Annotated in this window: 49 protein-coding genes (2 of these 49 cut by a window edge); 24 read left to right on the top strand and 25 right to left on the bottom strand. The window is 69.2% G+C overall.

The window, feature by feature from the left end:
* The 3 genes in view from QT382_RS13815 to QT382_RS13805 are tightly spaced (each overlapping or abutting the next) and all read left to right on the top strand, a layout consistent with a single transcriptional unit that may run on beyond the window.
* Positions 1-54, top strand: partial view of a diguanylate cyclase domain-containing protein gene (locus QT382_RS13815; RefSeq protein ID WP_289254609.1) — the 3' portion only. Its footprint begins 2,049 nt before the window's first position; the window shows 54 of its 2,103 coding nt (coding positions 2,050-2,103); the start codon falls outside the window, past its left edge; its stop codon occupies positions 52-54.
* Positions 51-2,063: a GGDEF domain-containing protein gene (locus tag QT382_RS13810; RefSeq protein WP_289254608.1), complete on the top strand. Its 2,013-nt coding sequence runs from the start codon at positions 51-53 to the stop codon at positions 2,061-2,063. Before QT382_RS13815 ends, QT382_RS13810 begins: the two co-directional genes overlap by 4 nt.
* Positions 2,063-3,658, top strand: coding sequence for a SulP family inorganic anion transporter (locus tag QT382_RS13805; protein WP_289254607.1), 1,596 nt, complete (start codon positions 2,063-2,065; stop codon positions 3,656-3,658). The genes QT382_RS13810 and QT382_RS13805 overlap by 1 nt, the downstream gene beginning before the upstream one ends.
* A gap of 87 nt (positions 3,659-3,745) precedes the next feature.
* Here QT382_RS13805 and QT382_RS13800 read toward each other — a convergent pair whose 3' ends face one another.
* Together QT382_RS13800 and QT382_RS13795 are read right to left on the bottom strand one after the other, a co-directional pair.
* Positions 3,746-6,727, bottom strand: coding sequence for a TonB-dependent receptor (locus tag QT382_RS13800; RefSeq protein WP_289254606.1), 2,982 nt, complete (start codon positions 6,725-6,727; stop codon positions 3,746-3,748).
* Between the two features lie 212 nt (positions 6,728-6,939).
* Positions 6,940-8,193 (bottom strand): YfiM family lipoprotein, encoded by a 1,254-nt coding sequence (locus QT382_RS13795; protein ID WP_289254605.1) that lies wholly within the window; start codon positions 8,191-8,193, stop codon positions 6,940-6,942.
* 62 nt (positions 8,194-8,255) lie between these two features.
* Here QT382_RS13795 and QT382_RS13790 point away from each other — a divergent pair, with 62 nt between their 5' ends.
* Positions 8,256-10,775: a DEAD/DEAH box helicase gene (locus QT382_RS13790; protein ID WP_289254604.1), complete on the top strand. Its 2,520-nt coding sequence runs from the start codon at positions 8,256-8,258 to the stop codon at positions 10,773-10,775.
* Between the two features lie 62 nt (positions 10,776-10,837).
* Here QT382_RS13790 and QT382_RS13785 read toward each other — a convergent pair whose 3' ends face one another.
* Entirely contained in the window at positions 10,838-10,999 is a 162-nt protein-coding gene (locus tag QT382_RS13785; RefSeq protein WP_289254603.1) for a hypothetical protein, read from the bottom strand.
* 75 nt (positions 11,000-11,074) lie between these two features.
* Here QT382_RS13785 and QT382_RS13780 point away from each other — a divergent pair, with 75 nt between their 5' ends.
* Entirely contained in the window at positions 11,075-11,509 is a 435-nt protein-coding gene (locus tag QT382_RS13780) for a thioredoxin family protein (RefSeq protein WP_289254602.1), read from the top strand.
* A gap of 81 nt (positions 11,510-11,590) precedes the next feature.
* The gene (locus QT382_RS13775; protein WP_289254601.1) at positions 11,591-12,976 is read left to right on the top strand and encodes a leucyl aminopeptidase family protein; all 1,386 of its coding nucleotides are present in this window, start codon (positions 11,591-11,593) and stop codon (positions 12,974-12,976) included.
* Here QT382_RS13775 and QT382_RS13770 read toward each other — a convergent pair.
* From QT382_RS13770 to QT382_RS13745, 6 genes are all read right to left on the bottom strand, one after another.
* A complete protein-coding gene (locus tag QT382_RS13770; protein ID WP_289254600.1) occupies positions 12,973-14,628 on the bottom strand; it encodes a GMC family oxidoreductase in 1,656 nt (551 codons plus the stop codon). The two genes, QT382_RS13775 and QT382_RS13770, sit on opposite strands and share 4 nt — an antisense overlap.
* 47 nt (positions 14,629-14,675) lie before the next feature.
* The gene (gene creD / locus QT382_RS13765; protein WP_289254599.1) at positions 14,676-16,058 is read right to left on the bottom strand and encodes a cell envelope integrity protein CreD; all 1,383 of its coding nucleotides are present in this window, start codon (positions 16,056-16,058) and stop codon (positions 14,676-14,678) included.
* A gap of 84 nt (positions 16,059-16,142) precedes the next feature.
* Positions 16,143-17,579: a two-component system sensor histidine kinase CreC gene (gene creC / locus QT382_RS13760; protein WP_289254598.1), complete on the bottom strand. Its 1,437-nt coding sequence runs from the start codon at positions 17,577-17,579 to the stop codon at positions 16,143-16,145.
* Positions 17,580-17,582: 3 nt separating this feature from the next.
* Positions 17,583-18,266, bottom strand: a complete 684-nt coding sequence (gene creB, locus QT382_RS13755) for a two-component system response regulator CreB (protein WP_289254732.1) — start codon at positions 18,264-18,266, stop codon at positions 17,583-17,585.
* Positions 18,263-18,901, bottom strand: coding sequence for a MarC family protein (locus QT382_RS13750; RefSeq protein ID WP_289254597.1), 639 nt, complete (start codon positions 18,899-18,901; stop codon positions 18,263-18,265). Before QT382_RS13750 ends, creB begins: the two co-directional genes overlap by 4 nt.
* A 10-nt stretch (positions 18,902-18,911) precedes the next feature.
* Positions 18,912-19,694, bottom strand: coding sequence for a helical backbone metal receptor (locus tag QT382_RS13745; RefSeq protein WP_289254596.1), 783 nt, complete (start codon positions 19,692-19,694; stop codon positions 18,912-18,914).
* A 228-nt stretch (positions 19,695-19,922) separates the two neighbouring features.
* Here QT382_RS13745 and rbp point away from each other — a divergent pair, with 228 nt between their 5' ends.
* Positions 19,923-20,399: an RNA-binding regulator gene (rbp, locus tag QT382_RS13740; protein WP_289254595.1), complete on the top strand. Its 477-nt coding sequence runs from the start codon at positions 19,923-19,925 to the stop codon at positions 20,397-20,399.
* An 80-nt stretch (positions 20,400-20,479) separates the two neighbouring features.
* Here rbp and QT382_RS13735 read toward each other — a convergent pair whose 3' ends face one another.
* The 5 genes from QT382_RS13735 to QT382_RS13715 form a co-directional block, all read right to left on the bottom strand.
* Positions 20,480-22,747 carry a carbohydrate binding family 9 domain-containing protein gene (locus tag QT382_RS13735; protein ID WP_289254594.1) on the bottom strand — a complete coding sequence of 756 codons (2,268 nt, stop codon included), beginning with the start codon at positions 22,745-22,747 and terminating at the stop codon, positions 20,480-20,482.
* A gap of 275 nt (positions 22,748-23,022) precedes the next feature.
* Entirely contained in the window at positions 23,023-23,805 is a 783-nt protein-coding gene (locus QT382_RS13730) for an SDR family oxidoreductase (RefSeq protein ID WP_289254593.1), read from the bottom strand.
* Positions 23,802-24,503 (bottom strand): LPS export ABC transporter periplasmic protein LptC, encoded by a 702-nt coding sequence (gene lptC, locus QT382_RS13725; protein WP_289254592.1) that lies wholly within the window; start codon positions 24,501-24,503, stop codon positions 23,802-23,804. The genes QT382_RS13730 and lptC overlap by 4 nt, the downstream gene beginning before the upstream one ends.
* On the bottom strand, positions 24,503-25,087 hold the full coding sequence (locus QT382_RS13720; RefSeq protein ID WP_289254591.1) for a KdsC family phosphatase: 585 nt from the start codon (positions 25,085-25,087) through the stop codon (positions 24,503-24,505). The genes lptC and QT382_RS13720 overlap by 1 nt, the downstream gene beginning before the upstream one ends.
* Positions 25,087-26,079, bottom strand: coding sequence for a KpsF/GutQ family sugar-phosphate isomerase (locus tag QT382_RS13715; protein ID WP_289254590.1), 993 nt, complete (start codon positions 26,077-26,079; stop codon positions 25,087-25,089). The genes QT382_RS13720 and QT382_RS13715 overlap by 1 nt, the downstream gene beginning before the upstream one ends.
* A gap of 81 nt (positions 26,080-26,160) precedes the next feature.
* Here QT382_RS13715 and QT382_RS13710 point away from each other — a divergent pair, with 81 nt between their 5' ends.
* Positions 26,161-26,838, top strand: a complete 678-nt coding sequence (locus QT382_RS13710) for a phosphatase PAP2 family protein (protein ID WP_289254589.1) — start codon at positions 26,161-26,163, stop codon at positions 26,836-26,838.
* 196 nt (positions 26,839-27,034) lie between these two features.
* On the opposite strand, the gene QT382_RS13705 is transcribed toward QT382_RS13710, so the two are convergent.
* The 7 genes from QT382_RS13705 to QT382_RS13675 all read right to left on the bottom strand — a co-directional run bounded on the left by QT382_RS13705 (position 27,035) and on the right by QT382_RS13675 (position 34,686).
* Positions 27,035-28,024 carry a hypothetical protein gene (locus QT382_RS13705; protein ID WP_289254588.1) on the bottom strand — a complete coding sequence of 330 codons (990 nt, stop codon included), beginning with the start codon at positions 28,022-28,024 and terminating at the stop codon, positions 27,035-27,037.
* A gap of 179 nt (positions 28,025-28,203) precedes the next feature.
* Positions 28,204-28,962 carry a hypothetical protein gene (locus QT382_RS13700; RefSeq protein WP_289254587.1) on the bottom strand — a complete coding sequence of 253 codons (759 nt, stop codon included), beginning with the start codon at positions 28,960-28,962 and terminating at the stop codon, positions 28,204-28,206.
* A 158-nt stretch (positions 28,963-29,120) separates the two neighbouring features.
* A complete protein-coding gene (locus QT382_RS13695; protein ID WP_289254586.1) occupies positions 29,121-29,747 on the bottom strand; it encodes a hypothetical protein in 627 nt (208 codons plus the stop codon).
* A 223-nt stretch (positions 29,748-29,970) separates the two neighbouring features.
* Positions 29,971-31,242 carry a Glu/Leu/Phe/Val family dehydrogenase gene (locus QT382_RS13690; protein ID WP_289254585.1) on the bottom strand — a complete coding sequence of 424 codons (1,272 nt, stop codon included), beginning with the start codon at positions 31,240-31,242 and terminating at the stop codon, positions 29,971-29,973.
* A gap of 309 nt (positions 31,243-31,551) precedes the next feature.
* The gene (locus tag QT382_RS13685) at positions 31,552-32,766 is read right to left on the bottom strand and encodes an ABC transporter permease (RefSeq protein WP_289254584.1); all 1,215 of its coding nucleotides are present in this window, start codon (positions 32,764-32,766) and stop codon (positions 31,552-31,554) included.
* Position 32,767: 1 nt separating this feature from the next.
* Positions 32,768-33,475 (bottom strand): ABC transporter ATP-binding protein, encoded by a 708-nt coding sequence (locus QT382_RS13680; RefSeq protein WP_289254583.1) that lies wholly within the window; start codon positions 33,473-33,475, stop codon positions 32,768-32,770.
* Positions 33,472-34,686, bottom strand: a complete 1,215-nt coding sequence (locus tag QT382_RS13675) for an efflux RND transporter periplasmic adaptor subunit (RefSeq protein WP_289254582.1) — start codon at positions 34,684-34,686, stop codon at positions 33,472-33,474. The genes QT382_RS13680 and QT382_RS13675 overlap by 4 nt, the downstream gene beginning before the upstream one ends.
* A 95-nt stretch (positions 34,687-34,781) precedes the next feature.
* Here QT382_RS13675 and QT382_RS13670 point away from each other — a divergent pair, with 95 nt between their 5' ends.
* Both QT382_RS13670 and QT382_RS13665 read left to right on the top strand, forming a co-directional pair.
* A complete protein-coding gene (locus QT382_RS13670; protein WP_289254581.1) occupies positions 34,782-36,776 on the top strand; it encodes a monovalent cation:proton antiporter family protein in 1,995 nt (664 codons plus the stop codon).
* A gap of 88 nt (positions 36,777-36,864) precedes the next feature.
* The gene (locus QT382_RS13665) at positions 36,865-38,127 is read left to right on the top strand and encodes an acyl-CoA dehydrogenase family protein (RefSeq protein ID WP_289254731.1); all 1,263 of its coding nucleotides are present in this window, start codon (positions 36,865-36,867) and stop codon (positions 38,125-38,127) included.
* 21 nt (positions 38,128-38,148) lie between these two features.
* Here QT382_RS13665 and QT382_RS13660 read toward each other — a convergent pair whose 3' ends face one another.
* Positions 38,149-38,712, bottom strand: coding sequence for a hypothetical protein (locus QT382_RS13660; protein ID WP_289254580.1), 564 nt, complete (start codon positions 38,710-38,712; stop codon positions 38,149-38,151).
* 80 nt (positions 38,713-38,792) lie between these two features.
* The gene (locus QT382_RS13655) at positions 38,793-39,176 is read right to left on the bottom strand and encodes a hypothetical protein (RefSeq protein ID WP_289254579.1); all 384 of its coding nucleotides are present in this window, start codon (positions 39,174-39,176) and stop codon (positions 38,793-38,795) included.
* Positions 39,177-39,361: 185 nt separating this feature from the next.
* On the opposite strand from QT382_RS13655, the gene QT382_RS13650 reads away from it, so the two are divergent.
* The 4 genes from QT382_RS13650 to QT382_RS13635 all read left to right on the top strand — a co-directional run bounded on the left by QT382_RS13650 (position 39,362) and on the right by QT382_RS13635 (position 42,859).
* A complete protein-coding gene (locus QT382_RS13650) occupies positions 39,362-39,994 on the top strand; it encodes a PA4824 family protein (protein ID WP_289254578.1) in 633 nt (210 codons plus the stop codon).
* A gap of 77 nt (positions 39,995-40,071) precedes the next feature.
* Positions 40,072-40,467 carry a GntR family transcriptional regulator gene (locus QT382_RS13645; protein ID WP_289254577.1) on the top strand — a complete coding sequence of 132 codons (396 nt, stop codon included), beginning with the start codon at positions 40,072-40,074 and terminating at the stop codon, positions 40,465-40,467.
* Between the two features lie 26 nt (positions 40,468-40,493).
* A complete protein-coding gene (locus QT382_RS13640) occupies positions 40,494-41,423 on the top strand; it encodes an ABC transporter ATP-binding protein (RefSeq protein WP_289254576.1) in 930 nt (309 codons plus the stop codon).
* Entirely contained in the window at positions 41,420-42,859 is a 1,440-nt protein-coding gene (locus QT382_RS13635) for a hypothetical protein (RefSeq protein WP_289254575.1), read from the top strand. Before QT382_RS13640 ends, QT382_RS13635 begins: the two co-directional genes overlap by 4 nt.
* Before the next feature lie 8 nt (positions 42,860-42,867).
* Here the strand turns inward: QT382_RS13635 and trxC are convergent, their stop codons facing one another.
* Positions 42,868-43,296 (bottom strand): thioredoxin TrxC, encoded by a 429-nt coding sequence (gene trxC / locus QT382_RS13630; protein WP_289254574.1) that lies wholly within the window; start codon positions 43,294-43,296, stop codon positions 42,868-42,870.
* A 70-nt stretch (positions 43,297-43,366) separates the two neighbouring features.
* Here trxC and QT382_RS13625 point away from each other — a divergent pair, with 70 nt between their 5' ends.
* The 10 genes from QT382_RS13625 to QT382_RS13580 all read left to right on the top strand — a co-directional run bounded on the left by QT382_RS13625 (position 43,367) and on the right by QT382_RS13580 (position 56,107).
* Entirely contained in the window at positions 43,367-44,983 is a 1,617-nt protein-coding gene (locus QT382_RS13625; protein WP_289254573.1) for a sensor histidine kinase, read from the top strand.
* Positions 44,980-45,672 (top strand): response regulator, encoded by a 693-nt coding sequence (locus tag QT382_RS13620; RefSeq protein ID WP_289254572.1) that lies wholly within the window; start codon positions 44,980-44,982, stop codon positions 45,670-45,672. Before QT382_RS13625 ends, QT382_RS13620 begins: the two co-directional genes overlap by 4 nt.
* Positions 45,673-45,730: 58 nt before the next feature.
* Positions 45,731-46,252 carry an RNA polymerase sigma factor gene (locus QT382_RS13615; protein WP_289254571.1) on the top strand — a complete coding sequence of 174 codons (522 nt, stop codon included), beginning with the start codon at positions 45,731-45,733 and terminating at the stop codon, positions 46,250-46,252.
* On the top strand, positions 46,249-46,836 hold the full coding sequence (locus QT382_RS13610) for a hypothetical protein (protein WP_289254570.1): 588 nt from the start codon (positions 46,249-46,251) through the stop codon (positions 46,834-46,836). The genes QT382_RS13615 and QT382_RS13610 overlap by 4 nt, the downstream gene beginning before the upstream one ends.
* Complete coding sequence (locus QT382_RS13605; protein ID WP_289254569.1) at positions 46,833-48,473, top strand: serine hydrolase domain-containing protein; 1,641 nt, start codon at positions 46,833-46,835, stop codon at positions 48,471-48,473. The genes QT382_RS13610 and QT382_RS13605 overlap by 4 nt, the downstream gene beginning before the upstream one ends.
* Before the next feature lie 51 nt (positions 48,474-48,524).
* Positions 48,525-50,423, top strand: a complete 1,899-nt coding sequence (locus QT382_RS13600) for a potassium transporter Kup (protein ID WP_289254568.1) — start codon at positions 48,525-48,527, stop codon at positions 50,421-50,423.
* Between the two features lie 38 nt (positions 50,424-50,461).
* Positions 50,462-51,280, top strand: coding sequence for a plasmid replication/partition related protein (locus QT382_RS13595; protein WP_289254567.1), 819 nt, complete (start codon positions 50,462-50,464; stop codon positions 51,278-51,280).
* A 76-nt stretch (positions 51,281-51,356) separates the two neighbouring features.
* Positions 51,357-52,325: a type 1 periplasmic-binding domain-containing protein gene (locus QT382_RS13590; protein WP_289254566.1), complete on the top strand. Its 969-nt coding sequence runs from the start codon at positions 51,357-51,359 to the stop codon at positions 52,323-52,325.
* Between the two features lie 5 nt (positions 52,326-52,330).
* Complete coding sequence (locus tag QT382_RS13585; RefSeq protein ID WP_289254565.1) at positions 52,331-54,010, top strand: sensor histidine kinase; 1,680 nt, start codon at positions 52,331-52,333, stop codon at positions 54,008-54,010.
* Positions 54,011-54,022: 12 nt separating this feature from the next.
* The gene (locus QT382_RS13580) at positions 54,023-56,107 is read left to right on the top strand and encodes a TonB-dependent receptor plug domain-containing protein (protein ID WP_289254564.1); all 2,085 of its coding nucleotides are present in this window, start codon (positions 54,023-54,025) and stop codon (positions 56,105-56,107) included.
* A 12-nt stretch (positions 56,108-56,119) separates the two neighbouring features.
* Here the strand turns inward: QT382_RS13580 and QT382_RS13575 are convergent, their stop codons facing one another.
* On the bottom strand, positions 56,120-56,182 hold the 3' end of the coding sequence (locus QT382_RS13575) for a flavin reductase family protein (protein WP_289254563.1). It continues 429 nt past the right edge of the window; 63 of the gene's 492 nt are visible here — the last part of the coding sequence; its start codon lies off the right edge, out of view; the stop codon is at positions 56,120-56,122.

Below are 56,182 nucleotides of genomic sequence, written 5' to 3'. Positions count from 1 at the left end.
GGCCAGGTCGGCCTGTCCGGCTTGCAAGGCCCGGCAGCGGAGAGCCGCCAATGAAGCGCAGTCATCTGCTCCTGCCCCTGCTGCTGGCGTTGGGCTCGGCCTGGGCCCAGGTGCCGGCGGGTTCGCCCAAGCTGGAACTCGAGACCCAGCTGGCGCAGCTGGAAGCCGAAGGGAGCCAGGACCCGGACGCGGCGCTGGCCAAGCTGGGTGAGCTGCATGTGGCAGCCGGCCTGCAGTCCGCCGTTGACTTCTCGCGCGCCAGGATCCTGATCGACGTGGGCCGGCTTGAAGCGGCCGAGGCCCTGATCAAGCAGCTGGCCGGCCGGGCCGGGCAGGAAGGCCGGCTGCAGCTGCTGCGCTCGCTGCTGGCCGAGCGCCGCGGCGACGACGCGGCGGCGCTGGCCAATGCCGGCAAGGCCGTGACCCTGCTGGACAAGACCTGCCCCCGCGGCGGCGAGCGCGCGGCCATCGAGAGCGGCCACTGCGACGCGCGGGCCCTCTGGCTGGCCATGCGCAGCCTGCAGCATGCTCAGCGGGACGATGGAGCCTACCCGGCCGCCCTGGCCCTGGCCCAGCGCGGACTGCTGCTGGCCCAGGCGGCGCGTGACAACCTGCTGGTCGTGAATTCGGCCTCCGACCTCGCCCTGCTGGCCCAGGTGGCCGAGCAGCCCGACGAGGTCCAGCGCTGGCTGGAGCAGATGATGGCGGCGGCCGAGGGTGATTCGGCGCGTATGTACACGGCCATGACCACGCAGGCCGTGGTCGCCGGCCGCGGCGGCAACAAGCAGGCCCAGCTGCAGTTCCAGCTGCGCGGCCTGGAGATTGCCCAGCAGTCGGGCGCGGTCCGCGCCGTGGCGCGGGCCCAATCCAATCTGGCCGACTACTACATGCATCGCGGCGAGCCGGCGCGGGCGCTGGAGCTGGCCCGCAAGGCCCTGCCGGTGATGCAGCGTTTCAAGGACCGCGACCGCGAGAGCGTGCTGCACCACAACATGGCCATCGCCCTGCTGAGGCTGCGCCAGTTCGACGCCGCAAGGCGCGAGATCGCCGTGGCCGACCAGCTCCGCCAGGGCGGCCAGCGGCCGGTGGTGCGGGTGCGCCAGCTGCGTGAGCTTGGCGAGGCGCTGGCCGAGGCCGGCCTGGCGCGGGAGTCGATTGCGATGTACCACGAGGAGCGCGCGCTGACCGTCAAGGTCAATGAGCGTTCCCAGGATGCGGCGCTGGAGGCGCTGCGCATCAAGTACGACAGCGCGCGTGGCCAGCGCGACCTCCAGCTGGCACAGCGTGATCGCAGCATCAAGGACCAGGAGCTGGCCAACAGCCGCCTGGCCCAGCAGGTCGGCATCGCCGTCGGTGTGCTGCTGGGTCTGCTGGTGGTGCTGGGCGGCGTGATGGTGCGCCGCGTTCAACTGGCCAACAAGAAGCTCAAGGCCAACGAGGTGCTGCTGCGCGCCCAGAGCGAGCGCGACCCGCTCACCGAGCTGGCCAACCGCCGCCATTTCCTGGCCGTGATGGAGCAGCGGGCCGCCGATCAGTTCGACGGCGCGTTGCTGATGATCGACATCGACCACTTCAAGCATGTCAACGACCGCCACGGCCATGCGGCCGGCGACATCGTGATCTGCGAGGTGGCCCGCCGCATCTCCCACGCGGTGCGCCAGCAGGACCTGGTGGTGCGCTGGGGCGGTGAGGAATTCCTGGTGTTCGCGCCGGGCGTGGCCCAGTCGCAGTTGCATGGCCTGGCCGAGCGCATCCTGTTCAGCGTCGGCAATGCGCCGGTGCAGACCGAGGACGGGCCGCTGAGCATCACCGTCTCCATTGGCTTCGCCCATTTCCCGCTGCCACCGATGCGCCTGGCCCTGCACTGGGAACAGGCGGTCAACTGGGCCGACATGGCGCTGTACACCGCCAAGTCCCAGGGCCGCAACCGCGCCATGGGCATTGCCACCGTCGATGCCAAGGACACCGACGCCCTGCTGCAGATCGAGGCCGACTTCGACGCGGCCTGCTCCTCGCAGCGGGTCAGCCTGCAGCAGATCCTCGGCCCGCAGCGCGAGGCCTGATGGCGGCAGCGCTCGAATCCTGGCGCGACTATCCGCGCCGGCTGTTGCGCGAGGACTTCAGCGCCGCCCTGGTCGTCAGCGTGCTGCTGATTCCGCAAAGCCTGGCCTATGCCTTGCTGGCCGGACTGCCGGCCCAGGTCGGGCTCTATGCGAGCCTGCTGCCGCTGCTGGCCTATGCCCTGCTCGGCTCCAGCCCGGTGCTGGGGATTGGTCCGGTCGCCGTGCTGGCCCTGATGATTTCGCAGGCGCTGGCGGCGCTGCCGGCCGGCGTGTCGCCGGCCGAGGGCGCCTTGGTGCTGGCCGTCGAAGTCGGCCTGGTCATGCTGCTCGCGGCGCTGCTGCGCCTGGACGCCCTGGCCTCGCTGCTCAGCGTGCCGGTGCTGCAGGGCTTCGAGGCTGGCGCCACGCTGTCGATCGCGCTGTCTCAGCTGCCGCCGTTGCTGGGTCCGTCAGGTCGTTGGGAGATCCAGCCGGCCACCGCGGCCTTCGGCCTGGGTGCCGTGAGCTTGCTGTTCCTGGCCCGACGTTTTCTCAAGGGACAGCCGGGCCGCTTCGCGCCACTGGCGGTGCTGCTGCTGTCGCTCGCACTTGCCTGGGGCTTGCAGGCCCAGGGTCACGGCGTGAGCCTCGTCGGCGCGCTGCCGCCCTTGTCGCTGCAGTTCTCCCTGCCGCGGCTGGAGGCCGAGATCTGGCGCGCCCTGCTGCCGCATGCGCTGCTGCTGGGCCTGATGGCCTATGTGTCCAGCCTGGTCGTGGCCGAGTCGCTGGCGCGCCGGCGCGGCGAGCGGGTCGATGCCCGGCGCGAGCTGCTGGGCCTGGGGGCGGCCAATGTGGTGGCCGGTTGCTGCGGCGCCATGCCGGTCGCCAGCAGCTTCTCGCGCAGCGTCCTGATGCATGACGCTGGCAGCCGCAGCCGCATGACGGGCGTCTTCGTCGCCCTGTTGATGGGCCTGGCGGCCTGGTTGCTGGCCGAGCCGCTGGCCTGGCTGCCCAAGGCGGTGCTGGCCGCCACCATCCTGGTGGCCGTGCTGTCAGGCCTGCGCCTGCAGCCCTATCTGGAGGCCTGGCGCTTTTCGCGGCCCGAGGCCTTGCTGATGGGCCTGGTCACGATCGCCGTGCTGGCCCTTGGCCTGTCGGCCGCGTTGGCCCTGGGCGTTGCCGGCTCCATCGCCCTGCTGCTGCAGCGCACGGCGCGGCCTCATGTGGCCCTGATAGGCCGGGTGCCGGGCACCGAGCACTACCGCAACGTGGACCGCCATCAGGTGGAATGCCGGGCCGATGTGCTGGGCCTGCGCATCGACGAGAGCCTGGTCTTCACCAACGCCCGCAGCCTGGCCGACGTGGTGCAGGTCCACCTGGACCACCATCCCGGCACGCGCCGCATCGTGCTGCTGATGTCGCCGGTCAATGCCATCGACTTCTCGGGCCTCGAGGCCTTGCGCGAGCTGCAGGGGTCGCTGGAGCGCCAGCAGGTGCGGCTGGATCTTTCCGAGGTCAAGGGCCCGGTGCTGGATCGCTTGCGGGCCGGCGGCTGGGAACAATGGTTCCGCGGCCAGATCTTTCTCAGCCATCACCAGGGCATGAGCGGCGATTGATTGACTCTGAAAGCCCCAATGAAAAAGGCCGCCCCGAGGGGCGGCCTTTGCTTTGACCGAGGCCCGGGGGCCTCGGCGTTCGGCAGATCAGAACTCGTAGCGAGCGGTCAGGCGCACATAACGCGGCGTCTGGAACCGGCTGGGGCTCAGGTAGTTCTGGTTCAGACGGTACGGCGGGGTGATGCCGGTGGCCTGGTCGTAGTCGCGGGTTTCGTTCAGCTCCAGCGGCTTCTGCGAGTTCAGCAGGTTGAACACGTCAGCTTGCAGCGTCAGCTTGTTGGAAGCCCACTTCGGCGTGTAGGCCAGCTGCATGTCCAGCTGGGTGCTCCACGGCGTGCGGCCGGCCGAACCGCGCGGCACCAGCGACACGGTGGTCGTGCTGCTGCGGCAGTAGTACGACGACGGGCTCGACTTCCAGGTCTCGTCGTAGTCCGGCACCGTCTTCGGCACGAAGCCGATGCAGCTGTACGGACGACCCGAGGACATCGTGGCGTTGAAGCCCATGCGGATCTCGTCCGTCACCGCGTAGTTGCCGAAGATCTTCAGCACATGGCGGCGGTCGTTCGGCAGGTAGCCGTAGGCGCCGTCGGTGAACGAGCCGAAGTCGAAGTCCTGGGTCAGGCCGGCGTCTTCCTGGTTCAGGGTCGACTGCACATAGCCTTCAGCCGTGCCCTTGCTCTTCGAGTAGACGTAGGAGGCGTTCATGCCCCACTTGCCGTCGAAGGGCTTTTCCAGGCTCAGTTCCAGGGCGGAGTACTTGCGCTCGTACTTGGCGAGGTTGAAGTACTTGGCCGGGATCGTCACGACGCTGTAAGTGCCGTTGTTCTCCACGTCCATGGCCACGCTGACGTCATTGCCAGGGTTGACCATCAGGCAGGGAGCCAGCGTGTGCGAGTCGAACTTCGTCTTGCCGTTGTCCTTGGCCCAGTTGACCATCGGATAGTGGCCGCAGAAGTCGTCCATGCCGTTCTGGACCACGCGGTACGTGCCCTTGACGCCTGCCGTCCAGCCCTTGGCGATCATCTTCTGGAAGCCCAGGATGAATTCGTCTTGGCTCATCGGGTTCAGGTTGGTCGCGGCGATGGTGCGCGGATCCGGCTGGCGGCCGTCCTGGTTCACCGTCGTCGTGCCGATCTGCGTGATGCCCGTCGGAGCGCCCGTCTTGGCGTCACGCGCGGTATAGCGGTAGAACGCTTCGATGCTGGACTCGGCGCGGGTGGCGCGGATGTTGGTGTTCGACGCCACCGGGATGTAGTAGCGGCCGGCATTGCCGTACAGCTTCATCGACGAGTCGCCGTTCATGTTCCAGGCGAAGCCCAGACGCGGAGCGATCAGGTTGTCAGCCTTGATGAAGCTGACGCCGGCGCTGTTCATGTTGTCGAACGACTCGGCACGCACACCACCGTACAGCAGCAGGTTCTTGGTGGCCTGCCAGCTGTCTTCGGCGTAGATCGTGTTGTTGGTCAGGTCGTAGCTACCGCTGGTCTGGTCCGAGGTACGCAGACGAACGTAGGGCGTGTTGCCCGGCAGCACCACGCCGGCGACCGAACCACCGGCTGCCGGAGTGACGAAGTAGCGCCAGTACTGGCCGCCCGAGTAGGCCGAACCACCGGCTTGCCAGGACGTGAACTTCACGTTGTCCATGCCGGCGCGGATGGTGTGGGTGCCCCAGTTGTACTCGAGGTCCAGACGCGAGTTGACGCGCAGGTCGCGGTCAGGCGGAGCCAGCGGGTCGCGGCCCGGCGTGCCCGGGAAGGGTTCGACCCAGCAGCCCAGGGCTTGCAGGGCACCGACTTCGAAGACGGTCGGGCACTCGGCACCGCCGGTACGGGCACCGGACCAGACCGGCACGTAGTCGTTGACGCGGCCGTACAGGGCCGACACCGTCAGGCTGTCGGTCATGTAGCCGGTGTAGCGCAGGATGCCGACGTCGCCGCCGCCCTTGAGCTTGCTCTTGGCACCGGCGCCGTCGTGCGTCAGGCTGTAGTTCTTGGCGTTCTTGAAGTCGGTGTACTCGACCTCGCCCTTGGTATCGATCGCCGTCAGCTCGAAGCGATGGTCATCGGTCGGCGTGAAGTCGACCTTGATCATGCTGTTCGGGCGGGTGTTCTGGGTGATCGTGCTCTGGGTCGTGCCGTAGGTCTCGGTCTTGGTGTTGCGACCTTCGATCAGGCCGAAGACGAACAGCTTGTCCTTGATGATCGGACCGCCGGCATACAGGTTGTAGTTGGTCGACGAACGGGTGTTGGCCGACTGGAACAGGTAGTAGGCGTTCGGACGATCGGGTTCCTTGTCCAGAACGTCGGTGCCGGACGAGCGCATGGCCGAGGGCTCGAAGTAGACCGAGACGCCCGACTTCCACTCGTTGGTACCGCGCTTGGACACCAGGTTGACCACGCCGCCCAGCGAGCGACCGAACTCGGCGCCGTAGCCGCCCGACTTGATCTGTTGCTGTGCAATCGCGTCGAACGGCAGGCGCGCGTAGGACGTGAAGTTGCGGATGTTGGTGACGTCGAGGCCGTTGATGAAGTAGCCGTTCTCGGCCACCGAAGCGCCGCTGAACGAAGGCAGGGTGCCGTCGCCGATGCCGGCGTCGCCAGCCACCACGCCCGGGGCCAGCAGGGCCACGGCGTTGACGCTGCGGGCCACCGGCAGGGCTTCGATCTGCTTGGCGGTCAGCACGGTGTTGCTTTCGACGCTGGACACGTCGATGGTGGTGCGCAGACGCGAACCGACCACGTCGACGCGCTCCAGCGACTCGGCGCCCAGGCGCACTTCGGTACCGGTACCGACGTTCACCTGGACTTCGCGAGTCTGGCCGTCGCCGGAGATCTGGTAGCGGCCCGGGGGCAGCTTGCCGACGTTGAAGGCGCCGCCGGCATCCACCGTGACTTGGCGCTTCAGGCCGGTTTCAAGGTTGACGATGGTCACCGTCGTGCCTGCATTGGCACGGCCGAAGACCGAGCCTTCAGCACTTTGGGCCATGGCCACGCTGGCCATGCACAGGCTGGCGGCAGCGGCGAGGATCGATTGGCGCATCAGCGCCGACGATCGCTTTGCTGGTTTCATAGAGGATCTCTCCATCAAGAAAAAGGGTGTGCCCCTGTGACTAGGTTCATGTCCTATTAGTCACAGACACGCGAGCGGCCGATTTTTCGCGAAGGCCGCTCCACCCCCCGTCAGGGTGAATCCCAATAACAACGACTGGTAGTTACTTTCGGACAACACCCCCGCGATCCGCGGCTTGACAGCCGGGCGGGGTACTTCGTGTCGCCCAGGTGTCAGCCCGGGGCGCCCAGGGGCAAGGCCTGCAGGCGGTGCTCGATTTCTTCCATCATCTGGCGGTAGGCCGGGGCGCCCGGACCGCCATAGCGCCGGCGGAAGTCCTTTTCGTGCAGGAACTCGGGCAGATCCGCCACTGGGGGGAATAGTTGTGTCTCCACAACGCCGGCCGCCAGCGTCTGCAGGAATTCGCGCGGCCGCTGCCGGGCCCAGCTGCCGAAGCGGCTGCCGGCGCGGTCGGCCGCAATGTCGTTGAAGCTGAAGCCGCTGCCGTCGCGGGCGTCGGCCAGTTCTTTCTGCAGGCCGATCGCGTCGGCCAACGGGCCGCCGGCTTCGCAGGCCAGCGCGGCCGAGATCAGGAAATGCTGGCCGAAATCCTGGCGGCCGACAAAAGCCAGCCAGGTCGGGCTGGCGGAGGCCCAGTCTCCGGTGCCCGGCAGCAGCGTGGACGGGCCGCGGCCGGTGGCGTGCATGGCCAGGGCCATCAGCAGGGCGCGGCTTTCCTGGCTCAGGTCTTCATCGCTGTCGGCCGCGCGTTTCAAGGCTTCGGCCGCCAGCTGGGGCAAAACCTCAACCACGGGCCGGAACTCATAGCCGGGTGGCAACTGCCGCTGGACCAGGTTCCAGTAGACATGGGCGCGCTGCCGCAGCGCTGCTGGGACGAGGCTGGCCAGCGCTCGCTGTGTGCTGTCGGCCTGCCAGACATAGACCAGCAGGGCGCGCTGCGGCTGGAATTCGACCCGCTGGACCAGGTCGCCGGCCAGCTGGAAGCCGGCGACGGCGCTGTAGCGCTCCAGCAACCGGAACGCGACGTAGCGCAGCAGCGGCCGGGGCAAGGGCAAGCGGCCCAGCCGGCCGCCGGCGATGTCTGGCAGGCCGGGGCCCTGGGCCAGGCGCAGTTCCAGGTTCAGCCACAGGCCGACCAGCGGACGGCTGAGGCGGGCGCGCAGCTCACCCTGCTCGATCTTCAGCTCGCTGGCACCCAGGCCACCGTGGCGGACCGCGTAGTTCAGCATCAGGTCCAGCTCGCGCTCGCTGGCCACCAGCACCCGTGAGCGACCCAGCGGCCCCTGACGCGGATCGGCCCGGCGCAGCAGGGCGCGGGCGGCGTCGAGATCGGCGGCCGAGGTCGATGCCCGTACCGGCACGCTGGGTTCGGTCTGCACGGCCAGCAGGGCCAGGATCACGAGGGTCAGCAAGCCCAGGAGCAGCAGGCGCACGCTCCAGCGCGCCAGGAATCGCACAGCAGCCAAGTTCTTCTTCCTCCAGTTCGCCGCCGGATTGTCAGCGAGCTCGCACGGGGACAATGCGCGGCATGTGCCCACCGCGTGACGATGCCGACCTGCCCGACCCGCCCGAGAAAGAGGCCCTGCATCAATGGGCTGGCGCCCTGCGCCGCCAGGTCAGCCGCAGCCAGCTGCGCGAGCTGCCCAAGCTGGACCAGGCCCAGGCCGGCCAGCTGCTGGACCTGCTGCTGCACGAGGATGCGCCCGGTCTGGCGGCGCGCTTCCGGCCGAGGTTGACGCTGCGCACCCTGGGCCGGGGCGATGGCCTGCTGGGACTGTCCCGGCAAGGGGCGATGGGCCCGCGCGGCGCCGACCTGACCCTGGCCTGGGTGGACTGGACCTATGGCGACGATGCCGGCTTTGCCTGGACCACGCCGGCACCGCGCCGCCTTCTGAACAGCCGCCCCGCAGCGCGCCAGCAAGTGGCCGGACTCTGGTTGCATCGCGACCTGGTGGCCGAGGCCCAGGCGCGCGACCAGCTGTGGGAGTCGGGCCTGCTGCCGGTAGCGCCCGAAAGCCTGCAGTGGCGCGACCCGGCGGCGGCCGAAGCCTGTGCGCCGCTGGCCTGGACCCTGGTCCAGGAAGCGCTGTTCGGCGAGTTCTGCGCGACCCGGCTGCCGCGGCTGCAGGAACTGGGATGGGAGCTCGTGCTCCATCCGGGCCTGGCCCATCTGCCGGTGCGGGCCGGCGCCTGCACCGCCCGGGTCGAGAAGATGGGCGGCTCAGGCCGGCGCGGCTCCTGGCTGCTGAGCCTGGGCCTGGACATCGAGGGTGAGATGCTGGACCTGGCGCCGCTGGTGGCCGACCTCTTGCGCCGCGATGCCCGCTGGTTGCGCCCCGAAGCCATCGCCAGCATGCCGGACGAGGCCGAGGTGCTGCTGCATGCGCCCGGTGGCCGTCGCATCATCGCCAAGGCGGCGCCCATCAAGGCCGTGGTGGGCGCCATGGTCGAGCTGCTGATTGATATCCAGGACGCTGGCGGTGTGCCGCTGACCGACTGGGAAGCGAGCCGGCTCGAAGCGCTGGACGGGCGCGCCGGCTGGCAGTTCCAGGGCGATGCCGACCTGCGCGAGCTGGCCGAGCGGCTGCGGGCGGCCGGCTCGCCCGCAGCCATTGCCGCGCCGGCCGGCCTCGGTCTGCAGCTGCGGCCCTATCAGCTCGAGGGCCTGGCCTGGCTGCAGCATCTGCGCGCCCAGGGCCTGGCCGGCATCCTGGCCGACGACATGGGCCTGGGCAAGACCGCCCAGACCCTGGCCCATCTGCTGGTCGAGAAGCAGGCCGGCCGGCTGGATCGCCCGGCCCTGGCCGTGTTGCCGACCTCGCTGCTGTTCAACTGGCGGGCCGAGGCGGCGCGGATCGCGCCGGATCTGCGAGTCGTGACCCTGCACGGGCCGGCTCGCCACGAAGACCACGTCCGCCTGGCCGAGGCCGACCTGGTGCTGACCAGCTATGCCCTGGTCTGGCGCGACATCGAGGTCCTCGCGGCCCGGCCCTGGCACCTGCTGATCCTGGATGAGGCCCAGCAGGTCAAGAACGCCGGCAGCCTGGCGGCCAAGGCGCTGCGCCGGCTCAAGGCGCGCCACCGCCTGTGCCTGACCGGCACGCCCATAGAGAACCATCTGGGCGAACTCTGGGCGCAGTTCGACTTCCTGATGCCCGGCTTCCTGGGCGATGCCCGCAGCTTTGCCAAGCGCTGGCGCAAGCCCATCGAAGAGAACGGCGAAACCCTGCGCGCCCAGCTGCTGCGCCAGCGGCTGCGGCCCTTCATCCTGCGCCGACTCAAGGACCAGGTGGCGACCGAGTTGCCGCCGCTGACCGAAACGGTCGCCCGCGTGGCGTTGGAAGGCACCCAGCGCGAGCTGTACGAAAGCGTGCGGGTGGCGGCCGACAAGCAGGTGCGGCGCGCCCTGGAGCGCCAGGGCTTCGACGGCGCCCGCATCGCCGTGCTGGACGCGCTCCTGAAGCTGCGCCAGGTCTGCTGCGACCCGCGCCTGCTGCCCGGCGGTGCCGGCGGCAACCCGGGCCGGGCCAAGCTGGACTGGCTCGTTGAAACCTTGCCGAGGCTGGTGGAGGAAGGGCGCCGCGTGCTGCTGTTCTCCCAGTTCACCGGCATGCTGGACCTGGTGGCGGCCGAGCTGGATGAGCTGGGTCTGCCCTGGCAGCAGCTGACCGGGGCGACGCCGGCTGGCGAGCGGGGGCGCCTGGTCGAGCGCTTCCAGGCCGGCGAAGTGCCGCTGTTCCTGATCAGCCTCAAGGCCGGCGGCGTGGGCCTGAACCTGACGGCGGCCGACACCGTCGTCCACCTGGACCCCTGGTGGAACCCGGCGGTCGAGGAGCAGGCCTCGGCGCGCGCCCATCGCATAGGCCAGGACCGGCCGGTGTTCGTCTATCGCCTGGTGGTGGAAGGCAGCATCGAGGAGCGGATGCTGGAGCTGCAAGCGCGCAAGAAGGCGCTGGCGGGGGAGGTCCTGGGCAGCGATGAGGCCGGGGCGGCCAAGTTCACGGCCGAGGACCTGGACTTGCTGCTGGCGCCGCTGGCCAGGCTCTAGTCAGTGGGGACTGAAATGAAAACGGCGCACCGGTCTGGTGCGCCGTTCTGGGGCGGGGGAATTCAGCGCTTGCGGTCGTAACGCTGGGCCATGGCCTGGCTACGGCGGTCGCATCCGAAGTGGCCGGACTCGAAGGCCTCGTGCTTGCGGCCCTTGTCGCTCTGCCATTCCGGCATCGGAATGCGGCGCGGTTGCGGTTCGTTGCTACGTTGCTGAGACTTCATGGCATTTGCCCTTTTTCCCCGACCCGTGTCCCTCTTGCGGGGTCCCATGACGGGTCGTTGACGGGCACAACGCCAGTGCCAAAGGCTAGGTTGACAGTCCAGCAACAATTCTTTGGCGGCTCCGCCGAGGCCCGCCGGCCTGGGGCTACATTTGCGCAAACCATGACAGCCACCCCCGCCCCGCTGGTCGCCTGCCTCTGTGCCGCCTGGTGTCGCGTCTGCGACAGCTACCACGAGGTGTTTGCCGAGCTCAGGGCCCGCTACCCGGCGACCCGCTTCGTCTGGGTGGACATCGAGGAGGACGAGGAGCTGATCGGCGACCTGGAAGTCGAAACCTTTCCGACCCTGCTGGTCGGCCTGGGCAGCCGCTTGCAGTTCCTGGGCCCGATCACACCCCAGCTGGCCACGGCCGAACGCCTGCTGACCAGCCTGGCCGAGGCTCCGGCCACCGCCGCGGCGCCGCCCTCCGCCCAGGCCCTGCTGGCCCGGCTTCAGCAAAGCTGCAGTTAAGGCGGCCAAACCTTTGGTGTCGGCCGCCCCCTGGGGCCGGGGCGACAATGCGGGCTTCTAAAAAATACCCGCTCCGCAGCCATGTCGGTCCAACTGAAGAAGTCCCCCCCTGCCGCCGCCATTGCCATCACGGTGGTGGACCGCGCCCTGTTCAAGACGCTGGCCCCTAGCCTGCCTGCCGCCACCCGCAACTGGCTGGCCGCCGTCGGCTTCGAGGGCAAGGCCGACAGCCACGCCCTGGTGCCTGCGGCCGACGGCAAGCTCGGCCAGGTGTTCGCCGGCGTCGAGCATGTGGCCAGCCCCTGGCTGCTTTCCAGCCTGCCCAAGGCCTTGCCTGAAGGCAGCTACCGACTGGCCGACGATGGCCTCTCGTTGCCGGCCGAGCAGGCCGCCCTGTCTTGGGAGCTGGGTGCCTACGACTTCGACCTCTACAAGCCGCGCCGCCGCGCCGCTGCCACCCTGGTGCTGGCCGATTCGCCCGAGGCCCAGCGTGGCCTGGCCCTGGCCACGGCCATCAGCGCCACCCGCGACCTGGTCAACACGCCGGCCGAGCACATGGGCCCGGAAGAGCTGGCCAAGGCGGCCGAGCATGTGGCCAAGCAGCATGGCGCCAAGTTCAGCCAGGTGGTCGGTGACGCGCTCTTGAAGAAGAACTTCCCGGCCATCCATGCGGTCGGCCGCGCCAGCCACCGGGCACCGCGCCTGATTGAGCTGAACTGGGGCAGTGCCAAGCATCCCAAGCTGACCCTGGTCGGCAAGGGCGTCTGCTTCGACACCGGCGGCGTGGACCTGAAGACGCCCGAGGGCATGCGCCAGATGAAGAAGGACATGGGCGGCGCTGCCAATGCTCTGGGCCTGGCCACCCTGATCATGGCGCTGAAGCTGCCGGTGCAGCTGCAGCTGCTGATCCCGGCGGTCGAGAACTCGGTGGCCGGCAATGCCTACCGCCCCGGCGACGTGTTCAAGACCCGCGCCGGCCTGCACATCGAGATCGGCAATACCGATGCCGAGGGCCGCGTGATCCTGTGCGACGCCCTGGCCTATGCGGTGGAGCGCAAGCCCGAGCTGATCATCGACCTGGCCACGCTGACCGGCGCGGCCCGCATCGCCCTGGGCCCGGAACTGCCGGCCCTGTTCTGCCGCGACATGGACCAGGCACGCGACCTCGTGGACCTGGGCCTGAAGCTGGACGACCCGGTCTGGCACCTGCCGCTGTGGGCGCCCTACAAGCCGGGCATCCAGAGCGACATCGCCGACATCGTCAACACCGGCAAGGGCCCCAAGGGCGGTGCAATCAACGCGGCCCTGTTCCTGGAGTACTTCATCCCGGCCGCGCAGGACTGGCTGCACCTGGACATCTACGCCTCCAACGACACGGCCCGCCCGGGCCGTCCGGTCGGCGGCGAGGCCCAGACCATCCGCCTGCTGCTGGCCTACATCGAAGAGCGCTTCGCGGCCGAGGCCTAAACGCGCCGGCGCAGCAGCAGCTGCGCCGCCTTCTCCGCAATCATCAGCGTCGGCGCATTGGTGTTGCCGCTGGTGATGGACGGCATCACGCTGGCGTCGATCACGCGCAGCGCTTCGACGCCCCGCACCCGCAGTTCGGAGTCGACGACGGCCATCGCGTCGTCGGCCCGGCCCATCTTGCAGGTGCCGACCGGATGGAAGATGGTCGTGGCGATGTCGCCGGCCAGCCGGGCCAGTTCCTCGTCCGTCTGGAACTGCGGCCCCGGCTTGTATTCCTCGGGGCTGTAGCGCGCCAGGGCCGGCTGGCCGACGATGCGGCGCGTCAGCCTCAGGCTGTTGGCGGCGATCAGGCGGTCCTCTTCGGTGGACAGATAGTTCGGCGCGATGGCCGGCGCGGCCGAGGCGTCGGCCGAGGTGATGCTGACGCTGCCGCGGCTCGTCGGGTTCAGGTTGCAGACGCTGGCCGTGAAGGCGTTGAACGAATGCAGCGGCTCGCCGAAGGCGTCCAGCGACAAGGGCTGCACGTGGTATTCCAGGTCGGGCCAGGCCTTGTCCGCGCTGCTCCTGGCAAAGGCGCCGAGCTGCGAGGGCGCCATGCTCATGGGCCCGCTGCGGGTCAGCGCGTATTCGAGGCCGATCTTGGCCTTGCCCCACCAGGTCGAGGCCAGGGTGTTCAGGGTCTTGGCGCCCTGGACCTTGAAGACCGCGCGGATCTGCAGGTGGTCTTGCAGGTTGGCGCCAACGCCGGGCAGCTCCTGCTGGATTTCGATGCCATAACGCTGCAAGAGCGCGCCTGGCCCAATGCCTGATAGCTGCAGCAATTGCGGCGAGCCAATGGCGCCGGCTGCCAGCAGCAGCTCCCCTCCTTCGTTCAGCTTCACCGTCTCCACGCCCTGCGGCGTGCGCACCTCGGCGCCGGTGCAACGCAAGCGGCCTTCGGTGCGGTCGAAAAGCAGTCGCTGTACTTGCGCGCCGGTCCACAGCTCGAAGTTGGGCCGGCCGTAGCAGGCCGGGCGCAGAAAGGCCTTGGCCGTGTTCCAGCGCCAGCCGCTGCGCTGGTTGACTTCGAAGTAGCCCACGCCCTCGTTGTTGCCGCCGTTGAAATCCTCGGTGACCGGAATGCCGGCCTCGCTGGCCGCGCGGGCAAAGGCGTCGAGGATGTCCCAGCTCAGGCGCTGGCGTTCGACCCGCCATTCGCCGCCATGGCCGTGCAGGGCCTTGAAGGCATCCGACGCGCCTGGCCCGTCGAGCCGCCAATGGTCCTCATGCTTGCGGAACAGGGGCAGGACCTGGTCCCAGCGCCAGCTGGCGTCGCCGCTGGCCTCGGCCCAGCCGTCGTAGTCGCGGGACTGGCCGCGCATGTAGATCATGCCGTTGATGCTGGAGCAGCCGCCCAGCACCTTGCCGCGCGGATAGCGCAGCGAGCGGCCGTTGAGGCCGGCATCGGGCTCGGTCTTGTAGAGCCAGTCGGTGCGCGGATTGCCTATGCAATACAGGTAGCCGACCGGGATGTGGATCCAGTGGTAGTCGTCGCGGCCGCCAGCTTCCAGCAGCAGCACGCGACGCCTGCCGTCGGCGCTCAGGCGGTTGGCCAGCAGGGCACCGGCCGTGCCGGCGCCGACGATGATGTAGTCGAAGTGGTGGTGGTCCATGCTTGCCGCCATGCTGGCCCAGCGGCCAGCCGGCGGCAACAGGCGCTTTACCGAGTCGGGAGCGTGGGCGTTGTGCCCGCGCCAAGCTTGTACCAGTCCAGCTTGCGCGTCAGCGTCATGACAGCGGCGAGCAGGGCGAACAGCAGCAGCGAGCCGATCACCAGGGCGGCCTGCTCCAGGCGCAGCAGCACGAACAAGGTGCCGTAGAGCACGGCGATCAGCGCACCGAAGCCCAGGCCGCGCTGCCAGCTGCCCAGCATGGCCGCGCCGTAATGGGTCAGCAGGGCCACCGCGGCGCCGGCCGCGGTGCCGTAGGCCAGGCCGAAGCTCAGATGCTCGGACAGGCTCAGCAGCAGCAGGAAGAACAGGCTCAGCGCCAGGCCCACCAGCAGGTATTGCACCGGGTGGACCCGCCGGCCCGACAGCAGCTCGACCAGGCCCACGGTGACGAAGGTCAGCGCGATGAAGAGCACGCCGTACTTGATGGCGCGATCGCTCATCACATAGGGATTCACCGGGTCGATCAGCGACACGTCCAGCGTGTCCACCATGGCCTCCGACTTGTCGGCCTTGTCATTCATGCCCGGCACCGGCCGTTCGCGCAACACGTCGGCCGCGGCCGTGCTCGACAGCTCCGACACCGACCATTGGGCGCTGAAGCCGTCCACGCCTATGTCGCGGGCGCCGGGAAGAAAGCGGCCGCCGAAGCTGGGATGGGGCCAGTCCGAGCGCAGGCTCAGCCGCGTGGTGGCTGCGGCCGGCACCAGGGCGAAGCGCTCAGTGCCGCTCAGGTCCAGCTGCAGGAGCAGCTTCAAGGGCGCGGCATTCGTGACCTGGCGCGCCATCAAGCCCGGCATGTCGGCATGCAGGCCGCGCTCGTACTTGGGATGGTGGGTGCCGGGCTTGACGACGAAGGACTGGCCGTCCAGCTTGAGCTCGGCCGCCCGCAGGCCGCGCGCGTCGCTGCTGGCCAGCATCAGCTCGGGCTCGCTGCAGCTGAGGCGCGAGCCGGCATGCTCGGCACGCGGCTGCAGGCCTTCGAGCGTGTGCCAGTGGGCGTCGAACTGCAGCCGCCCGGCATAGCCGTTGACCTTGAACAGGCCGCGGTAGCGCGCGTCCTGGTTGAGGTTGCCTGCCACTTGCAGCAGGGCCGGCGCGGAGGCCAGGCGGAACTCGCGCTTGTCGGTCGTGACCGTGCGCTGGTTGCCAATGCCGCTGACGGTTTCCCATTCCTCCACGCAGCGCCTGTGCAGCAGCGGGCCCAGCAGGGTCTGCGAGCCGGCCTGGGCCTGCTCGACGTTGAGCACCGCCTCGCGCTGGCGCATCTGGCGCTCGTCGACCAGCCAGCCTATGCGTGCCAGCACCACCAGCAGCACCAGGCTGACCGCGGCCAGGATGGCGAGTTTGAAGAACAAGGACTTCGATCCCATGCACTACCTCCTTCGGTTGTCATGGGGGCGCAGTCTGGTCGCCGCCGGTGAGCGGACGACGAAGTTTGTGAAGCCAGGGTGAAGTCAGGCCGCCGGCAGGGCCAGCAGCACGCGCAGGCCGGGCTCGGCCGGCTCGAAGCTCAGCTGGCCGCCATGCAGCAGGGCGACCTGGCGGACGATGGCCAGGCCCAGGCCCGTGCCCTTGCGGGCGCTGCCGGGCCGGGCGGTCGAGAAGAAGCGTTCCCCCAGTTGCGGCCAGGCGGCCTCGGGCACGCCGGGGCCCTGGTCGCGCAGCCGCCAGACGGCCAGGCCCTGCTCGCGCCGCAGGTCCAGCTGCAGCTCGGAGCCGGCCGGCGCGAAGTCCAGCGCATTGCTCAGGAGATTGCTGCAGGCCAGGGCCAGCAGCTCGGGATCCGCCTCCAGGCTGATCGCCTCCTGCGAGTCCCAGCTCACCCGGATGCGCTGCTGCTCGATGCGGTCCGCCAGCAGGGCCAGGGCCTCGGCGATGACCCGGTCGAAGCGCAGGTTCTGCACATGCTCGGGCCGCTGCTGCAGCTCCAGCTTGGACAGCTCCAGCATGCGGCCGACCAGGGCATCGAGCCGCTCGCTCTGGGCCACGACCTGGGCTGCGAAGCGCTGGCGGTCGGCCGTGGGCAGCTCGTCCTGCAGGAGCTCGCCGGCGCCGCGCAGCGCGGCCAGCGGGCTCTTGAGCTCGTGGGTCAAGGCGCGCACCGTCTGCTCGATGTGCTCGCGGCCTTCCAGGCGGCTGCGCATCGCGTCCATGGCCTGGGCCAGGTCGCCCAGCTCGCCGGGCACTCGCGGCACGGCCAGGCGTTCGCCGGCCTGGACCTGCTGGGCGTAGTTGCGCAGCCGGCGCACATTGAGCACCAGCCAGCCGGTCACGGCCACGCCTATGGCGCTGGAGAACAGCAGCAGCGACAGCCCGGCGACCAGGATGCGGCGTTCGGCCCGGTCGATGAAGCGCTGCACCGTGGACAGCGGCTTGGCCACGCTGACCACGCCCAGCAGCCGCCGCGTGCCGGGCTCGCGCACCGGCGCGGCCACGTACATCACATTGCTGCGGTCGTCGCCCTGCACGTCGCGGCTGGTGCGGGCGCCGTATTCGCCGCGCAGGGCCAGGGCCACGTCGCGCCAGCGCGAATAGTCCTCGCCGATGGAGGCGCCGGCCCCGCTGTCGAGCAAGACCTGGCCCTCGGCATCGGTCACGTAGACGCGGAAGTCCAGGCTCTGCTTGTGCAGGCCCCAGATCTGGGCATCGACGGTGCGCTTGGCGTAGTCGCTGAGCTGGCGCGCCAGGCGGCCGTTCTGCAACGCCTCGGGGCCGGCGGCCAGCTCTTCGGCCGCGGCCTCGGCCAGCAGGTTGACCGTGTCCACCATGATGTCTTCCATCACCTCGCGCACGCTGGGCCGCACCTCGGTCAGGAACACGCGCAGCACGAAAAACGAGGTCAGCCCGGCGATCAGGAAGAAGGCGAAGAACAGGCGCAGGCCGAGCTTCATGGCCTAGCTTTCGGGTTCGAAGGAATAGCCCATGCCGCGGTGAGTGCGGATCGGGTCCAGCTCCGGCGCCAGCTCGCGCAGCTTGGCGCGCAGCGTCTTGATGTGGGTGTCTACCGTGCGGTCGCTGCTTTCGGCCTCCTGGCCCCAGACAGCGTCCAGCAGCGATTCGCGGCTGTGGATGCGGCCCGGTGCCTCGAGCAGCCGGCGCAAGAGGCCCAGCTCGCGGCGGGTCAGCTGGCTCAGCGGCTGACCGCGGAAGCTGACCGACAGGCCGTCGATCTCGAATCCGGCCGAAGGGCTTGCCGGCGGCAACGGCGCCTGGGCGCGGCGCAAAAGGGCGCGCACCCGCGCCACCAGCTCGCGCGGGCTGAAAGGCTTGGCCAGGTAGTCGTCGGCACCCAGCTCCAGGCCCAGCACCCGGTCCCATTCCTCGGCGCGGGCGCTGACGATGATCAGCGGCAGCCGGCTGCCGGCGGCGCGCAGCTCGCGGCACAGGTCCAGGCCGTTGCCATCGGGCAGGCCCAGGTCCAGGAGGGCCAGGTCGGGCGGCGTCGAGCGCAGGCTTGCGCGGGCCTCGGTCAGCCAGGCGCGGTGCTCGACCTGCAAGCCCTCGCGTTCCAGCGCATAGACGATGGTGTCGGCGATGGCCGGGTCGTCTTCCAGCAGCAGGACCCGGGGCACGGTCAGTTGCCTACGTGGGAGCCCAGCACCGGGAACAGCTTGAGCAAGCCGTCCGAAAGCAGCTCCACCGCCAGCGCGGCCAGGATCAGGCCCATCAGCCGGGTCATGATGTTGATGCCGGTCTGGCCCAGCACCTTGGCGATGCGGCCCGACGCGCTGAACACCACGAAGGTCACCAGGCCGACGACCACGCCGTAGCCCACCAGAACGCCCAGCTGCCACCACTGCTGGGTCTGCTTGGAATAGATCACCATGGTCGAGATCGTGGCCGGACCGGTCAGCAGCGGGATCGCCAGCGGCACGACCGCGATGCTGGCGCCAGCATCGACCTTGTGGTCGCCCTCGCTCACATCCTCCTTGCGGCCCTCGGCCGGCTGGGCATTCAGCATCTGCAGCGAGCTGATCAGGAGCAGGGTGCCGCCGCCGACCTGGAAGCTGGGCAGCGAGATGCCGAAGAACTCGATGATCTTCATGCCGAACAGGGCGCTGAGGGCGATCACCACGAAGGCGGTGAAGGAGCTGACGACGATGGTGCGGCGGCGCTGCTCGCGCGTGAAGCTCTGAGTGAAGTGGATGAAGAAGGGCACGACGCCGACCGGGTTGACGATGACCAGGAGGGCGATGAGGGGCTTGAAGTCCATAGCGGGATTGTCAGGTGCGGGCCAGCTCGCGCAGATAGGCGAGACCCTGGGCCGCCCGCGGCCCGTACCAGCTCAGGAGCTCGCCATCGACCAGGCGGACCCGGGCATTCGGACACAGGGCCTGGGCCTCGGCCAGGTGGGAGGCGTCGAAGCGGTAGGGCTCTGAACTGAGCAGCAGCTCCTCGACCTGGTCCAACCAGGGTTCGTTGCCGCCGAGCGTCGGATAACGGGCCGCGCCATGCGGACCGCCTTCTACCGGCGGCCAGGTCTGCCAGCCGACCTGGTCCAGCATGCGGGCGATGTAGGTGTCGCGGGCCACGGTCATCCAGGGTTCGCGCCAGATCAGGTAGAGGGCCCGGCGTTCGGGCCAGCGGGTCGCGGCGCAGGCCGCCAGTTCTTCCGTCAGCGCAACTTTCAGCGCGGCCGACCGGTCCGGCACGCCGGGCAGGTGGCCGAAATGGCCGGTCAGCTGGTCCAGCAGGGCCAGGTTGTCGGCCGGCGAATTCGGATGCGTGACGATGATCTCGGGGACGAACTCGCGCAGCGCCGTGACTGTTTCCAGCCGGTTCTCGTCCACATTGACCAGCACATGGCTGGGGGCCAGGCTGCGCAGCTTGGCCAGATTGACGTCCTTGGTGCCGCCGACCTTGGGGATGGCGGTCACCGTCTCGGCCGGATGGATGCAGAAGCCGGTGCGGGCCACCAGCCAGGGAGCCAGGCCCAGCGAGACCGCCAATTCGGTCAGCGAAGGCACCAGGCTGGCGATGCGGGGAGTGGGGGTCGGCGGGGTCACGGCTGGGCATCTTAGTCAGGGCCCGCCTGGGACTTGCCCGCAGTCACGCCAGATTTGCCGGGTTAACGCTAGGCACGAAAAACAACACTTGACTTTTCAGGCGCTGTAGGCGTCCGGACCGAACACCCATAATCGGTGATCTGTGTCTGGACGCCGCACCTTCGCTTGAATGGTTCACGTGGGTTGAAGCTCCGCATGGTTTTTGTTTGGTATTGAAAGGGCTTCCCCATGGGAAACAAGCTTTATGTGGGCAATCTGGCCTACAGCGTGCGTGACGAATCGCTGCAAGAGGCGTTCGGTCAATTTGGCACCGTGACCTCGGCCAAGGTCATGATGGATCGCGACACCGGCCGTTCGAAGGGCTTCGGCTTCGTCGAAATGGGTTCGGATGCCGAGGCGCAAGCCGCCATCAACGGCATGAACGGTCAGGCCCTGGAAGGCCGCGCGGTCGTGGTGAACGAAGCCCGTCCTCGTGAAGAGCGTCCGGGTGGTTTCGGTGGCGGTCGTTCGGGTGGCGGCGGCTTCGGCGGCGGTGGCCGTTCGGGCGGCGGCGGCTACGGCGGCGGCGGCGGTGGTGGCGGCTACGGCGGCGGTGGCCGTTCGGGTGGCGGCGGCTACGGCGGTGGCGGCGGTGGCGGCTACGGTGGTGGCGGCCGCTCCGGCGGTGGCGGCTACGGCGGCGGTGGCCGTTCGGGCGGCTACTGATAGCCAGCTTTCCGACACAAGCAGCAAAGGCGCCTTCGGGCGCCTTTGTGCTTTCTGGCTTCGCCTGAGCCTTCCTTCCCTCAGCCGCCCCAGGCCCAGCTGAGCTTGGCGAACAGCTGGCGCTGCAGCGGCTGACCGGTCTCGGGCCGCACCAGGCTGGCGCCCAGGCCCAGCAGCTTGCCGTGGCCCATGCGCCGCTGGAACACCAGCGACTGGCTGCGTGAATGCGATTCCTGGCCGGCCAGCAGGGCCTCGGCCTGGCGGCGGCTGTGGCCGCGCTGCTCTATCCAGCGCAGCGAATCACGGGCATCGACGTGCAGCACGGCCAGCAGCTGGGCGTTGCGCTCGTCGTAGGCCCGCTGCCCTTGCGGATTCCTGACCTGGCTCTGTCCCAGTCGCTGCTCCAGCTCCAGCCACAGGCCGCGCGGCAGACCGAAGCGCAGCTTGGCCTGAACGTTGGTGGCCAGGCCGTTGCCGAGCCGGTCCGCCTCCACGTCCAGGCGGCGGCCCCATTCCAGCTCCAGCGCCAGATGCGTGAACCAGGGCGCCGGGTTGGACTCCAGGCCCAGGTTCAGCGTGCGCGGCGAATGCAGCGGGCCGCCGGTGCGGGACCTCTGCTGGCCCAAGGCCAGGTGGCCCCAGAGGCCGGTGTTGCGCAGGGTCGAGAACCAGAAGCCCGGCTCCAGCCGCCGCTGCACCAGCTCGCCACCGGGCTGCAGCGCGCCGTCGGCCAGGGTTTCTGTCTGTTCCAGCCTCAGCTGAGCCTCGGCCTCGAACACGGGCAGCGAACCCAGTGAGCCGGCCCCCAGGCGGCGGTTCAGCATCACGAGGGCCCGGCGGATGCCTGCCTGCGGCACAAAGCCGTTGTCGTTGACGAAGCGCGGGCTGATCTCTTCCAGGTGCAGGCCGTTGGACCAGGCCTCGCTGCGGTGCCGCCAGGCCAGCCAGAGCTTGTGGCCCCGCTCGATGGGGCTGGTCTGTATTCGGTCCTGGGTGTCGAAGCTGACCGTGTTGTCCGAGGCCAGCCAATGGCCGCGCAACTGGTTGGAGTCGTCCAGGGCCCAGCCGAAGTCGGCGCCCAGCACCTGGTTGCGGGCGCCATTGCCATAGTCGCGCGATGAACCCAAGAGGCCCAGATTGGCGGCGCCCCATTGGGCCCGGCCGCGGATGAAGCTGGCTTGGCTCCCCGCCGGCTGCGCATGCTCGGCCGTGGCATAGGCCGAGGGCCTCAGCACCCGGCCGCCGCCCGCATCGCGCAGGCTCAGGGCCAGGCCTTCGGCCGCCGCGCCGCGCCAGGTGGCACGCAGGCCCCAATCCGGATCGCTGACGGTGCGCGAGTAGAAAGCGGCCAGGCCCTGGGCCAGGCCGGAGTCGTCCGGCTGGGTCTGGCCCAGCACGTCGGTGCTTTCCAGGAAGAAGGGCCGCTTCTCGGGCTGGAACAGGGCGAACCGGGTATTGCCGGCGAGCTGAGGCTCGTCCGACTCGATCTGCGAGAAGTCCGGGTTCAGGGTCGCATCGATCACCCAGTCGGCGCGCGGCCGCCACTTGAGCTCGGCGCCCAGGCTGGACTGGCTTCGGCCCGCCTCGCGCCGCAGCGTCAGTTCCGGCCGCAGCTTGATGAAGCTGCGCTCGCGCACCTGTTCGACCAGGTCGCCCAGCCCTTCCAGCAGCTGCATCTCGGCGATGAAGCTCAGCGCGTCCTTGCTGAGCCGGGGCGAGCTGACGTCCAGCACTGCCTCGTCGCGCGGAATGCCGCGGACCACCATCACCCGCCAAGGCGCGCCGTCGGCGTGGGGGAAACGCAGCTCGGCCAGCGGCCAGCGCAGCTCGAGGCTGTAGCCGTCGTCCAGGCGCTGGACGGCGACCTGTACGTCGAAGTCGGGCGCCGTGTCGTCGTTGTCATCCGCGGCGTTGAACACGCCGTCGGTGATGGAACCGGCTGCGCCAATGCGGACGAACTGGGCCGCACGGCGCTGGCCCACCGGGTCCAGGTAGACCGCGACGAAGTCCTGGTCCAGGCCGACCTGGTCGCGCCTGCTCAGCGGCGCGCGGATCCGCTGCGGCTCCGGGTCATAGGCGCGGATTGCAAAAGTGAGCGCATGCTCGTCGGCAATCACTTGCACGGTGGTGCGCCAGCGGGCGGCCCTTTTGTCCTCGGGCAGGAACTGGCTGAACTTGTCGTAGACCGGCGCCTGGCGCCAGTGCGGCTCGTCGAGCCGGCCGTCGATCTGCAGGGTGGCAGCGCCGGACAGGCGCAGCGCTCGCAGCGAAGCTGCTGCGTGTTCGCCAGCCAGCGCAAAGCCGCTCAGGCCCGCCAGCAGGGCCGTGGCAAGGGGTTTCTTCAACATGGATGGAAGCAGGAGGAAGCCAGGGCGATGCGGACCAGGACTGGCCGCATCGCAGGGGTTCGGGGCTGCCGGGGTCTTGCCATTCAGCGAGCGAGCCGGCGCGGGTGGATCCGCTCAGCGGAGCGAGCGAATCCTCAGCAGGGATGCAGAACCTTGATCATCTGGGCCTCCTTGCGCCTCGAACGGACGCATGAGTGAGGGGCGCAGTGTAGGCAGGGCCTAGACCCCTGCCAATGGTCAGAGCCGGCGCCGTTGTCGCCGCCCGACGGCAAGGCTCATTCGCCCTGGCGGCGCTTGCGCGGCCGGCCGGCCAGGACCTTGTCGTACAGCCAGTTGGGCAGCATTCGCATCAGCTTGGCCACCACGCCCATCTGCCAGGGAATGACGCTGTAACTGCTGCCGGCGGCGATGGCCGAATAGGCCTTGGACGCGAAGTCTTGCGGCTGCATCAGGAAGGGCATGGAGTAGCGGTTCTTGCGGGTCAGCGGCGTGTCTATGTAGCCCGGCAGGATGGTCACCACCTGTACCCCATGCGGCCGGCATTCGCCGCGCAGGCTTTCGCAATAGCTGATGACGGCGGCCTTGCTGGAGCAGTAGCCGGCATGGCCGGGCAGGCCACGGATGCCGGCCACGCTGGCGATGCCGACCAGGCGGCCCGAGCCGCGCGCATTCATCGCCGCGACAAAGGGCTGGAAGCTGGCGGCCAGGCCCAGGTTGTTGGTCTCGTAGAGGGCGCGCATCACCTCAAGGTCCTCGAACTCCGCCGTGTCCATGCCTATGCTGATACCGGCATTGGCGATCACCACATCAGGCAGGCCCTGGGTGAGGACACAGCTGCGGCCGGCGGCCGTGATCTCGGCGATGTCGCGCACGTCGGCGCCGTAGATGGCGAAGCGCTCGGGGGCCAGACCTTGCTCGCGGGCCCAGGTCTGCAGCTCGGCCGTGCGCCGTGCCACGAGGGCCAGGCGCCAGCCGGCGCGGTAGTAATGCAGGGCCAGGGCCTGGCCTATGCCGCTGGAGGCGCCAGTGATGTAGACGAGGGGCTGCGGCTGGCTCATGGCGCGGACGAAGAAGGCTTGCTGCGGCGGGCGGCGGACGATTCGAAGCGTGCCGTGCTGCGGCCCTTGAACAGCAGCCGGCCCTTGAGGTTGTCGAACTCGAAGCCCTGCATCTGCAGCTCGGTATGGCCGTAGCTGACCCGTACCGGCAGGTGCGAGCGCAGCTGCTCGGTGTGCAGGAAGGCGTGCAGGAACTCACCGCGTATCTCCAGGCCCACGCGTGGCTGGGCGCCGCCGCGGCCATCGGTGGGGTAACGCTGCACCAGCACGTCGCCCATCAGCTGCATCTCGCTGCCGTCGCCGTTGCCGACCGCCCGCTGCGCGGTGGCGATCACCAGGCTGCCGTCCTGGCCTATGGAGCGCAGCCGGACGCCGTCGACCTCGACCGTGTCGGTGTCCGGGTAGTGGCGCATCTCGCGGCCTTCGACCTCGACCCGCAATCCGCCGGTGGGGTCGAAGCGCTGCAGGCCGAAGCCCTGCATCTGGTAGTCGGGTTCGTGGCGCAGCGGCGCCTCGGTGCCGCCATCGTCCGGCTGGGGCGAGTTCTTGACCAGCCAGGAGGTGCCGGCGGCCAGGAACACCATCAGCAGCACCGGCAGATAGGTGGACAGCAGGCCCTGGACCCGCCAGACCCAGGGCTTGTTGCTGACCGGCCGGCGCGGACCGGCGGCCGGCGCCAGGCGGGCGGCCGGACTCATCATCGGGCCGTGCCCCCGTCCAGGGTCTGCAGATGGCTGTTCAGCAGCTCGGCATAGCGGCCGCAGGCCATCAGCAGCAGGTCGCAGCATTCGCGTGCCGCGCCATGGCCGCCCGGGGCGATGGTGATGTGATGGGCCACGGCCCTGACCTCGACATGGGCCTGGGCCGGCGCACAGGCAAAGCCGGCGCGCGTCATCAGGGGCAGGTCGGGCCAGTCGTCGCCCATGGCAGCCACCTGCGACCACTCCAGCCCCAGCTGCTGCAGCAGCGGCAGCGCGGCGGCCAGCTTGTCCTTGGCGCCGTAGACCGCATGTTTCAGGCCCAGGTCGGCCACGCGGCGGCGCACGGCCGGCGAATCGCGGCCGGTGATGACGATGGGCGTGATGCCACCTTCGGCCAGCAGCTTGAGCCCGTGGCCATCCAGCGTCGAGAAGGCCTTGAAGTCCTCGCCCTGCTCGCTGATGTAGATGCGGCCATCGGTCAGCACGCCGTCCACGTCGAAGATGGCGGCCTTGATGCCCAGGCCCGAGCCTTGGGCCTTGACCAGCAGGTCGGTGGGAAAGGAGAGCGCCGGCTGCAGCATCAGATGACTTTCGCTCGCATCAGGTCGTTGATGCTGATCGCGCCCTGCAACTGCTGCTGCTCGTCGGCCACCAGCACCAGGGTGATGCGGGCGGCTTCCATCAGGTCGGCGGCATCGACCGCCAGCGCATCGGCGCGGATGGTGCGCGGGCCGGTCTTCATCACGTCGGCGGCCGACAGCGAGCGCAGGTCGCGGCCGCTCTCGACCAGGCGGCGCAGGTCGCCGTCGGTGAAGATGCCCAGCACCTTGTCTGCGGCATCGACGATGACGGCCGCGCCCAGCGCCTTGGCCGACATCTCGCGCATCATCTCGGTGAAGCCGGCACCCGGCGCCACGCGCGGCAGCTCGTCGCCGCTGCGCATCAGGTCGCGCACATGGGTCAGCAGCTTGCGGCCCAGGGCGCCGCCCGGATGGGAGCGGGCGAAGTCTTCTTCCCTGAAGCCGCGGGCATCCAGCAGGGCTACGGCCAGCGCATCACCGAGCGCCATCTGGGCCGTGGTGCTGGCGGTGGGCGCCAGCTTCAATGGGCAGGCCTCCTCGGCGACGGCGCTGTCCAGCACCACGTCGGCATGGCTGGCCAGGCTGGATTCGCGCCGGCCGGTCATGGCGATGATGGGCACGCCCAGGCGGCGCAGCACCGGCAGGATGGCATTGAGTTCGTCGCTCTCGCCGGAATTGGACAGGGCCATCACCACGTCCCGCGTGGTCACCATGCCCAGGTCGCCATGGGCGGCCTCACCCGGGTGGACGAACAGGGCCGGCGTGCCGGTGGAGGCCAGCGTGGCCGCGATCTTGCGGCCCACATGGCCGCTCTTGCCCATGCCCATCACCACGGTGCGGCCCTTGCAGGCCAGCACCAGGGCGGCGGCGCGGGCGAAGTCCTCGCCCAGGCGCGGCCCCAGTTCGGTCAGGGCCTTGGCCTCGATTTGCAAGGCCTGGCGGGCCATCGCGACGGCCCGGTCGGCGTCGAATTTGGCGGCTTCTACAGTCATGGCCGGCAGTGTAGCCGCCGGCCTCCGGCGCGGGTTTGCCGCAGGCGCGGCGCCCGGGCGGGCCGCTACGATGCGCCCGCCATGCAAGAAGCCGCTCCCAATCCCTCGTTGAAGACCGCCTGGATCGTCGCCGGCCTGGGCCTCGCCGCCCTGCTCGCCTGGGATTTCGCGGGCCTGGACCTGGCCGTGATACGTCCCTGGGCCGGCAGCGCCGGCTTCCCGCTGCGCGAGCATTGGCTGACCCGCGGCGTCTTCCATGAAGGCGGCCGGGCTTTGGCCGGCCTGGTGCTGCTGTTCATGCTTGTGCTCAATCTGTGGCGCGGCCTGCTGCCGGCCATGACCCGGCGCGAGCGCCTCTGGTGGCTGGCCACCAGCGTGGTGTGCCTGCTCCTGATCCCGCTCTTGAAGCGCCAGAGCCTGACGTCCTGCCCCTGGGACCTGAACGAGTTCGGCGGCCTGGCCCAGTACGTCTCGCATTGGCGCTTCGGCGTGGCCGACGGCGGGCCGGGCCACTGCTTCCCCTCTGGCCATGCCAGCTCGGCCTTCAGCTTCTTCGCCGGCTTCTTCGCCTTGCGCCGCGCCTATCCGCGTGCGGCCCGGGTCTTCCTGGTGCTGCTGATGATCTGCGGCGCCTGTTATGGCTGGGCCCAGATGGTGCGCGGCGCCCACTACGCCAGCCACACGCTGTGGACGATGTGGATTTGCTGGACGGTGACGACCGTCAGCAGCTGGCTGTTCCTGCGGCGGGCCGCCCGCTAATGAAAAAGGCCCGCACATGGCGGGCCTTGCCTCAAGCTGCGCCGCGCCTACGCGCGCTTGGTCTGCAGGTTCTAGGCCGACGCTGAAAGTTAAGCATCAGCGATTCTTGATCTCTTGCCATAGGCCAGTCGCTCGGTGCCGAGACATAGTGCAAGGACAGCAGCATGGGGCCGACCGCAGTACCGAACCAACGGCGTCATTGTTTGGGCCGGGTTTCCCGCGTGATCAGCTTCTGCAAGGTCGCCGTAGCCTCGCCTTTGGCCGCATCATCCAGATTGGCAGCCGCCAGGCTCACGACATCGGTCTTGCCCACAACGCTGGCTTGGTATCGACGCTCGAGTGGCTCCGGAAAGTCCCGCATCAGTGGCCATTCGCCGAAGCCAACCCGGCGAGCCAAGTCCAAGTAAGGGCGAGCAATTGAACCGAGCGTGGGATGTGCTGCTGCTTGCAGGAGCACGTAGCGAGCCTTGTCGATCTCTTTTGCAGGCACCGCACTCTCAGGGCGCAAGACAGAAGTCAGCGTAGCGATTGAACTCAAGTCGCCATTGGCAGCGTCACGCACCAAGGACTGGACGACATCGTGCTCCGTGACACCGATTGAACCGAAAAGCTCAGCCGCGCTTGATTCAGCCCCTTCAGCAAACGCAACACGCAACAGCGATTCGCGCAGTCGGTCCCCCTGGCCGTTGAGGGTTTGGCATTGCGATTGAAAGTGCTGCATGGCCGAATAGGAAGCCAACCGGTACTGGTTGGCCACCAAATCACGGTCTGCCGCCATGCTGGCCTGCTCACGGTCCATGCGTTCATCAACGGTGCCGCATCGCCGAACGATTCGGGCCAGTTCCAGTGCTTGCACCCCGCGCCGGTTGGAGAGGGCCTCGTCAACATGCGCACTGAGCCCACGCGGGAAGCGACCCAGGTCGAACTCTGACGGCAACTCGACCAAGCGGGGTGAGCCGCCTTGCTGAGGCAGCGGCTGCTCCGCCACCTCGCCCTGAGTGGGCTGACCATTGACCGGGCGTGGAAAATCAGCCCTTTGATCCGTACGCAGCAAGGCCTGTCGGGAGGAAGCGTTCTGATCAACGGGTGATCGTCCTGCCAGCAAGTAGAGGGCGGCTCCTGCGAGTGCAAGCAACAGGCAGGCACCTAGTGCACGAGTCTTTCCATTCAACTTTGCGATCGGCATTTCAGCCTCCTTCTGCACGTCTGACGCATACCTTGAAGGCATCAGAGATCTGCCCCTCCTCCTTTCGCATCGCGTCCTTGTTGCAAGCGGCGATTGCGCCGTCGATCTCGACCACGCAGCCGGTCTGGCGACAAAGCGCCTTGTGCCATCGCTGGCGTGCAGTTTCTCGTAGCGAGCACTCACCGGCCGGCGTGGCGTCGCCTGATGTTCCCGAGCACCAGCTCGGCTTCCCTGGCGACAGCTTCAGGCGGCCGTGCAGCAATGCTGCGAGCCAAATCCGAGGCTGAGTCCGCATCGGAGGACTGCCGCGCTGCGGCCCAACCGGTTGCAACATCGAGATATGCCTTGGCAAGCGTCGCCAGTTCCGGATCCTGGCGTGCGGCCAACAAGGCCTGGGTCAGGGCCTGGTGTAGTTCGCGCGCTTGCCCAGTGGCTTGCGTGGAACGCGAAATGAGCTGAACCAAGGATTCCACGTCACCCGCCCGCGCATCCATGGCAATCTGGCCGAACATGGCTGGACTCCCGGAGCCCTCTATGGCAAGCAAGGCTGCGGCAGCACCGATCTCGCCTTTTTGTGTGGCAATGGCGAGCAACCTGCGTTGCAGGCCCATCAAGTCTCCCCCCAATGCCGGGCATTGGTTGGCTTTGACCATGCTCTCCGTGAATTTGCCTGCATGGAGCTGTCTCAAGGCCAGGTCGGAAGTCGCGAGCATGGCGCGCTGCGCAGAACGCTGATGCAGCTCGAGGAACTGGCATTCGCGCACCCTGTTGGCCGCGCGCATTGCCGAAGGGCCGTCTCGAGTCTCCAGGGCCCTGTGCACCATCGTTCCAAGGTCGACAAACGGCTTGTCCGCTTCTTCAAATGGAGCCGACGACTTTGCAGTGTTCAGCGCCGCCTGCTGGCGATTGCCAACAGGCGGTTCCTGCGAGGCTTCCACGGAGCCCGGTGAATCGGCCGAGGCTACCGGTGGCGACCGGGGCACCGGTGTGTCCACCTGACCCACTGGACCGTGCAAGCAGCGGGCAAGTACCAAGCAAGCCAGGGTGATCACGGCTGCGACTGATAGGTTCCGTCGAACGGCACGCATGGCTGCCCCTAGTTCAGTTTCATGCAACGGTTGTATTCCACCGTGATCTCATCAAACTTGGCGACGATCACATCGAACTGCCGGTTCAGACAGGCTTGGTGCTCGCGTTCGCCTAGCAGAGAGACTGTCATGCCAGCGAAGACGCCCCGAATGGCCTGTGCCAACTGGGACGTGATCGGCCGATTGGTGCACACGGTGACCAATCCCTGCGCCCAGATCTCTGCTGCTTTCTTGCGGGTTTCGTCAGCCCGATCACAATCCTTCTTCTTCTCTTCAGGGCTCTTGGGCGGCTCTGGCGCCTTAGGCGGCACAGCGCTTCCACCGCCTGCTCCGGCCGTAGGGCCTCCACGCCCCGGCGCCGGTGCCTGCGCGCTGGGTCCCGAACCGCCACCCCGGATGCCACCCCCTCCGCCGTCGATCTCGACCACGCAGTCGGGTTGCCCCGTTTCTTCGATGATCGGGCACCTGTCCGTGTTGATGGCCGCCACCATCTTGCTGACGCCCCCTGACAAGACATGCACTGGAGGCCGGGCTGGTGCCGAAGCGCTTTGTGCCAGCACTGGCGTGCAGTTCAACGTGGCGAGCGCGCACGCCGCCACCAGGCCACCTTGTGTGGCCCGCATTCTCTTGATCACGGTTTTCTCCCTTTGCGCCGGCTCCCGCCGGCTCCCTCTGTTGTTTCTATCAATCTCGCGGCATGCGTTGCGAGCCTGAGCGGCCTGTCTTGTGCATGACACCCCCAATCTGGGGCGCGGCGGATTCTAGGTTTTGGGCGATGTGCGCGCGAACCCCGTGCTTGAGGGGGAAAGAAAAAGGCCCGCACACAGCGGGCCTTGTCGAACAGCGCTGGGCCGACGATCAGGGATACAGACCGCGCTCCTCGCGCGCCTGCAGCACTCGGGTGCAGGCCACGGTGAAGGCCGCCGTGCGCAGCGAGATCTTGTGGTGCTCGCTGGTTTCCCAGATGCCCTTGAAGGCGCCGATCATGATCTTGTCCAGGCGGACATTGATCTCGTCCTCGGTCCAGAAGAAGGACGAGAAGTCCTGCACCCATTCGAAGTACGAGACGGTCACGCCGCCGGCGTTGGCGATCACGTCGGGCACGACGATGATGCCGCGGTCGGCCAGCACGGCGTCGCCGTCCGGCGTGGTCGGGCCGTTGGCGCCTTCCAGCACGATGCGGGTGTGCAGGCGCTGGGCGCGCTCGGCGGTGATCTGGCCTTCCAGCGCGGCCGGGATCAGCACATCGGTCTTGATGTCCCAGAAGTTCTCGTTGTCAATCTTGTCAGCGCCCTTGAAGCCGGCCACGCCGCCGTTCTTGGCCACGTGGTCCAGCAGATCGGCCATGTCCAGGCCGTTCTCGTTCAGGATGGTGCCGCTGTGGTCCTGCACGACCACGACCTTGGAGCCGTTGGCGGCGAACATCTTGGCCGCGACCGAGCCCACGTTGCCGAAGCCCTGCACGCCGATGCGGGCGCCTTCCATGGGTACGTTCAGGCGGCGCATGGCTTCGCGGCCGATCACGAACACGCCGCGGCCGGTGGCCTGCACGCGGCCCAGCGAGCCACCCAGCGGGATCGGCTTGCCGGTGACGACGCCGGTGGCGGTGGCGCCGACGTTCATCGAATAGGTGTCCATCATCCAGGCCATGATCTGGCCGTTGGTGTTGACGTCAGGCGCCGGGATGTCCTGGGTCGGGCCGATGATGATGCCGATCTCGCTGGTGTACCGGCGCGTAACTTTTTCCAGTTCCTTCAGCGACAGCGTCTTGGGATCGAGGCGGATGCCGCCCTTGGCGCCGCCGTAGGGCAGGTTCACTGCGGCGTTCTTGACCGTCATCCAGGCCGACAGGGCCATCACCTCTTCCAGCGTCACGTCCGGGTGGTAGCGCACGCCGCCTTTGCCCGGGCCGCGGGTCAGGCTGTGCTGGACGCGATAGCCTTCGTAGTGGGCGATGGTGCCGTTGTCCAGCTCGATGGGGATGTCGACGATCAGGGCGCGCTTGGGCCGACGCAGCGTCTCGACCCAGCGTGCCAGCGAACCCAGGTAGGGCTCGACGGCGTCGATCTGGGACAGGTAGGTACCCCAGGGACTGTTGCGCGTGGGCGAAACAAAGGACAGGTTGGGCATGTACTGCTCCGTAATTTTCGGTGGCGCGAACGGTATCGCGAACCGGCCTGCGGGCGCCAGACGCGCGCCCAGCCTTGTTCACATGCGCCTATGCGCCTTGTGCATAGGGTCGGGCGAGTGTGCTACTCGGGCCGGGTTTGCGCAAACAAATGCTCACTCAGCCCGTCCGCTGGCAGGCGGCCGGGCCTTTGCTGGGCGTCGAGAAGTCCGCAGGGACTTCTCTCGGTGCGGGCTCAGCCCGTCCGCTGGCAGGCGGCCGGGCCTTCGCTGGGCGTCGACAAGTCCGCAGGGACTTCTCTCGGTCCCAGCTCAGTCCTGCCGCAGGCATTCGATGGGCAGCAGCTTGCTGGCCCGGCGAGCCGGGTAGTAGCCGAAGAACAGGCCCACGCTGCCGGCAAAGGCCACGGCCACGACCATGTGGCGCACGGCCAGCGGCATGTCGAAGCCGGCGAACTTGCTGACCGCCGCCCCGGCGCCCCAAGCCAGGGCCAGGCCGGCCAGGCCGCCCAACACGCAGAGCACCACCGCTTCCACCAGGAACTGGGCCAGCACATCGCGCGGCTTGGCGCCTATGGCCATGCGGATGCCGATCTCGCGCACCCGCTCGCTGACGCTGACCAGCATGATGTTCATGATGCCTATGCCACCGACGATCAGGGCGATGGCGCCGATCAGGCCCATGCCCAGCTGCAGGCCCTTGGCAATGGCGGCGCCGGCCTTGGCGATGCCGGCCAGGTCGATGGTGCGGAAGTCGTCCTCGCGATCGCCGGTGATGCGGTGGCGGTCGCGCAGCAGCTCGGCCACGTCCATCTCCACGTCGACCATGGCCGAGCCCTCGCGGCCCTGTACCGTCAGCGCATGCACCACACCAGGCAGCAGCCGCTCGCGGCTGGGCGCCACGCTGATGGGCACCAGCACCAGCTCGCCTTCGTCATTGCCGTTGAGGCCCTGGCCCTCGGTGGCCAGCACGCCGATCACCGTGTAGGGCCGGCCGTCCAGCCGAACCGACTGGCCTATGGGGTCGCGGTCGGCGTAGTACTTCTTGGCCAGCTTGGCACCTATCAGCATCACGCGGCGGCCGCTGCGCACGTCGTTGTCGTCGAAGCTGACGCCCTGATCGACCGGCCAGCCCTTGAGGGCCAGCATGTCGGGCGTGACACCCAGCACCGAGAGGTTCTCGTTGTCGCTGCCGAAATGCACCTGGACGAAGCCGCGGATCTCGGCCGCCGCCACGCGCACCGAGGGCAGCTGCGAAATCGCCTCCGCGTCACCCAGCGTCAGCGCCGGCCGCTTGCCCGAGGTGCGAACCGCGCCTTCGGTGGCCGCGGCCGGGAACACCAGCAGCTGGTTGCGGCCCAGGCGCGAGAGTTCCTTGTCGATGTAGGCGCGCATCCAGTCGCCGGTGGCCATCATCAGCACCACCGAGGTGATGCCGATGATCACGCCCAGCATGGCCAGGGTCGAGCGCAGGCGGTTGGCGCGCAGCGAGCGCAGCGCTTCAAGAGTCAGTTGCCAGAAGCCCATCTCAGTGCACCTCCCCGCCGGGCTTGCCGTCATAGGCGATGCGGCCGTCGCGCAGCCGCACCAGGCGCTTGGCGCGGTGGGCCACTTCGGGCTCGTGGGTCACCAGCACGATGGTCAGCTGGTCGTCGCGGTTGAGCTGCTCGAACACGTCCAGCACCTCGGAAGTGGTCTGGGTGTCCAGGTTGCCGGTGGGCTCGTCCGCCAGCAGCAGCGGCGCACGGTTGGCCAGCGCGCGGGCAATGGCCACCCGCTGCTGCTGGCCGCCGGACAGCTGGTTGGGCAGGCGCTTGCCCAGCGCGCCCAGGCCGACCTTGTCCAGCATCTCGGCGGCGCGCTCGCGGGCCGGGCTGCGGGCGCTGCCGGCGTAGACCAGGGGCAGGGCCACGTTGTCCAGCACGTTCATGCGCTTGAGCAGGTTGAAGCTCTGGAACACGAAGCCGATCTCGCGGTTGCGGATGCGGGCCTGTTCGTTGGCATCGGCCTCGGCCGCCTCGGCACCGGCCAGTCGCAGGCTGCCGCCGTCGGGCCGGTCCAGCAGGCCTATCAGGTTCATCAAGGTGCTCTTGCCCGAGCCGCTGGCGCCCATCAGGGCCACGTAGTCGCCGCGGGCCACGTCCAGGTCGATGCCGTGCAGCACCGGCGTCACGATCTCGCCGCTGCGGTAGCTCTTGGTGAGCCCCCGCAGTTCAATCAGGGGGGCTGGGTTCACTTGCTGTCGTCCTTGCCCGCGTTCTTCGAGCGCGTGACCACTGCATCGCCCGCCTTGAGCTTTCCGCTCACCAGCTCGGTGAAGCGGGTATTGCTCAAGCCCACAGTGACTTCGTTGGCCACCGGCTTGCCCTTGTCGTCCAGGGTCCAGACCTTGTGGACGCGGGAGCCGCCGCGCAGCTGGCTGAGCACGCCGTCGTCGTTCGAGACCGGCGGTGCGACCGGCTTGGCAGCTGAGGCGCCCGAGGCGGGCTTGGCGGCGGCCAGCGCGTCCTCGTCCGGGCGGAAGCGCAGGGCCGCCGTCGGCACGCGCAGCACCTGCGGCTTGGTGGCGACGACGATGCGGGCCTGCGCCGTCATGCCGGGCTTGAGCAGGCTTTCGTGGTTGTCCACGTCCACGATCACCGCGTAGGTGACGATGCCCGACTGGTTGGTCGAACCCAGTCGCACCTGGCGTACCTGGCCTTCGAACTCGCGCTCGGCAAAGGCATCGACGACGAAGCGCACCGCCTGGCCTTCGCGGATCATGCCCACGTCGGCCTCGCTGACGTTGACGCCGACCTCCATGCGGCCCAGGTCGCGGGCGATCTGGAACAGCTCGGGCGTCTGGAAGCTGGCGGCCACGGTCTGGCCCACGTCCACGCTGCGCTTGATCACGACGCCGTCGACCGGCGAGACGATGACGCAGCGCGCGACGTCGGTCTCGGCGGCCTCGACCTGGCCGCGGGCGGCGGCGACATCGGCAACCGCCATGTCCAGCTCGCGCTTGCTCTGGTCGCGCTGGGCCGGGCCCATGAAGCCCTGGGCCAGCAGCTTCTCGTTGCGCTCGTGGCTGCCCTGGGCAAAGGCCACGCGGGCCTCGGCCGAGGCCAGCTGGGCGCGCGCCTGGCGCAGCCGCGCCTCGTAGGGCGTGGCATCCAGGCGCAGCAAGACCTGGCCCTTCTTGACGCGGTCGTTGAAGTCGGCGCGGCGTTCCACCACCGTGCCGTTGACGGCCGCGCCCACGGTCACCAGGCCTATGGCCTGCAGGTTGCCGTTGGCGCTGACCACCTGGGTGATCGGGCCCTGGTCTATGGCCGCCGTGCGGTAGGGCGGTGGCGGGGGCGCGGCCGGATGGCTCTTGCCCCAGGCCCACAGGCTGACACCACCGATGGCCAACACGCCGGCCGCTATCGCTATCCGGCGCAGGCGCCGCTTGTTGTTGCTCTGCATCTTGTCTGTTCTCCTCCGAGACCCATGCTCCGGGCCGCGACGCATCCTACTCCGCGGGCCGGCCTGAAAAAGCTCAGCCCTTACCATCGGGCCCCATGACCTCGCTGGAACTGGCCCTGCTCTACCTCGTTGCCGCCGTGCTGGGCGTGGTCGTCTGCCGGTCGCTGAAGCTGCCGCCCATGCTGGGCTACCTGGCGGTGGGCGTGCTGATTGGGCCGAACGCATTGGCCTTCGCCAAGGACACGGCCGGTGTCCGCTACCTGGCCGAGTTTGGCGTCGTGTTCCTGATGTTCGTCATCGGCCTGGAATTCAACCTGCCCAAGCTTCGTTCGATGCGGACCCTGGTGTTCGGCCTGGGTCTGGCCCAGGTGGTGATCACCATCGTCGGTACGCTGATCGGCAACGAGCTGCTGGACTGGGGCTTCGGCCTGCTGGGCGTGCGCTGGGAGCTGGGCTGGCAGGGCGCCCTGGTGCTCGGTTCGGCCATGGCCATGAGCTCCACCGCCATCGTGGTCAAGCTGATGGCCGAGCGGCTGGAGCTGGAGAGCCAGCATGGCAAGCGCGTGATCAGCGTGCTGCTGTTCCAGGATCTGGCCGTGGTGCCGCTGCTGGTCCTGATCCCGGCATTGAACAGCGAAGGCACGGTGATGCTGCAGTCGCTGGCCTGGGCCGGCGTCAAGGCCGTGGCCCTGCTGGGCGTGCTGTTCTGGGGCGGCCAGAAGGCCATGCGCTGGTGGCTCACCCTGGTGGCCCGGCGCAAGAGCGAAGAGCTGTTCATGCTCAACCTGCTCCTGATGACGCTGGGCCTGGCCTGGATGACCGAGCATGCCGGCCTGTCGCTGGCCCTGGGCGCCTTCGTGGCCGGCATGCTGATCGCCGAGACCGAATACAAGCACCAGGTGGAGACCGACATCCGGCCCTTCCACGATGTGCTGCTGGGCCTGTTCTTCATCACTATAGGCATGAAGCTGGACTGGCGGCCGGTGATCAACCAATGGCCGCTGGTGCTGCTGCTGACCCTGCTGCCCATCCTGGCCAAGTCGGCCCTGATCGCCGCCCTGGCGCGCTTGATGAAGGCACCCGCCGGCACGGCGCTGCGCACCGGCCTCTACCTGGCCCAGGCCGGCGAGTTCGGCTTCGTGCTCCTGACGCTGGGCTCCGAGCACCGCCTGATCGCGCCGCAATGGGTCAGCCCGGTGCTGGCCAGCATGGTGCTCTCTATGCTGGCGACGCCGCTGCTCATCATGTACAGCAACCGCATCGTGATGAAGCTGTCCAGCAGCGACTGGATGCTGCAGTCGGTGCAGCTGACCACGATCGCCAAGAAGTCGATCAAGAACGAGGCCCACGTCATCATCTGCGGCTACGGCCGCAGCGGCCAGAACCTGGCGGCGCTGCTGGAGGCCGAGCAGATTCCCTACATGGCCCTGGACCTGGACCCCGACCGGGTGCGCCAGGCCGCGGCGGCCGGCCAGAGCGTGGTCTTCGGGGATGCCGCCAAGGTGCAGAGCCTGATGGCCGCCGGCCTGGCGCGTGCCAGCGCCGTGGTGGTCTCGTACCACGACACGCCCTCGGCGCTGAAGATCCTGCACCTGGTGCAGGCCCATGCGCCGCAGGTGCCGGTGGTGGTCCGCACCATCGACGATTCCGACCTGGAGAAGCTGCGCGCCGCCGGGGCGACCGAGGTCGTGCCCGAGGCCATCGAGGGCTCGCTGATGCTGGCCAGCCATGCGCTGGCCCTGGTGGGCGTGCCCATGCGCCGCGTGATCCGCCTGACCCGCGACGCCCGCGATGCGCGCTACGGCTTGCTGCGCGGCTATTTCCACGGCGCCGACGACGACGGCATCGAGGAGCGCCAGCAGGCACGGCTGCGCACCGTCACCCTGCCCCAGGCCAGCCCCCATGCGGGCGAGGCCCTGGGCGACCTGGCCCTGCATGCGGTGGGCGTGACCGTGGTCTCGATCCGCCGGGCCGGCGGCGCCGTGGTGCAGGCGGTAGACGAGCTCAAGCTGCAGGCCGGCGACACCCTGGTGATCTCGGGCGTCACCGAGGCGCTGGCCCTGGCGGAAGAAAAGCTGCTGTCCGCTTGACGACAGCCAGCCTGCTGCCTGCGCGACAGCCAGGCGGCGCGCGCTGCGCCAAACTAGGCGCACGCCAAGCCAGGAGTGCGCCATGAGCATGAACTTCGACTACAGCCCCAAGGTGCAGCAGATGCGCGAACGCCTGCTCGCCTTCATGGACCAGCACATTTACCCGAACGAGCGCCGCTTCCACGAGGAGATCGCCGCCAACCGGGCGGCCGGCAATGCCTGGATCCCGACGAAGGTGATCGAGGAGCTCAAGCCGCTGGCCAAGGCGGCCGGGCTGTGGAATCTGTTCCTGCCCCAGTCCAAGCGGGCGCCCGAGGGCCTGTCCAACCTGGAGTACGCGCCGCTGTGCGAGATCATGGGTCGGGTGTCCTGGGCGCCCGAGGTCTTCAATTGCTCGGCGCCGGACACCGGCAACATGGAGACGCTGGAGCGCTATGCCAGCGAGACGCTCAAGGACCGCTGGCTGGAGCCGCTGTTGCGCGGCGAGATCCGCTCGGCCTTTCTGATGACCGAGCCGGCCGTGGCCTCCTCGGACGCGACCAACATCGAATGCCGCATCGAGCGCGATGGCGACGAGTACGTGATCAACGGCCGCAAGTGGTGGTCCTCGGGCGCCGGTGATCCGCGTTGCGCGGTCTACATCGTGATGGGCAAGACCGATCCCGAGGCCGGCCGCCACGAGCAGCAGTCCATGATCGTCGTGCCGTCCGATGCGCCCGGCATCACCGTGCTGCGCCCGCTAAGCGTGTTTGGCTATGACGACGCACCGCATGGCCACATGGAGGTGGAGCTCAAGAACGTGCGGGTGCCGGTGGGTAACCTGTTGCTGGGCGAGGGTCGCGGCTTCGAGATCGCACAAGGCCGCCTGGGCCCGGGCCGCATCCACCACTGCATGCGTTCCATCGGCGCGGCCGAGCGGGCGCTGGAGCTGATGTGCGAGCGCGCCATCGCCCGCACCGCCTTCGGCAAGACCATCGCCCAGCAGACCGTCACCCAGGAGCGCATCGCCGAGGCGCGCTGCAGCATCGAGCAGGCGCGCCTGCTGACGCTCAAGGCCGCCTACATGATGGACACCGTGGGCAACAAGGTCGCCAAGGCCGAGATCGCGATGATCAAGATCGTCGCGCCCAACATGGCGCTGAAGGTGATCGACTGGGCCATTCAGGTCTTCGGCGGCATGGGCGTCAGCGACGACACGCCGCTGGCCATGATGTGGGCCCATCAGCGCACCTTGCGGCTGGCCGACGGGCCCGACGAAGTCCACCGCAATGCGCTGGCCAAGCTGGAGCTGGCGCGCCACATGAAGCTGCCGGCCGACAAGGTCCGGATGCCGGTGACACGGGGCGCCTGAGCGGCCCTGCAGCGCCCGGCCTCAGCGGGTGGCCGGGTAGCTGAGCGAGCGCAGCAGGGTCCGCGCCTCGTCAAACGCGGTCGAGAGATCGTGCTTGGCCGGCGCCTGCATGCGCTGCTCGGCATGGATCCAGCGGCCGGGGTCGGTGGGGTGGCGGCAAACCAGGCCCAGCAGCCATTCCAGCTCGCCGGCACCGCTCAGCCCGGCGCGGCGCGCGTCGTACTGCAGGCAGGGCGTGCCGTCTTGCATCGAGGTATTGAAATGCAGGCTGGTCGGAGGCCGCGGGTCGGCGCGCAGTTCGTCCTCCTTGCCCGCTTCGGCCAGGCGGAAGAACGACATCTCGCTGCCGTCGCCCCTGGCCTTCTCGGACCACAGCTGCAGGGACAGGCGCACCGGGCCATCGGCACGGCTCCACTGGCCATCGCCGGCGGCCTTCCATGTCGTCGCCGTGCTCTGCACTTGCGCGCCGGCAATGGCCAGCGGCACGGGCGGCGCCGCCTGGGCGCCCAGGGCCAGGGCGGCGAGCGCCGCGGCCAGCCAGGGCCGCATGTTGAAGCCCGAGGGCTTGCCGTTCTTGCTCTTCATCGCGTCTCCTGTGTTGTCGTCTTGAGGAGCTGAATCTGGCGGTCGCGGCAGGGCTTTCAAGGCCGCCTGACCTATCGTCGTCAGCCCGGCAAGGCCAGCGACAGCTGCAGCGGTACCGGGCCGGCCGGTGCGGGGCTGAGCCGGCCGCGCAAGGCCATGCGCTGGCCGGCCCGTGCCTCGAGCTGGGCCGTGCGGCGGGCATCGGTCTCGACCAGCACGCGGCCGACCTGCTTGAGTGGCTTGAGTCCGCCCGCCTGCTTCTCCTCGCGGGGCACGGTCATGCAGATCGGCTGTTGCAGCACCAGGACCAGACGGGCTTCGCCCTGCGGCGCCTTCAGCTTTTCGAGCCTGCCGCCGAGGCTGACCACGGCCGGGGCATAGGCCAGGCAGCGGGGCGGCGGCGCGGCCTGGGCCATGGCGCCCAGCAGGGCCAGTGCAAAGCAGAAGGCGGGTTTGGGCTTCATGGGGCCATCCTAGCGATGTCCCGGCCCTGCAGATGCAAGTCGAGGCCGCAGGCGGCGACGACGGCTTGGACAAGCGTCATCACCGTCGTCGATGATGCGCGGCACAAGCCCGACCGGCCGGAGACCCTGTGCAGAGACAAGCCCCGATCCTTCCGCCGCTTGCCCAGCTTGCTGCCGGGGCGGCAGTGCTGCTGTCGACCGCGCTCTGCCAGGCAGCCGGCGGCCACCATGCGGTCGACGACGCGGCCATGCTCGGCCCCGGCCAATGCCAGCTGGAGGCTTGGCTGGAGCGGGGGCACCACGCCTACCGGGCCCAGCACCTGGGCCCGGCCTGTCATGTGCAGGGCCTGGAGCTGGGGCTGAACCTGGACCGCCTGGCCCGGGCCGGCGATACGGCCCTGCGCAGCGCCGGGCTGCAGCTCAAGTGGGCCCGTGAGCTGCAGCCCGGCCTCGGCTGGGGCCTGGTCTGGGGCACGACCTGGCAGAGCGCTTCGCCGCGCCATGCCGGCCAGTCGCTGCTGTTGCCTGTGAGCTGGACACCGCTTGAGCAGCTGACGATCCATCTCAACGTCGGCCGCGACTTCCATGCCCGAGCTCCGGATCACGATCGCCATGGTGTTGCCCTCGAATGGCAGCCGCTGCCGCGCTGGCAGGGCCTGCTGGAGCGCTGGCATGACGGCGTGAGCCTGCACCATCGGTTCGGCCTCCGGCACACGGTCAGTGAAGCCTGGTCCATCGATCTGAGTCGCGCGCGCACCCACGCCGCGGCGGGCGCGGCCTGGTGGAGCCTGGGCCTGAACTGGTCTTTCGACCGCTGAAGCCCCCGCGTTCAAGCGGTGGGGCTTGACGCCGGTGTCCACGTGTACTACTGTACTAGTACACGCAGGAAATCACCGTGACCGACCCTTCGCTTTTCCAGATCAACACCGGCTCGACCGAGCCCATCTACCGCCAGCTGATCGAGCAGGCGCGGCGTCTCATCGCGGCCGGCCAGCTCCGGGCGGGTGACGAGATTCCGTCGGTGCGCGAGATCTCGGCGGCCCTGGCCGTCCATCCCATGACCATCTCCAAGGCCTACAGCCAGCTGGAGGCCGAAGGCCTGTTCCAGCGCCGCCGCGGCCTGCCCATGGTGGTGGCAGCCAGCCACCAGAAAGCCCAGCCGACCACCGAGCGGGTCGAGCTGCTACGCCCGCTGCTGGAGCGCGCCGCCACCGAGGCGCGCCAGCTTGAGCTGCCGGCCAGCCAGGTGCTGGCCCTTTTCAAGCAAATCCTTGCCGACGACCTGAAGTGAACGAACCCAAGAAAGACGCCCCCATCATGAACGCCACCACCACCGTCGCTTCCTCCAATCTCTCGGTCGGTCTGCTGGCCGAGCAGGCGCTGCCCAGCGCGTCGGCCCAGCTGCAGGGCATCCAGGTCAGTTATGGCAGCCAGCAGGTGCTGCGCGGTCTGGACTGGCAGCTGCTGCCCGGCCAGGTGATAGGCCTGCTGGGCCGCAACGGCGGTGGCAAGACCACGCTGCTGGAGACCCTGCTGGGCCTGCGCGAGCCCGGTGCCGGAACGGCCACGCTGTTCGGCCGGCCGGTGGCGGGCCTGGACGATGCGGCGCGTGCCCGCATCGGCTATGTGCCGCAGCAGGCCGATCTGTTCGAGTGGCTGACGCCGCTGCAGCTGCTGGCCTATTTCCGCAGCTTCTATCCGCGCTGGAACGAGGCCAAGGTCGAGGGCCTGATGTCGCGCTGGGACATTGCCCGCGACAAGCCCATCGCCCGGCTGTCCGGCGGCCAGAAGCAGCGTTTGTCCATCATCCGTGCGCTGGCCCATGAGCCCGACCTGCTGGTGCTGGACGAGCCGGTGGCCAGCCTGGACCCGGCCGGTCGGCGCGACTTCCTGCGCGAGCTGGTCGAGCAGGTGATTGACCGCGGCACGACCGTGGTGTTCTCCACCCACATCCTGTCGGACCTGGAGCGCGTGGCCTTCAACATCGCCTTCCTGAGCCAGGGCCGCATCGCGCTGCAGGCGCCGCTGGACGAGCTGCTGGAAAGCTGCCGCCTAGTGACCGGCCCGAGCAGCCAGCTGCAGCCGCTGCTGCAGCAGCGAGGCGTGACGCGACTCACGGCCCAGGCCCTGGACGGCGGCCGCGAGCGCTGGCTGCTGCGCTTCACCGCAGGCCAGCCCGATCTGCCGTCGGCCATGCTGAGCCAGGCGCCTTCGCTGGAAGACCTGTTCATGGAGCTGACGCAATGAACATCAACAATATCGCCACCTACAAGCTGATCCTGGCCCATGGCCCGCAGCAGCGCGGCAACGACCAGGGCTGGCGCACGCTGGGCCTCGTGGCGGCCGCGGTGCTGGCCTTGGCCCTGCTGCTGGTCGTCTCCAAGGGTTCGTGGCGGGTGGCCGGCGGCGTCATCGGCAATCTGATCCTGATCCTGGCCTGCATAGCCTGGGGCGGCCTGGTCTACAACCTGCTGCTGCAGAACCAGCCGAACTCGGCGCGGCTGGTGCCCGGCCATCTGGCCCGATTGCGTGAAGTGATGGTGGCCGGCTGGCTGTTCACCAGCGTGCTGGGCGCGGCCTCGCTGATGCTGGTCGGCCTGTCGCTGATGCCGGCCTGGCTGATCGCCGCCTGGAGCGTGGCCACGCTGGCGGTGATGATCCGCTGGCCGCTGGGCTGGGCCGTGATCTGGGTGCTGCCCCTGCTCGCCATCTGGTTCTACAAGAAGGGCTGGCTGGCCGGTCCGGTCGAGCTGCTGCAGACCCGCCCCTACCTGTGCATGTTGCTGACCCTGCTCGTGCTGCCGCTGCCCCTGGTCCAGCTGCTGCGCGATGGCGGCGGAGCCCATCGCAACGCCTATTCCCGTGCCCAGTACTGGCGCGAGGTGGCGCGTGAGGGCGTCGGTGCCCAGACCTGGGACAACAGCCGGCTGCCGGCGCCGCTGGCCTGGTTCAGCCGGTTGAACCGCGCGCCCTATCACCGCCAGCTCGAGCGGCTCAGTGCGAGCAGCGATCCTTCCACGATCAGCTCCAGGCTGATGCTGGGCCTGGGCCCGGCCGCGCACTGGACCGCCCAGCTCAGCGGCCTGCTGATGTTCGGCACGATCTTCATCCTGGTCTGCCTGGCCGGCCTGTGGATTCCCATCCCCTTCACCGACTTCCTGCGCGCCGGCAGCTTCGGCCTGACCATAGGCCTGATGAGCGCCCTGCTGTCGCCCTTGACCGGCATGGGCCGCACCCTGGTCAAGACCCGCCACGAGCAGCGCCTGCTGGTGCTCTTGCCCGGCGTGCCGCGCGGCCGCGAGCTGAACCGCCAGCTGGCCTGGCATTGGCTCGTGCAGTTCGGCATGACCTGGCTGCTCGGCCTGGTCGTGGCCGTAGGCGTGATGGCCTACAGCGGGGCGTCGGTCGAGCTGCTGCTGCCTTTCCTGCTGGCCTATCTGCTGCCGGTGGTGGTGTGCTGGCGCGACTGGGCCCGCGAGCCCAGCAACGGCCGGGCTTCGCTGCGGCTGATCTTTTGCGTGGTCGCAAGCGCCCTGCTGGGCTATGTGCTCTACAGGCTGGCGGGCGTGCCCATCTGGCTGTATGGATCCTTGCAGCTGGCGTTGGCCCTGGGCCTGGGCGCCGTGCGTTGGCGCCAGCAGCTCGCGGCGCCGCAGGCCTTGCCGGTGGGCCGCCTGGCCTGAGGGCCGGGCTACTGCATCCAGCCGATGATCTGGGCCGCCTGCAGCGCGCCCGAGATGCGCTGCTGCTCCTGGCCGGCCTCGAAGCGGATCAGCGTGGGAATGCTGCGGATGGCGAAGCGCTGCGAAAGCCGCGGCGCCTCGTCGCTGTTGACCTTGACCAGCAGGGCGCGGCCCTTGAGCCGCCGCGCCGCCTCCTCGAACTGCGGCGCCATCATTCGGCAGGGTCCGCACCAGGGCGCCCAGAAGTCGACCAGCACCGGGATCTCGGTGCTGCCCACCACCGCGTCGAAGCCGGTCTCGTCCAGCTCCACCACCTGGCCGCTGAGCAGGGCCTTGCCGCAGCGGCCGCAGGTCGGGTCCTCGGCCGCGCGCTCGGCGGGCACGCGGTTCTTGGTGTAGCAGTGGGGGCAGGCGATCAGCATGATGGGCGGGCACATGGGGCCGGCGCGGCCCGATTCAAGTCCTTCCTGATGATTTCCTGATGCCGGCCCTGTTACCGTGCCCGCCATGGAACTGCTGAAGCCCCTGCCCGGCAAGCATCGCTGGCCCGCCCTGCTGGTCTGGGCGCTAGGCTGGCTGGCGATGTTCGCGCTGGACGGCCGGGTCGACCTGGCCAATCTGTCCATGCTGCTGGTGATGTCGGCGGCCCTGGCTTCGCTGTGGCAGCCGGTGCCCGCGTCGATGCTCAGCAGCCTGCTGGCCGTGATGGCTTTCAACTGGTGTTTCGTGCCGCCGCGCGGCAGCTTCGCCGTCGACCTGCGCTCGCATGCATTGCTGCTGGGTTCGATGCTGCTGCTGAGCTGGATCTCTTCCATCCTACTGGCGCGCTTGCGCTGGCAGGCCCTGGTGGCGCAGCGTCATGCGGCCCAGGCCGAGGCGCTGCGTCGCCTGGCCGACCGGCTGCGCGATGCCGCCCAGCCGGCGGAGCAGGCGCCGCTGCTGGTCGAGGCCTTGCAGCCGCTGTCTGCCGGACCGGTGCAGCTGCTGTGCCTGCTGGACCAGCTGCCGGCCCGCAACGACGATGCCGCGGCCCTGCTGCTCGGCGCGCCCGATGCCGATGCGCATGACGGGCTCTGGGCCTGCCTGCGCGCCGGCCAGGCCTTCGGTCCCGGCACCGGCCGCTACGAGGAGCTGCCGGCCTGGTACCTGCCCATGCGTGGCCGCCAGGCCAGCCATGGCGCGGTCCGCATCGCGCTGCCAGGCACGGTCGACACCGGCCAGCGCGAGCAGGCCCAGGCCCTGAGCGATCTGATGGGCCAGGCCCTGGAGCGCCGCGTTGCCGAACGGTCCACGCAACGAGCTCATGACGAGGCCGAGGGCCAGGCCACCCGCAATGCGCTGCTGGCTGCCATCTCGCACGACTACCGCACGCCGCTTGCCACCATCCTGGGCGCGGCCTCGGCGCTGCAGGAGCAGGGCGACAAGCTGAGTGCGGCGCAGCGCCGCCGCCTGGTCGAGACGGTGATGGACGAAACCCGCTCGCTCTCGCGCTTCACCGACAACACCTTGCAGCTGGCGCGGCTGGACGCCCCCGGCGTGCAATTGAAGCTGGACTGGGAATCGGCCGAAGAGCTGGTCGGTGCCGTGCTGCGCCGCGTGCGCCAGCGCCGCGCGCTGGAGGCCGAGGACGGGCCCAAGCTGCGCGCCCGGCTGGAGCCCGAGCTGCCGCTCTTGCGCTGTGATGCCTTGCTGCTCACGCAGCTGCTGGAAAACCTGGTGGACAACGCGCTCAAGTACGCCGGCAGCAGCGGCATCGAGATCCTGGTGCGGCGCGAGAGAGTTGAGCACCCCCAGGGCCGGCCCGCGTCCGGCCCTCCCCCCGAGGGGGCCAAGGAAACTTGGGGCGGCCCGGCGTTTCCTTGCGACCAGCTGGTGCTGGCCGTGCGCGACCGCGGCCCCGGCGTGCCGCCGGCCTGGCGGCAACGCATCTTCGAGGTGTTCCAGCGCGGCCAGGAGCTGGACCGCCAGCGGCCCGATGCCGCACCGGCCCGCGGCGCCGGTGTGGGGCTCGCGGCCTGCCGCGCGATTGCCCGCGCCCATGGCGGCGAGATGCGCTATCGCGCCCGCTCGCATGGCGGTTCCAGTTTCGAATGCTGGTTGCCGGTGGCGGAACAGCCGACATGAATATGCGAGTCCTCCTCATCGAAGACGACAAGGAACTGCGGGCCACGCTGCGCGATGCGCTGCAGGTCGAGGGCTACGCGGTCCAGACCGCTGCCAGCCTGTGCGAAAGCCGGGCCTTGCTGCAGCATGACCAGGCGCCCGACCTGGTGCTGCTGGACCTGGGCCTGCCCGATGGCGATGGCGAGCAGCTGCTGGCCGAGCTGCGCCGCAGCAAGGGCACGCCGGTGCTGGTGATCTCGGCCCGCCACCAGGACGGCAGCAAGGTCCGTTTGCTGGATGCAGGCGCCGATGACTACCTGGTCAAGCCTTTCTCCATAGGCGAGCTGCTGGCCCGCATGCGCGTGGCGCTGCGCCACCGCGGCACCTTGCTCAAGCCAGCCATCACCCGCTACGAGCGCGATGGGCTGGAAGTAGACCTGGCGGCGCACAAGGTGGTGCTGAACGGCGGCGAGCAGCACCTGACCCCAACCGAGTTCAAGCTGCTGGCCCGGCTGGTGCGCTCAGCCGGCCAGGTGGTCACACACCGGGCGCTGCTGGCCGATGTCTGGGGGCCGGAGTTCACCGAGCACACGCAATACCTGCGGCTCTACATGGGCCAGCTGCGCGCCAAGCTGGAGGCCGATCCGGCCGATCCGCAGCGGCTGCTGACCGAGCCGGGCGTGGGCTACCGCCTGGTCGAAGGGCACTGACGAGAAAAATCTTGGCAGCGCCTGTAAGAAGTCGCCGGGCGGCCGCACTACCTGTCACATGAGCGCTTCGAGCCCCCAGGACCCGCTGTACCGCCAGGCGATGGACGCCCATGGCGCGGAGCTGGCCCGCTTCTGCGGAGGCTACGAGCGCGACCCGGCCCTGCGCCAGGAGCTGCAGCAGGAGCTGCACCTGGCGATCTGGCAGAGCCTGGCCGGCTTCCGCGGCGACTGCTCGCTGCGTACCTGGGTCTACCGCGTGGCGCATAACGTCGGCGCCCGTCATGTGCAGCAGCATGCCGGCAAGTCGCCGCCCATGCTGGAGCTCGAGGAGGCCGAGCACCTGGCCGACGAACGCCAGGACCCGGACCACACCGAGCGCCGGCTCGACCTGCAGCGGGTGCTGGCCCTGGTCCACCGGCTCAAGCCGCTGGACCGCGAGCTGATGCTGCTCTACCTGGAAGAACTCGACGCCGCCGCCATGGCCGAGATCACCGGCCTGTCGGCACGCAACGTCGCCACCAAGATCCACCGCATCAAGGCCCTGCTGGCCAAGCAGCTGGGACTGGGAGTACCGTCATGAGCGACGAACTGCACAAGCTGTGGAAGTCCCAGCCGGCCGAGCCGATGCAGGCCCGGCCGACCGAGGAGCTGGCCCGCCAGGCCGCGGCCTTCAACCAGCGCATCGCCAAGCGCAATCGCAGCGAACGGCTGTCGGCCGTCATCGTCATTCCGGTCTTCCTGCTCTATGCCTGGATCTATCCGACCTGGCCGACCAAGCTGGGCGCCCTGCTGATCGTGGCCGGCGTCCTGGTCGTGCTGTGGCAGCTGAAACGGCGGGCCGAGGCCGGTGACCTGTCCGTGGCCCTGGGCCAGGACCTGCTGGCCTTCCACCGTGGCGAGCTGCTGCGCCAGCGCGATGCCCTGCGCTCGGTCTGGCTCTGGTACATCGGGCCCCTGGTGCCGGGCCTGGCCCTGTTCATCTGGGGTCGCCAGCAGGAGTTGGCCACGCCGGCCGCCGCGGCCTGGCATCCCTGGATCCATGCCGTGATCGTTGTGCTGATGCTGGCCATCGTGCTGCTCAACCTCTGGGCCGCCCGCAAGCTGCAGCGCCAGATCGACGAACTCGACCGTCTGAACGAATCAACCAAGGAGGAGAAACCATGAAGCAACCGAAAGGCAAACACTTGATCGCCCTGGCCCTGCTGGCCTTGCCCGCCCTGCTGTGCGCAGCGCCACTGCCCGAGACCGAGCTGGCGCTGCAGCAGAAGATCGAGGCGCGCATCCTGGGCGACCGCACCGGGGCCTGTCTGCAGGCGGCCCTGATAGACAAGGGCCAGGTCTTGCGGGCCCGGGTCTGCGCCGGCACCCGCAAGGACCCGGCGCCGGCCCCGGACGCGGCCTTCGAGATCGGCTCGGTCACCAAGACCATGACCGCCTACCTGGTCCAGGGCCTGGTCGCGAGCGGCAAGTGGTCGCTGGACGATCCCATCGCCAAGCACCTGCCAGAGGGGACGGCCGTGCCGCGCCAGGGCGAGCGCCAGATCCTGGTGCGCGACCTCCTGACCCACAGCAGCGGCCTGCCGGGTCTGCCGCCGGGCATGGCCATGGGCGACATGAGCAATCCCTATGCGACCTTGACCGAGGCGCAGCTGCTGGCCTCGCTGGCCCAGGTCAAGCTGGCGCGAGCGATTGGCAGCCAGGCCGAGTATTCGAACTACGCAATGATGCTGCTCTCGCTGGCCGTGGCGCGCAGCCTGGGCGGCGATTACGAGGCGGCGCTGCGCGAGCAGCTGTTCAAGCCGCTGGGCATGGGCAAGGCCTATGTGAGCAAGCCCGCGGGCGCCATGCCGGCCGCCGGCCATCTGCCCACCGGCGAGCCGACACCGGCCTGGACCATTGCCACCAACCTGGCCGGCGTCGGCATGGTCAAGGCCACGCTGGCCGACATGGAAAGCTATGCCCGCGCCCAGCTGGGCGAAGGCCCGGCCGCGCCGGTCGCCCTGATGCGCCAGACCCAGCATCCGCTGGCCCACGGCTTTGCGATGAACTGGATGCGCCGCAGCCTGCAGGGCCGCGAGCTGGTGATGCATGAAGGCGGCACCGGCGGCTTCTCCTCGCTGGTGGCGCTGGAGCCGGGTGCACAGCGCGGCGTGGTGCTGCTCGCCGACACCTCGCTGGCCGACCTGGGCGGTCTGAGCGATCTGGGCCTGGCCTTGCTGGGCCTGGACGGGCCTGCGCTGAAGTCCCGCAAGGCGGCCGAGGCACCGGCAGCGCTGCGCAAGGCGATGGCCGGCGAGTACGAGCTGGCCGGCATGAAAGTGAAGGTCTGGGAGCAGGGCGACAAGCTGATGGCCCAGGCCACCGGCCAGGGCGAGCTAGAGCTGCGCTACGACAGCTACGGCGACTTCTATCCGCAGGGCTTCTCCGCGCTCTTGCGTCCGCAGCCGCCGGTGAATGGCGTGGTCGAGCGCTTCGCCTGGCGCCAGATGGGCGGCTTGATGGAAGGCCGCCGGGTCGGCCTGGTCGAGGCCGCGCCCAGCATCAGCAATGCGGCCTGGCGCGACTGGGCCGGCGAGTTCCAGCTGATGCCCCAGTTCAGCCTCAAGGTCTTCGAGCGGGACGGCCGGCTGATGGTGCAGGGCACGGGCCAGCCGGCCATCGCCGCCGAAGCCACGGGCAAGGACCGCATCGAGATCAAGGCCGTGGGCGCTGTCGTCGAGTTCGAGCGCGATGGCACGGGCCAGGTGGTGGCGGCCGTGCTGCTGCAGGGTGGACAGAAGCTGCGCGGCGCCAAGAAGTAGCCACGCCACTTATGCGTTCCTGATGCCCGCGGCGCGAAGCTGCGGGCCATCATGAGCGACAACACCCCCTCACCCTCCCACCTTCCCAAGAGCGGCCTGGCCGCCCTGACCCTCGGCGCCATCGGCGTGGTCTACGGCGACATAGGCACCAGCCCGCTGTACACGGTCAAAGAAGTCTTCCTGCCGGCCACTGGCGTCAGCCTGGACCCGCACAACATCATCGGCGCGATCTCCGTGATCGTCTGGGCCCTGATGCTGGTGGTCACGCTGAAGTACGTGATCCTGATCCTGCGGGCCGACAACCGCGGCGAAGGCGGCGGCCTGGCACTGACCGCGCTGGCCACGCATGCGGTCAGCAGCAAGCCGCGGCTGCGCAAGGCCCTGCTGCTGCTCGGCGTGTTCGGCGCCACGCTGTTCTACGGCGACTCGGTGATCACGCCGGCCATCTCGGTGATGGGCGCGATCGAAGGCCTGGAGGTAGCGACACCGGCCCTCAAGCCTTATGTGCTGCCGATCTCGCTGGCCATCCTGGTGGGCCTGTTCCTGGTCCAGCGTTTCGGCACGGCCGTGGTGGGCAAGGTCTTCGGCCCGGTCATCGTGCTGTGGTTCGGTGTGCTGGCCGTCATAGGCCTGCACCACATCCAGCAGCAGCCGCAGATCCTGGCGGCGCTGAATCCGCTGCATGCCTGGGAGTTCCTGACCCAGCGCGGCTGGCAGCTGTTCGCCGCGGTCGGCGCCATCGTGCTGGCCCTGACCGGCGCCGAGGCCCTGTATGCGGACATGGGTCACTTCGGCGCGAAGCCGATCCGCCTGGCTTGGACCGGCCTGGTCTTCCCCGCGCTGGCGCTGAATTACCTGGGCCAGGGTGCCCTGCTGATAGCCGACCCCACGGCCATAGAGAACCCGTTCTACCGCCTGTTCCCGGAGTGGCTGGTGCTGCCGGCCGTGGCCCTGGCCGCGATGGCGGCGGTGATCGCCTCGCAGGCCGTGATCTCGGGCGCCTATTCGATGACCAAGCAGGCGATCCAGCTCGGCTTCCTGCCGCGCATGGAAATCCGCGCCACCTCGGCCAGCGAAGCCGGCCAGATCTACCTTCCCGGCGTCAACTGGGCCCTGCTGGCCGGCGTGATGGCGGCCGTGGTGATGTTCGGCTCCAGCTCCGCCCTGGCCGGCGCCTATGGCATCGCGGTCACGCTGACCATGATGATCACGACCCTGCTGACCTATGTGGTGATACGCGAGGGCTGGCGCCTGCCGCGCCTCATCGCCATTCCGGTGACCCTGGGCTTCCTGGCGCTGGATGCCTTGCTGGTGGCCGGCTGCGCGATCAAGTTCTTCGACGGCGGCTGGTTCCCGCTGGCCCTGGGCGTGCTGCTGTTCGGCGTGATGAGCACCTGGGCGCGCGGCCGCGAGCTGCTGATGGGCTCGATCCGCTCCGAGGGCCTGGAGCTGCAGCCCTTCGTCGAAGCGCTGGCGAGTGGCGAGAGCGCCAACAAGGCGCTGCGCACCGCGGTCTATGCCGTGGCCAACCCGGACACCGTGCCCCAGGCCCTGCTGCACAACCTCAAGCACAACCAGGTGCTGCACGAGAGCAATGTGATCCTGACCGTGGTGTTCGAGGACCGGCCCTGGGTGGCCGACCAGGAGCGGGTGCAGTTGCAGGCGCTGGCGCCGGGCTTCTGGCGCGTCAGCTTGCACTTCGGCTTCATGGACAGGCCCGACGTGCCGCGCGCCCTGGCGCTGTGCGAACCCAAGGGCCTTCGCGTGCCGGCTTTCGAGACCAGCTACTTCCTCAGCCGCGAGACCGTGGTGCCGACGCCGGGCGCCGGCATGGCCGGCTGGCGCGAGCGGCTGTTCGCGGCCATGAGCCGCAACTCGGGCAGCGTGGCCGAGTTCTTCTGCCTGCCGGACAACGCCGTGGTCGAGCTGGGGACGCGGGTGCAGATATAGTGCCGGCCCTTTGAGAAGGTCGGCCGGACCTGCCCCGCATGAACATCGTTGTCGACCCCGCGCTGCAAGCCTATATCGAGCCCCTGACCGCCGACGAGGAGGAGGCGCTGGAGCGCAGCCTGCTGACCGAGGGCTGCCGCGATTCGCTGGTGCTGTGGGGCGAGGTGCTGGTGGACGGCCACAACCGCTACCGCCTGTGCCAGCGCCACGGCCTGCCGTTCAACACGGTGCAGAACACGCGCTTCAAGACGCTGGAGGACGTGCACCTGTGGATGATCGACCAGCACCTGGGCCGGCGCAGTGTTTCGGACTTCCAGCGCGGCGTGCTGGCCCTGCGCAAGAAGGAAATCATCGCGGCGCGCCGCGCGGCCCTGCTGGCGCGCGACGTGGCCGACGAGGCGCCCGCAGCAGCGACTGAGGCCGTCAGCGCCGAGCCGGCCCTGCCACCGGCCCAGCCGCTGAACACCCGCGAGGCCGTGGCCCGCGCGGCCCGCATCAGCAGTGCCCAGGTGTTGCAGATCGAGAAGATCCAGAAGCAGGCCGCGCCGGAGCTGGTCACGGCGGTCAAGACCGGCCAGATCTCGCTGGCCGCCGCGGCCGTGGTCGCCTCGCTGCCGGCCGAAGAGCAGCAGGCCGCCGTGGCCGGCGGCAAGGACGAGCTCAAGCAGGCGGCCAAGCGGGTGCGCGAAAGCAAGAAGCGCATGCCAGCGGAACTTCCCGCCGAGACCGAGGAGGCGAGCGTCGAAGCGCCGCCGGACGAGGTCGGACAGCTCAAGGCGCGGGTCGCCGCGCTCGAGGCCGAGAATCGGTCCTTGCGTGAGCAATTGGTCGCACTTCAGGCCCTGGCGACCCCCTGACTTTCCCCCGGGGCGGGACCGGGGCCGACGCGCCAGAATCCTGGCAGGGGTGCCTTGCGCCCACCGGAGTTCCGTCTTGCCCTGTCTGTCCGCCGACCCAGCCGATCTCGCGCGCCGCCGTGCCTGCGCGATGGGCCTGCTTGCGCTGGTCGGCGGCGTGCGTGCGGCCCCGGCTGCGGGTCAGGTGGCGGTGCTCTATCCCGAGGTGGCCGAGCCCTACCGCAGCGTGTTCGCCCGCATCCTCGACGGCATTGACGACAAGGTGCAGGCACCGGTCGGCCGCCTGGCCGTGCCGGCCCAGGGCGATGGCGCCGGCCTGCTCAAACCGCTGCTGGAGAAGTCACCCAAGGTCGTGATCGCGCTGGGCCGCGCGGGGCTGCGGCTGGCCGAGGCCCTGGACCGCAGCATCGAGGTGGTGGGCGGCGGTGTCGTCGGCCCGCCGGAAGGTGAGCAGCGCAGCGCCACGCTGCTGAGCCTCAATCCCGATCCGGCCCTGCTCTTGCAGCGGCTGCGCTCGCTGCAGTCCACGGCACGGCGGGTCACCCTGGTGCATTCCATTCGCAGCTCGGGCTGGTTGCTGCGCTTTGCCCGCGAGGCGGCGCGCCAGCAGGAGCTGGAGCTGAGGGCCGTCGAGGTCGACGACCTCAAGGGCGCGCTGCGCCAGTACCAGGACTTCTTCGCCAACGCCCAGCCGCGCGACGACGCGCTGTGGCTGCCGCAGGACGCGGCCAGCGTCGACGAGGCGGCGGTCCTGCCCTATGTGCTGCAGGAGGCCTGGGACCGCAACATCGTGGTGTTCTCCAGCAGCCTGGCCCATGTGAGGCGGGGCGTGCTGTTCTCGCTCTATCCGGACAACCTGGAACTGGGCCGCCACCTGGCCACGCTGGCCCTGGGCTATCTGGGCCAGGCCAGCGCCGCGCCGCGCGGGGCCCAGCCGCTCAAGGCGGTGCAGGCGGCGCTGAACTGGCGCACGGCCCAGCATTTGTCGCTCAACCTCAATGCCAAGCAGATGCGCAGCTTCGAGCTGCTGCTGCCGGAGAAGTGAGCGGCATGGAACGCAGCCTGCCCTTCTTCGCCACGATCCGGCGCGCCAATTTCCGGCGCCAGCTGACCCTGCTGGTCTCGTTCGGCGTGCTGCTGGTCTGCGCGGCCTCGGCCGGGCTGTCGTCCTGGCAGAGCATCCAGCAGGCGCGCCAGACCCTGGTGCTGCAAGGCCTCAACCTGGCCGGCAGCCTGGCGCAGCAGAGCCAGCTGGCCCTGCTGACCGGCGGCGCCGAGAACGCCCATGACGCCATCGACCGGGCCTTCAGCTTCCCCTCGGTGCGCCGGGTCGAGCTGCTGGATGCCCAGGGCCGCAAGCTGCTGGCCCGCGGCAATGTGCCGGCCCTGGCCGCCTCGCAGCCGCTGGCCCAGGCCAGCAGTCCCTACCTGGAGCAGGAAAGCGCCGAGGCCTGGAGCTTCATCGCCCCGGTGCGCTCTGGCGGCGGCGAGGCCTCGCCGTTTGCGGCCGAGGAGCAGAAGCCGGGCGAGCTGCTGGGCTATGTGCGGCTCTCGCAGGGCAAGGGCGAGCTGCAGGACCTGGTGGTGCGCCTGCTGCTGTGGAATTTCGGGGCCGGCCTGCTGCTGGCCCTGGGCCTGCTGCTGGCGCTGCGCCTGCTGTCGCGCCGGCTGACCCGGCCGCTGGGCGATCTGGCCGCCACCATGGCCCGGGCGCGTAGCGGCGAGATGGGCCTGCGCGCCCAGCTGGACGGCCCGCGCGACATCGCCCAGATGGCCGGTGCCTTCAACGAGATGATGGAAGTGCTGGAGCAGCGCGACCGCCAGCTGCTGCTGCAGAACGAGCAGCTGCAGCAGCATGCCGACACGCTGGAACAGCGCGTGGCCGAGCGCACCCGGTCCCTGCTGGCCAGCAACGCCGAGCTGCAGCGCGCGCTGGACAACCTCGGCGAGGCGCAGAAGCAGCTGGTCGAATCCGAGAAGCTGGCCTCGCTGGGCCGGTTGGTGGCCGGTGTGGCCCATGAGCTGAACACGCCGCTGGGCAATGCGCTGATCGCCTCGTCCAGCCTGGAGGAGGACCTGCACCGGCTGCAGCGCCTGACCGAGTCCAACCTGCTCAAGCGCAGCGAGCTGATGGACGCGCTGGCGCGCAGCGCCGATGGCTATTCGCTGGTGCACCGCAACGTGGTGCGGGCCGCCGACATCGTGCGCGGCTTCAAGCAGCTGGCGCTGGACCAGACCACCGATGCGCGACGCCGCTTCGACCTGCACCAGGTGCTGGGCGAGCTGCTGCACACCATGCAGCCCAGCTTCCGCCACACGCCGTTCCGCCTGATCGAGGAGCTGGAGGCCGGCATAGAGATGGACAGCTACCCCGGTCCGCTGGGCCAGGTGGTCGGCAATGTGGTGATGAACGCCCTGCTGCACGGCTTCGAGGGCCGCGAGTCGGGCACGGTCACGGTGCGCTGCTGGTCGTTGGACGAAGGCCGTGTGCAGGTCGAATGCCGAGACAACGGCCACGGCATGAGCGACGAGGTGCGCCAGCGCATCTTCGAACCCTTCTTCAGCACCCGTTTCGGCCAGGGCGGCTCGGGCCTGGGCATGCACATCGTCCACACCCTGGTGACCGGCCTGCTGGGCGGCCGTGTTTCCGTGGAGAGCCAGAGCGGCGAGGGCACGCGCATCCTGATCACGCTGCCGCGTCGGGCGCCCGAGGCCGGGCCCCAGTCCTGAGGAGTCGTCCCCATGAGCAAGTCGACGTCCGTCTGTCTGCTGCTGGCCCTGGCAGCTTCCTCGGCCTGGGCCCAGAGCAGCGAGGAGCAGGAACTGGCCCAGGTCTGGGGCGACGCCGCCATGGTGCGGGTTGCCACGGGCAGCCGCCAGCCGCTGCACCGTGCGCCGGCGGTGGCCAGTGTGTTCACCGCGGCCGACATCCGGGCGATGGGTGCGGCCGACCTGCGCGAGGTGCTGGAGCGGGTGCCGGGCCTGCATGTCTCGCGCTCGCCCTTCGCCTACGAACCCAAGTACCAGCTGCGCGGCATCAGTCACGACTACAGCCCGCAGCTGCTGGTGCTGATCGACGGCGTGCGCCGGCAGTCCATCTATTTCGGCTCGGCCGAGACACTGTGGGTGGACATGCCGGTGGACACCATAGAACGGGTCGAGGTCGTGCGCGGGCCGGGCTCTGCGCTGTATGGCGCCGACGCCTTTTCCGGCGTGATCAGCATCACCACCAAGGCCGCGTCCCCCGGCACCCGGATCGGCGTTCAACTGGCTTCGCGCCGGGGCCGGGCCGGCAGCCTGCAATGGGGGCGTGATTGGCAGGGCGGCCATGTCGGGGCGTCGCTGCGCCTGGCCCGCAGCGACGGGCCCGACGAACGTATCGAGGCCGATGCCCAGTCCGCGCTCGATGCGCTGTTCGGCAGCCATGCCTCGCTGGCGCCGGCGGCGATGCGGATGCAGAGCGAGAGCCGCGACGCCGCGCTGGACCTGGCCGAGGGGGCCTGGACGCTGCGGACACGCCACAAGGCGCGCGACCTGCTCGGCTCCGGTCCGGGCCTGGCTGGCGCTCTCGCGCCGCAGGACCGGCTGCGCAGCCGCCTGACGACGCTGGACCTGGCTCAGCAGCGTGAAGACCTGGCCAGCGACCTGCTGCTGGAGAGCCATCTGGGCGGCCAGTGGAGCTCGTTCGATGGCTACTACACGCTGTTTCCGGCCGGCGCGTTCGGCGGCCTCTACCCGCAGGGCATGGTGGGTGCACCCGGCTTCGATATCCGGCTCCTGAACGCCTCGCTGGACCTGAGCTGGAGCGGCTGGACCGGCCACCGCCTGCGCTGGGGCCTGGGCTGGCAGCTGGCCGGCGTGGACAAGACCCGCGAGCTCAAGAACTTCAGCTTCGTGCTGCTGCCCGGCGTGGGCCTGTTTCCGGCGCCGCTGGGCGCGGTGGTCGATGCCCGCAGCGCCGACGGCCTGTTCATGGACAGGCATTCGCGCCGCCTGGTCTATGCGCTGCTGCAGGACGAATGGAGCCTGGCTCGTGACTGGACCCTGACTGCCGGGCTGCGGCATGACCGCTATTCGGACTTCGGCAGCACCACCAACCCTCGCGTGGCCCTGGTCTGGGAGGCCAGCCAGCAGCTGACCGCCAAGCTGATGCACGGCCAGGCGTTCCGGGCCCCGTCCTTCGTCGAGGCCCATATCCGCAACAATCCGGTCGCGCTCGGCAATCCGGCCATCACGCCGGAGCGCATCGGCACGACCGAGCTGGCGCTGGACTGGCATCCGAGCGAGCGGCTGGGTGCCACGCTGAACCTGTTCCGCTACCGCATGAGCGAGCTGATCCGCTTCGTGCCCAACGTCAATCCGGCCACCGGCAACACCGCGCAGAACGAGGGTCGCCAGCGCGGCAAGGGGCTGGAAGCCGAGCTGCGCTGGCAGTTCATGCCGGGCGCCCAGCTGCAGTCGGCGCTGGCCTGGCAGCGTTCACACGATGCCGATGCCGGCCTGCCCGTGGCCGAGGTGCCGAGCCGCCTGCTGCGCCTGGGCCTGGATCTGGCCTTGCCGGCCGACTGGCATCTGCAGGCGCAGGCCCGTCATGTGGCTGGCCGCAAGCGCGCGGCCGGCGATGCCCGGCCGCCGGTGGCCGACTACACCCTGACCGACCTGAGCCTGCGCAGTCCCGAGCTGGGCGGTGGCTGGAGCCTGCTGCTGGCGGTGGACAACCTGTTCGATGCCGATGCCCGCGAGCCCAGCCCGGCGCCGGGCAATGCCCGCTTCGACTTTCCGCTGGCGCGGCGGCAGTTGCGGGCTCAGTTGCTGCTGGCGTTCTGAGTGGCCGTCGCCTCAGAGCGGCAGCTCGGTGTAGTAGCGGCCACCGTGGAAGATCAGCGGCTGGGCGGCTTCGCG

It is taken from the genome of Pelomonas sp. SE-A7 (genome assembly GCF_030345705.1).
Taxonomy (GTDB): domain Bacteria; phylum Pseudomonadota; class Gammaproteobacteria; order Burkholderiales; family Burkholderiaceae_C; genus JAUASW01.
Note: the sequence above shows the minus strand (reverse complement) of the source record. Positions and strands in the feature narration are given on the sequence as shown.

What these genes read in the sequence shown, in the direction of transcription:
- QT382_RS13665 (WP_289254731.1), top strand. Translation starts at nt 36,865, where the DNA reads ATGAACTTCGACTACAGCCCCAAGGTGCAGCAGATGCGCGAACGCCTG.
- QT382_RS13720 (WP_289254591.1), bottom strand. Translation starts at nt 25,087, where the DNA reads ATGCTGCAGCCGGCGCTCTCCTTTCCCACCGACCTGCTGGTCAAGGCC.
- QT382_RS13715 (WP_289254590.1), bottom strand. Translation starts at nt 26,079, where the DNA reads ATGACTGTAGAAGCCGCCAAATTCGACGCCGACCGGGCCGTCGCGATG.
- QT382_RS13775 (WP_289254601.1), top strand. Translation starts at nt 11,591, where the DNA reads ATGTCGGTCCAACTGAAGAAGTCCCCCCCTGCCGCCGCCATTGCCATC.
- QT382_RS13660 (WP_289254580.1), bottom strand. Translation starts at nt 38,712, where the DNA reads ATGAAGAGCAAGAACGGCAAGCCCTCGGGCTTCAACATGCGGCCCTGG.
- QT382_RS13640 (WP_289254576.1), top strand. Translation starts at nt 40,494, where the DNA reads ATGAACGCCACCACCACCGTCGCTTCCTCCAATCTCTCGGTCGGTCTG.
- QT382_RS13625 (WP_289254573.1), top strand. Translation starts at nt 43,367, where the DNA reads ATGGAACTGCTGAAGCCCCTGCCCGGCAAGCATCGCTGGCCCGCCCTG.
- QT382_RS13610 (WP_289254570.1), top strand. Translation starts at nt 46,249, where the DNA reads ATGAGCGACGAACTGCACAAGCTGTGGAAGTCCCAGCCGGCCGAGCCG.
- QT382_RS13785 (WP_289254603.1), bottom strand. Translation starts at nt 10,999, where the DNA reads ATGAAGTCTCAGCAACGTAGCAACGAACCGCAACCGCGCCGCATTCCG.
- QT382_RS13635 (WP_289254575.1), top strand. Translation starts at nt 41,420, where the DNA reads ATGAACATCAACAATATCGCCACCTACAAGCTGATCCTGGCCCATGGC.
- QT382_RS13580 (WP_289254564.1), top strand. Translation starts at nt 54,023, where the DNA reads ATGAGCAAGTCGACGTCCGTCTGTCTGCTGCTGGCCCTGGCAGCTTCC.
- QT382_RS13585 (WP_289254565.1), top strand. Translation starts at nt 52,331, where the DNA reads ATGGAACGCAGCCTGCCCTTCTTCGCCACGATCCGGCGCGCCAATTTC.
- QT382_RS13685 (WP_289254584.1), bottom strand. Translation starts at nt 32,766, where the DNA reads ATGGGCTTCTGGCAACTGACTCTTGAAGCGCTGCGCTCGCTGCGCGCC.
- QT382_RS13615 (WP_289254571.1), top strand. Translation starts at nt 45,731, where the DNA reads ATGAGCGCTTCGAGCCCCCAGGACCCGCTGTACCGCCAGGCGATGGAC.
- QT382_RS13730 (WP_289254593.1), bottom strand. Translation starts at nt 23,805, where the DNA reads ATGAGCCAGCCGCAGCCCCTCGTCTACATCACTGGCGCCTCCAGCGGC.
- QT382_RS13790 (WP_289254604.1), top strand. Translation starts at nt 8,256, where the DNA reads ATGTGCCCACCGCGTGACGATGCCGACCTGCCCGACCCGCCCGAGAAA.
- QT382_RS13800 (WP_289254606.1), bottom strand. Translation starts at nt 6,727, where the DNA reads ATGAAACCAGCAAAGCGATCGTCGGCGCTGATGCGCCAATCGATCCTC.
- QT382_RS13595 (WP_289254567.1), top strand. Translation starts at nt 50,462, where the DNA reads ATGAACATCGTTGTCGACCCCGCGCTGCAAGCCTATATCGAGCCCCTG.
- QT382_RS13675 (WP_289254582.1), bottom strand. Translation starts at nt 34,686, where the DNA reads ATGCAGAGCAACAACAAGCGGCGCCTGCGCCGGATAGCGATAGCGGCC.
- creC (WP_289254598.1), bottom strand. Translation starts at nt 17,579, where the DNA reads ATGAAGCTCGGCCTGCGCCTGTTCTTCGCCTTCTTCCTGATCGCCGGG.
- QT382_RS13805 (WP_289254607.1), top strand. Translation starts at nt 2,063, where the DNA reads ATGGCGGCAGCGCTCGAATCCTGGCGCGACTATCCGCGCCGGCTGTTG.
- QT382_RS13600 (WP_289254568.1), top strand. Translation starts at nt 48,525, where the DNA reads ATGAGCGACAACACCCCCTCACCCTCCCACCTTCCCAAGAGCGGCCTG.
- QT382_RS13705 (WP_289254588.1), bottom strand. Translation starts at nt 28,024, where the DNA reads ATGCCGATCGCAAAGTTGAATGGAAAGACTCGTGCACTAGGTGCCTGC.
- lptC (WP_289254592.1), bottom strand. Translation starts at nt 24,503, where the DNA reads ATGAGTCCGGCCGCCCGCCTGGCGCCGGCCGCCGGTCCGCGCCGGCCG.
- QT382_RS13655 (WP_289254579.1), bottom strand. Translation starts at nt 39,176, where the DNA reads ATGAAGCCCAAACCCGCCTTCTGCTTTGCACTGGCCCTGCTGGGCGCC.
- rbp (WP_289254595.1), top strand. Translation starts at nt 19,923, where the DNA reads ATGGGAAACAAGCTTTATGTGGGCAATCTGGCCTACAGCGTGCGTGAC.
- QT382_RS13690 (WP_289254585.1), bottom strand. Translation starts at nt 31,242, where the DNA reads ATGCCCAACCTGTCCTTTGTTTCGCCCACGCGCAACAGTCCCTGGGGT.
- QT382_RS13770 (WP_289254600.1), bottom strand. Translation starts at nt 14,628, where the DNA reads ATGGACCACCACCACTTCGACTACATCATCGTCGGCGCCGGCACGGCC.
- QT382_RS13810 (WP_289254608.1), top strand. Translation starts at nt 51, where the DNA reads ATGAAGCGCAGTCATCTGCTCCTGCCCCTGCTGCTGGCGTTGGGCTCG.
- QT382_RS13670 (WP_289254581.1), top strand. Translation starts at nt 34,782, where the DNA reads ATGACCTCGCTGGAACTGGCCCTGCTCTACCTCGTTGCCGCCGTGCTG.
- QT382_RS13735 (WP_289254594.1), bottom strand. Translation starts at nt 22,747, where the DNA reads ATGTTGAAGAAACCCCTTGCCACGGCCCTGCTGGCGGGCCTGAGCGGC.
- QT382_RS13750 (WP_289254597.1), bottom strand. Translation starts at nt 18,901, where the DNA reads ATGGACTTCAAGCCCCTCATCGCCCTCCTGGTCATCGTCAACCCGGTC.
- QT382_RS13710 (WP_289254589.1), top strand. Translation starts at nt 26,161, where the DNA reads ATGCAAGAAGCCGCTCCCAATCCCTCGTTGAAGACCGCCTGGATCGTC.
- trxC (WP_289254574.1), bottom strand. Translation starts at nt 43,296, where the DNA reads ATGTGCCCGCCCATCATGCTGATCGCCTGCCCCCACTGCTACACCAAG.
- creD (WP_289254599.1), bottom strand. Translation starts at nt 16,058, where the DNA reads ATGGGATCGAAGTCCTTGTTCTTCAAACTCGCCATCCTGGCCGCGGTC.
- QT382_RS13620 (WP_289254572.1), top strand. Translation starts at nt 44,980, where the DNA reads ATGAATATGCGAGTCCTCCTCATCGAAGACGACAAGGAACTGCGGGCC.
- QT382_RS13605 (WP_289254569.1), top strand. Translation starts at nt 46,833, where the DNA reads ATGAAGCAACCGAAAGGCAAACACTTGATCGCCCTGGCCCTGCTGGCC.